Annotated in this window: 46 protein-coding genes (1 of these 46 running past the window's edge); 17 read left to right on the forward strand and 29 right to left on the reverse strand. The window is 65.7% G+C overall.

Annotated elements, in window-relative coordinates:
- The 6 genes from ACYVB7_RS07990 to ACYVB7_RS08015 form a co-directional block, all read left to right on the forward strand.
- A protein-coding gene (locus ACYVB7_RS07990; protein ID WP_460506214.1) for a hypothetical protein crosses the window boundary here: on the forward strand, positions 1 to 140 show its final stretch. It extends 448 nt beyond the left edge of the window; 140 of the gene's 588 nt are visible here — the last part of the coding sequence; its start codon lies beyond the left edge, outside the window; its stop codon occupies positions 138 to 140.
- On the forward strand, positions 137 to 1,591 hold the full coding sequence (locus tag ACYVB7_RS07995; RefSeq protein WP_460506215.1) for a complex I subunit 5 family protein: 1,455 nt from the start codon (positions 137 to 139) through the stop codon (positions 1,589 to 1,591). The genes ACYVB7_RS07990 and ACYVB7_RS07995 overlap by 4 nt, the downstream gene beginning before the upstream one ends.
- 6 nt (positions 1,592 to 1,597) lie before the next feature.
- A complete protein-coding gene (locus ACYVB7_RS08000; RefSeq protein WP_460506216.1) occupies positions 1,598 to 3,133 on the forward strand; it encodes a hydrogenase large subunit in 1,536 nt (511 codons plus the stop codon).
- Positions 3,134 to 3,152: 19 nt separating this feature from the next.
- Positions 3,153 to 3,926 carry an NADH-quinone oxidoreductase subunit B family protein gene (locus tag ACYVB7_RS08005; protein ID WP_460506217.1) on the forward strand — a complete coding sequence of 258 codons (774 nt, stop codon included), beginning with the start codon at positions 3,153 to 3,155 and terminating at the stop codon, positions 3,924 to 3,926.
- 77 nt (positions 3,927 to 4,003) lie between these two features.
- On the forward strand, positions 4,004 to 4,321 hold the full coding sequence (locus ACYVB7_RS08010) for a c-type cytochrome (protein WP_460506218.1): 318 nt from the start codon (positions 4,004 to 4,006) through the stop codon (positions 4,319 to 4,321).
- Between the two features lie 11 nt (positions 4,322 to 4,332).
- Positions 4,333 to 5,637, forward strand: a complete 1,305-nt coding sequence (locus ACYVB7_RS08015; RefSeq protein WP_460506219.1) for an NAD(P)/FAD-dependent oxidoreductase — start codon at positions 4,333 to 4,335, stop codon at positions 5,635 to 5,637.
- On the opposite strand, the gene ACYVB7_RS08020 is transcribed toward ACYVB7_RS08015, so the two are convergent.
- From ACYVB7_RS08020 to ACYVB7_RS08055, 8 genes are all read right to left on the reverse strand, one after another.
- A complete protein-coding gene (locus ACYVB7_RS08020) occupies positions 5,638 to 6,942 on the reverse strand; it encodes a sensor histidine kinase (RefSeq protein ID WP_460506220.1) in 1,305 nt (434 codons plus the stop codon).
- 3 nt (positions 6,943 to 6,945) lie between these two features.
- Positions 6,946 to 7,602 (reverse strand): response regulator transcription factor, encoded by a 657-nt coding sequence (locus ACYVB7_RS08025; RefSeq protein WP_460506221.1) that lies wholly within the window; start codon positions 7,600 to 7,602, stop codon positions 6,946 to 6,948.
- Positions 7,603 to 7,623: 21 nt separating this feature from the next.
- Entirely contained in the window at positions 7,624 to 8,088 is a 465-nt protein-coding gene (locus tag ACYVB7_RS08030; RefSeq protein WP_460506222.1) for a hypothetical protein, read from the reverse strand.
- Positions 8,085 to 9,065 carry a cation diffusion facilitator family transporter gene (locus ACYVB7_RS08035; protein ID WP_460506223.1) on the reverse strand — a complete coding sequence of 327 codons (981 nt, stop codon included), beginning with the start codon at positions 9,063 to 9,065 and terminating at the stop codon, positions 8,085 to 8,087. Before ACYVB7_RS08035 ends, ACYVB7_RS08030 begins: the two co-directional genes overlap by 4 nt.
- 89 nt (positions 9,066 to 9,154) lie before the next feature.
- Complete coding sequence (locus tag ACYVB7_RS08040) at positions 9,155 to 9,319, reverse strand: rubredoxin (protein WP_460506224.1); 165 nt, start codon at positions 9,317 to 9,319, stop codon at positions 9,155 to 9,157.
- 421 nt (positions 9,320 to 9,740) lie between these two features.
- Positions 9,741 to 10,484, reverse strand: coding sequence for a cytochrome b/b6 domain-containing protein (locus ACYVB7_RS08045; RefSeq protein WP_460506225.1), 744 nt, complete (start codon positions 10,482 to 10,484; stop codon positions 9,741 to 9,743).
- A 10-nt stretch (positions 10,485 to 10,494) separates the two neighbouring features.
- Positions 10,495 to 10,995 (reverse strand): diheme cytochrome c, encoded by a 501-nt coding sequence (locus ACYVB7_RS08050; RefSeq protein ID WP_460506226.1) that lies wholly within the window; start codon positions 10,993 to 10,995, stop codon positions 10,495 to 10,497.
- Positions 10,996 to 11,011: 16 nt separating this feature from the next.
- The gene (locus ACYVB7_RS08055) at positions 11,012 to 12,082 is read right to left on the reverse strand and encodes a DUF1924 domain-containing protein (protein WP_460506227.1); all 1,071 of its coding nucleotides are present in this window, start codon (positions 12,080 to 12,082) and stop codon (positions 11,012 to 11,014) included.
- Between the two features lie 130 nt (positions 12,083 to 12,212).
- Here ACYVB7_RS08055 and ACYVB7_RS08060 point away from each other — a divergent pair, with 130 nt between their 5' ends.
- From ACYVB7_RS08060 to ACYVB7_RS08085, 6 genes are all read left to right on the forward strand, one after another.
- Positions 12,213 to 12,590 carry a PepSY domain-containing protein gene (locus tag ACYVB7_RS08060; RefSeq protein WP_460506228.1) on the forward strand — a complete coding sequence of 126 codons (378 nt, stop codon included), beginning with the start codon at positions 12,213 to 12,215 and terminating at the stop codon, positions 12,588 to 12,590.
- The gene (locus ACYVB7_RS08065; RefSeq protein ID WP_460506229.1) at positions 12,587 to 13,240 is read left to right on the forward strand and encodes a response regulator transcription factor; all 654 of its coding nucleotides are present in this window, start codon (positions 12,587 to 12,589) and stop codon (positions 13,238 to 13,240) included. Before ACYVB7_RS08060 ends, ACYVB7_RS08065 begins: the two co-directional genes overlap by 4 nt.
- Position 13,241: 1 nt before the next feature.
- A complete protein-coding gene (locus ACYVB7_RS08070) occupies positions 13,242 to 14,663 on the forward strand; it encodes a sensor histidine kinase (RefSeq protein WP_460506231.1) in 1,422 nt (473 codons plus the stop codon).
- 130 nt (positions 14,664 to 14,793) lie between these two features.
- Positions 14,794 to 16,875: a choice-of-anchor U domain-containing protein gene (locus tag ACYVB7_RS08075; protein ID WP_460506232.1), complete on the forward strand. Its 2,082-nt coding sequence runs from the start codon at positions 14,794 to 14,796 to the stop codon at positions 16,873 to 16,875.
- 109 nt (positions 16,876 to 16,984) lie between these two features.
- Complete coding sequence (locus ACYVB7_RS08080) at positions 16,985 to 17,344, forward strand: PepSY domain-containing protein (protein ID WP_460506233.1); 360 nt, start codon at positions 16,985 to 16,987, stop codon at positions 17,342 to 17,344.
- A gap of 13 nt (positions 17,345 to 17,357) precedes the next feature.
- A complete protein-coding gene (locus ACYVB7_RS08085; RefSeq protein WP_460506234.1) occupies positions 17,358 to 17,918 on the forward strand; it encodes a cytochrome b in 561 nt (186 codons plus the stop codon).
- 24 nt (positions 17,919 to 17,942) lie between these two features.
- Here the strand turns inward: ACYVB7_RS08085 and ACYVB7_RS08090 are convergent, their stop codons facing one another.
- The 10 genes from ACYVB7_RS08090 to ACYVB7_RS08135 all read right to left on the reverse strand — a co-directional run bounded on the left by ACYVB7_RS08090 (position 17,943) and on the right by ACYVB7_RS08135 (position 29,526).
- Positions 17,943 to 19,211: an HD-GYP domain-containing protein gene (locus tag ACYVB7_RS08090; protein WP_460506235.1), complete on the reverse strand. Its 1,269-nt coding sequence runs from the start codon at positions 19,209 to 19,211 to the stop codon at positions 17,943 to 17,945.
- Entirely contained in the window at positions 19,208 to 20,578 is a 1,371-nt protein-coding gene (locus ACYVB7_RS08095; RefSeq protein ID WP_460506236.1) for a sensor histidine kinase family protein, read from the reverse strand. Before ACYVB7_RS08095 ends, ACYVB7_RS08090 begins: the two co-directional genes overlap by 4 nt.
- Positions 20,575 to 21,255 carry a response regulator gene (locus tag ACYVB7_RS08100; protein ID WP_460506238.1) on the reverse strand — a complete coding sequence of 227 codons (681 nt, stop codon included), beginning with the start codon at positions 21,253 to 21,255 and terminating at the stop codon, positions 20,575 to 20,577. The genes ACYVB7_RS08095 and ACYVB7_RS08100 overlap by 4 nt, the downstream gene beginning before the upstream one ends.
- Positions 21,256 to 21,374: 119 nt before the next feature.
- Positions 21,375 to 22,718, reverse strand: coding sequence for an ATP-dependent protease ATPase subunit HslU (gene hslU / locus ACYVB7_RS08105; RefSeq protein WP_460506239.1), 1,344 nt, complete (start codon positions 22,716 to 22,718; stop codon positions 21,375 to 21,377).
- A 69-nt stretch (positions 22,719 to 22,787) separates the two neighbouring features.
- On the reverse strand, positions 22,788 to 23,333 hold the full coding sequence (hslV, locus tag ACYVB7_RS08110) for an ATP-dependent protease subunit HslV (RefSeq protein WP_460506240.1): 546 nt from the start codon (positions 23,331 to 23,333) through the stop codon (positions 22,788 to 22,790).
- An 84-nt stretch (positions 23,334 to 23,417) separates the two neighbouring features.
- The gene (locus ACYVB7_RS08115) at positions 23,418 to 25,217 is read right to left on the reverse strand and encodes an STAS domain-containing protein (protein ID WP_460506241.1); all 1,800 of its coding nucleotides are present in this window, start codon (positions 25,215 to 25,217) and stop codon (positions 23,418 to 23,420) included.
- Between the two features lie 35 nt (positions 25,218 to 25,252).
- Complete coding sequence (gene dksA / locus ACYVB7_RS08120; RefSeq protein ID WP_460506274.1) at positions 25,253 to 26,041, reverse strand: RNA polymerase-binding protein DksA; 789 nt, start codon at positions 26,039 to 26,041, stop codon at positions 25,253 to 25,255.
- Between the two features lie 297 nt (positions 26,042 to 26,338).
- The gene (locus ACYVB7_RS08125; protein ID WP_460506242.1) at positions 26,339 to 27,406 is read right to left on the reverse strand and encodes a CobW family GTP-binding protein; all 1,068 of its coding nucleotides are present in this window, start codon (positions 27,404 to 27,406) and stop codon (positions 26,339 to 26,341) included.
- A gap of 82 nt (positions 27,407 to 27,488) precedes the next feature.
- Positions 27,489 to 28,709, reverse strand: a complete 1,221-nt coding sequence (locus ACYVB7_RS08130; RefSeq protein ID WP_460506243.1) for a class I SAM-dependent rRNA methyltransferase — start codon at positions 28,707 to 28,709, stop codon at positions 27,489 to 27,491.
- A 70-nt stretch (positions 28,710 to 28,779) separates the two neighbouring features.
- Positions 28,780 to 29,526 (reverse strand): aspartate/glutamate racemase family protein, encoded by a 747-nt coding sequence (locus tag ACYVB7_RS08135; protein ID WP_460506244.1) that lies wholly within the window; start codon positions 29,524 to 29,526, stop codon positions 28,780 to 28,782.
- A 144-nt stretch (positions 29,527 to 29,670) separates the two neighbouring features.
- Here ACYVB7_RS08135 and ACYVB7_RS08140 point away from each other — a divergent pair, with 144 nt between their 5' ends.
- The 4 genes from ACYVB7_RS08140 (at position 29,671) to ACYVB7_RS08155 (ending at position 31,630) form a co-directional block, all read left to right on the forward strand.
- The gene (locus ACYVB7_RS08140) at positions 29,671 to 30,132 is read left to right on the forward strand and encodes an Lrp/AsnC family transcriptional regulator (protein ID WP_460506275.1); all 462 of its coding nucleotides are present in this window, start codon (positions 29,671 to 29,673) and stop codon (positions 30,130 to 30,132) included.
- Between the two features lie 101 nt (positions 30,133 to 30,233).
- Positions 30,234 to 30,824, forward strand: coding sequence for a chalcone isomerase family protein (locus ACYVB7_RS08145; protein WP_460506245.1), 591 nt, complete (start codon positions 30,234 to 30,236; stop codon positions 30,822 to 30,824).
- A gap of 165 nt (positions 30,825 to 30,989) precedes the next feature.
- The gene (locus ACYVB7_RS08150) at positions 30,990 to 31,409 is read left to right on the forward strand and encodes a putative toxin-antitoxin system toxin component, PIN family (RefSeq protein ID WP_460506246.1); all 420 of its coding nucleotides are present in this window, start codon (positions 30,990 to 30,992) and stop codon (positions 31,407 to 31,409) included.
- The gene (locus ACYVB7_RS08155; RefSeq protein ID WP_460506247.1) at positions 31,406 to 31,630 is read left to right on the forward strand and encodes a toxin-antitoxin system HicB family antitoxin; all 225 of its coding nucleotides are present in this window, start codon (positions 31,406 to 31,408) and stop codon (positions 31,628 to 31,630) included. Before ACYVB7_RS08150 ends, ACYVB7_RS08155 begins: the two co-directional genes overlap by 4 nt.
- Before the next feature lie 57 nt (positions 31,631 to 31,687).
- Here the strand turns inward: ACYVB7_RS08155 and ACYVB7_RS08160 are convergent, their stop codons facing one another.
- The 11 genes from ACYVB7_RS08160 to ACYVB7_RS08210 all read right to left on the reverse strand — a co-directional run bounded on the left by ACYVB7_RS08160 (position 31,688) and on the right by ACYVB7_RS08210 (position 45,261).
- A complete protein-coding gene (locus tag ACYVB7_RS08160) occupies positions 31,688 to 32,923 on the reverse strand; it encodes an acetyl-CoA C-acetyltransferase (RefSeq protein ID WP_460506248.1) in 1,236 nt (411 codons plus the stop codon).
- 23 nt (positions 32,924 to 32,946) lie between these two features.
- Entirely contained in the window at positions 32,947 to 33,465 is a 519-nt protein-coding gene (locus tag ACYVB7_RS08165; protein ID WP_460506249.1) for a hotdog family protein, read from the reverse strand.
- 61 nt (positions 33,466 to 33,526) lie between these two features.
- Positions 33,527 to 35,950 carry a 3-hydroxyacyl-CoA dehydrogenase/enoyl-CoA hydratase family protein gene (locus tag ACYVB7_RS08170; protein WP_460506250.1) on the reverse strand — a complete coding sequence of 808 codons (2,424 nt, stop codon included), beginning with the start codon at positions 35,948 to 35,950 and terminating at the stop codon, positions 33,527 to 33,529.
- A gap of 49 nt (positions 35,951 to 35,999) precedes the next feature.
- Positions 36,000 to 36,458, reverse strand: a complete 459-nt coding sequence (locus ACYVB7_RS08175; RefSeq protein WP_460506276.1) for a DUF2147 domain-containing protein — start codon at positions 36,456 to 36,458, stop codon at positions 36,000 to 36,002.
- 59 nt (positions 36,459 to 36,517) lie between these two features.
- Positions 36,518 to 38,314, reverse strand: coding sequence for an acyl-CoA dehydrogenase family protein (locus tag ACYVB7_RS08180; protein WP_460506251.1), 1,797 nt, complete (start codon positions 38,312 to 38,314; stop codon positions 36,518 to 36,520).
- Between the two features lie 42 nt (positions 38,315 to 38,356).
- A complete protein-coding gene (locus ACYVB7_RS08185; protein WP_460506252.1) occupies positions 38,357 to 39,076 on the reverse strand; it encodes a TetR/AcrR family transcriptional regulator in 720 nt (239 codons plus the stop codon).
- Between the two features lie 107 nt (positions 39,077 to 39,183).
- On the reverse strand, positions 39,184 to 40,623 hold the full coding sequence (locus tag ACYVB7_RS08190; protein ID WP_460506253.1) for a sensor histidine kinase: 1,440 nt from the start codon (positions 40,621 to 40,623) through the stop codon (positions 39,184 to 39,186).
- Complete coding sequence (locus ACYVB7_RS08195) at positions 40,610 to 41,317, reverse strand: response regulator transcription factor family protein (RefSeq protein ID WP_460506254.1); 708 nt, start codon at positions 41,315 to 41,317, stop codon at positions 40,610 to 40,612. Before ACYVB7_RS08195 ends, ACYVB7_RS08190 begins: the two co-directional genes overlap by 14 nt.
- A 107-nt stretch (positions 41,318 to 41,424) precedes the next feature.
- Positions 41,425 to 42,315 (reverse strand): acetylglutamate kinase, encoded by an 891-nt coding sequence (gene argB / locus ACYVB7_RS08200; RefSeq protein WP_460506255.1) that lies wholly within the window; start codon positions 42,313 to 42,315, stop codon positions 41,425 to 41,427.
- A gap of 28 nt (positions 42,316 to 42,343) precedes the next feature.
- Complete coding sequence (locus ACYVB7_RS08205) at positions 42,344 to 43,456, reverse strand: glycosyltransferase family 4 protein (RefSeq protein WP_460506256.1); 1,113 nt, start codon at positions 43,454 to 43,456, stop codon at positions 42,344 to 42,346.
- Positions 43,457 to 43,482: 26 nt separating this feature from the next.
- The gene (locus ACYVB7_RS08210) at positions 43,483 to 45,261 is read right to left on the reverse strand and encodes a hypothetical protein (RefSeq protein ID WP_460506257.1); all 1,779 of its coding nucleotides are present in this window, start codon (positions 45,259 to 45,261) and stop codon (positions 43,483 to 43,485) included.
- A gap of 218 nt (positions 45,262 to 45,479) precedes the next feature.
- Here ACYVB7_RS08210 and ACYVB7_RS08215 point away from each other — a divergent pair, with 218 nt between their 5' ends.
- Entirely contained in the window at positions 45,480 to 49,304 is a 3,825-nt protein-coding gene (locus tag ACYVB7_RS08215; RefSeq protein WP_460506258.1) for a methyltransferase domain-containing protein, read from the forward strand.
- Positions 49,305 to 49,441: the final 137 nt, after the last annotated feature.

Genomic DNA, 49,441 nt, shown 5'->3' on the forward strand with positions numbered 1-49,441 from the left:
TGCTGTTCATGGAAAACGCCGTGGCCCTGTTCGAGACCCTCATGCCCGAACCCTGGCCGCTGCCGGTGCACCTGGCGGTGAGCGGCGTGTACGTGGGCACGGTGGCCGTGGGCTGCTGGCTGGTGAAGGACAAGGCGTGACAGTTCCTGAATTGCAAACCAACCCAACCCTGCCAAGCCCCGAGGCGGGCGCCGACATCGTGCCCGACCCGCGCACCCGCTGGGTGTCGCCCGCGCTGGTATTGGCCGCGCTGCTGCTGTGGCTGCTGACCCTGCTGACGCTGTGGACCCACCCGCTGGACACCCTGCCGCGGGTGTGGGCCAACCGATACCTGGTGCTGGACGCCACCTCGCTGCTGTTCCTGGCGGTGGTCAACACGGTGTTCCTGGGCATTTGCGTCTACCTGTACTCCCGCGAGCGCGACACCCCGGCGCTGACGGTGGACATCCGCTCCCGCGCCGGCCTGATGCTGGCCTTCATGGCCGTGGTCAACCTGGGCCTGATGGCCCACCACCTGGTGCTGATGTGGGCGCTCATCGAAGTCAGCACCCTGTGCGCCGCCCCCCTGGTGGCCCGGGGCGACGCGGTCAACCCCCGCGCCACCGCCTGGCGCTACCTGCTGTACTCCAGCATGTCGCTGGCCATCACCTTCATCGGGTTTCTGGCGCTGGTGCAATCGGCCCAACTGCGCGGTGTGGCCCTGAGCTTCCGGCTGGACGAACTGGGCGCCGCCCTCACCCGCGACCCCGACGCCTGGCAACGCCTGGGCCTGTCGCTCATGCTGTTCGGCCTGGGCAGCAAGCTGGGCCTGGCCCCGCTGTACGGCTGGCTGCCCGCCACCTACGAACACGCGCCCACCAGCACCAGCTCGCTGCTGGCGTCGGTGCAGTTCAACCTGAGCATGGTGGCGGTGTTCCGCATCCTGCAAGCCACCCGCGGCACCGAGCTGGGCTTTGCGTCGCAAGAGCTGCTGGTCATGGGTTACTTGTCACTGGTGGTGGCGGCGGTGCAGATCATGGCGGCGCGCAACTACAAGCGGCTGGTGGCCTATGCCTGCGTCAGCTCGTCGGGCGTCATCGGCCTGGGCCTGTCGGTGGGCCAGGCAGCGGCCTATGGCGTGGTGCTCTACATCGTGAGCAATGCGTTTGTGAAGTCGCTGCTGTTCCTCACCGCCGGGCGCATGCGGGCGGTGTACGGCACCAACGAGGTGGAGCCGCTGAGCGGCGTCATCCGCACCCTGCCGCTGGCCGGTCTGCTGTTCACCGGCGGCATTTTTGCGCTGCTGGGCTTTCCGCCGTTTGCCAGTTTCCTGGCGGAAATGCTCATCCTCTCGGGCATCGTGCAGGTGGGCAACCTCATGGCCTTCACCCTGATGTGCGTGATGCTGACCGTGATTTTTGTGGCCACCGGTCGCACCGTGTTTCCCATGCTGTGGGGCGCACCCAAGGTGCAGGTGCAAGCCCGGCGCGAAAGCTGGGTGGCCGTGCTGCCGCAGGTGGGGTTCATGGGCATTCTGGTCATGCTGGGCACCTACACGCCCGACGCCATCACCGGGCTGCTGCGTGCGGTGGCCGTGTCCATTGGAGGCTGACACCGCATGAACCTGCACCCCCACCTCCCCGCCAACAGCCTGTGCATCAACGCCCAGGAGTTGCTATCAATTTCAGAGCTGTTTGCGCTTATAAATAAAGCGCTAGAGGCCAAAAATGCCCTCATCAGCCTGTGGGGGCGGGCCGCCCAGGTCGACGAAGCGCCGGGCGTGGTGGTCACCGCCCTGTGGCTGGAGCCTGACGGCCTGCGCCTGGCCCGTGGCCATGCCCAGCCCGGCGAGGCCATGCCCAGCCTGACCGCCCGCCACCCGGCGGCCCAGGTGTTCGAGCGCGAGCTGTGGGAACAGACCGGGCTGCAACCCCAGGGCCACCCCTGGCTGAAACCCGTGCGTTACGAAGGCGAACGCCAGCGCCAGATGGACACCCACCCCTTCTTCCAGCTGCGCGGCCCCAACGTGCACGAGGTGGGCGTGGGCCCCATCCACGCCGGGGTGATCGAGCCGGGGCACTTCCGCTTCATGTGCCATGGCGAAACCGTGGAACACCTGGAAATCCAGCTGGGCTACCAGCACCGCGGCGTGGAGGCCCTGCTGCGCCAGCGCCCGCCCCACCTGGCCACGCCGCTGGTGGAATCCATCGCCGGTGACTCGGTGATGGCCTACGCCTGGGCCCATGCCGCGGCGCTGGAAGCGCTGTGGGCCGAGGGCGGTGCCGTCACCCCCACCGACGAAGCCACCCAGACCTCGCGCGCCGTGGGGCTGGAGCTGGAGCGCGTGGCCATGCACCTGGCCACACTCACCGGGCTGGTGACCGACGTGGCCCACGGCCAGCCCGCAGGCACCTACCAGCGGCTGCGCACCGCCGTCATCAACGCCAGCCAGCGTGTGTGTGGCAACCGCTTTGGCCGGGGCTGGGTGCGCCCGGGCCGCGCAGCCCCGCTGACCGCGGCGCTGCGCCAGGACCTGCGGGCCACCTTGCAGGCCTTCCTGACCGACTTTGAGCAGGTCAACCACCTCGTCACCTCCTCGCGCAGCGTGCAGGCCCGTTTGCAGGGCGTGGGCACTGTCAGCCCCCAGGCCGCGCAAGACCTGGGCCTGTGCGGCGTGGTGGCCCGCGCCAGTGGCTTGCCCCTGGACCTGCGCCAGCAACACCCGCACGGGCTGTACACCCGCCACCCGGTGGCCGCGGTGCAAGCGGTGGCCTCGGAATCCACCATGCCGCCCCCTGCCCCGGGCGACTGCTGGGCCCGCTGCGTGCAGCGCATGCGCGAGGCCGAGGCCAGCACCCGCTGGCTGATCGACCGCCTGCAAGCCCCCGAGGGGGCGGAGCCGCCCGACGCAGCCAGCGCCAGCGGGGCGGCCCCCGCCCACCGGCTGGCCGTGGGCTGGACCGAAGGCGTGCGCGGCCCGGTGCTGGTGGCGCTGGAAACCGACGCCCATGGTGCGCTGCGCCACGCCAAGGTTCAAGACCCCTCGCTGGCCAACTGGTTCGGTCTGGCCTGGGCCTTGCGCGGACAGCAGATTTCGGACTTTCCCATCTGCAACAAGAGTTTTGACCTGTCCTATTGCGGCAACGACCTTTGAGCCCTTGCGCCCACGCCCCATGTCCCTGAACCCCCGCAACCTGCTGCAATCCCTGGCCGTGCGCCGGGCCCAGGGCAGCCAGTTCATCCCCGACCTGCGTGCCGCCCAACCCGCGGGTTTTCGTGGCAAGCCGGTGCTGGCCCCCACGCCCTGTGCCAGCGGCTGCACCGCCTGCGCCGACGTGTGCCCCAGCGCCGCCGTTCAGTTGGGTGCCGAAGTGGCCATCGACCTGGGCCGCTGCGTGATGTGTGGCGACTGCGCCCCGGTATGCCCGGAACACAAGCTGAGCTTTGACAACGACGTGAAGCTGTCGGCCACCTCGCGCGGGGCGCTGGTGGTCACCGCCGCCCGGCCCCGGCTGGACCCGGTGGCGGTCAACCAGGCGCTGCAACGGCACTTTGGCCGCTCCATGAAGCTGCGCTCGGTGTCCGCCGGGGGCTGCAACGGCTGCGAGATGGAGGTGAATGCGCTGTCCAACGTCAATTTCGACTTCGGGCGCTACGGCATCGACGTGGTGGCCAGCCCCCGCCATGCCGACGCCCTGGTGCTGACCGGCCCCATCAGCGCCAACATGGCCGCCGCGCTGGAACTGGCCTGGGAGGCCATGCCCGAACCCAAGATCGTCATCGCCGCCGGGGCCTGCGCCATCTCGGGCGGGGTGTTCGCGGGCAGCGAGGCGCTGGACCGCGGCTTCCTGGAACGCCACCCGCCCGCGCTCTACGTGCCGGGCTGCCCCATGCACCCTTTGACCTTCATCAGTGGCGTGATGGATTTGCTGGGCATTCCCACCTGAACAAGGCTGAGCTCAGGTTTTCTTCAGGTAGAAAAAATACCGTAGGGGGCATCTTCAACAACGAAGGACCCCCTCACATGCAACCCTCATCACTCAAGCATGCGGTGATCGGCACATTGGCCCTTGCCGCCGCCACTGCCTCGCTGGCCCAGGTGGGTCAACCCGGACGCCTGCTGGCCTCCAACTGCTTCCAGTGCCATGGCACCAACGGCAACGGCCCCGGGTTTGACCGCCTGGCGGGCAAGTCGGCCAACGAGATCTACAAGGAACTCAAGGAGTTCCAGTCCGGCAAGGAAGGCAACGGGATCATGGCCAAACACGCCATGGCCTACACCGACGAGCAGCTCAAGTCGCTCTCGGCCTGGTTCGCCACCCAGAAATCGACCAAGAAGTGAGGAGCAGCACCATGCAAAGACGACATTTCCTCTCCATCGCGGCCGCCCTGGGCGGTGGTTCGCTGCTGAGCGCCTGCGGTGGCGGTGACACCGACCTGGAAATGGCCCAGGGCCTGAGCGAACAGGCCCTGGCCACCACGGCCTACAAGTCCCGCGTGATCGTGATCGGCGGCGGCATGGCCGGGGCCACCGTGGCCAAGTACCTGCGCCTGTGGGGTGACGCCATCCAGGTCACGCTGGTGGAGCGCGAAAAGGCCTACACCTCCAACATCATGAGCAGCATGGTGCTGACCGGCCAGCGCACCATGGCCAGCCAGTCGTTTGCCTACGACACGCTCATCAGCAAATACGGCATCAAGCGTGTGCAGGGCGACGTGGTCAACATCGACCCGGTGGCCGTCAAGGTCACGCTGGCCGATGGCACCGTGCTGCAGGCCGACCGCATCGTGATGGCCCCCGGCATCTCCTTTGACGACACCCCGGGCCTGGGCACCTCCGACAAGATGCCCCACGCCTGGCAGGCCGGTCCGCAGACCACCCTGCTGGCCAACCAGCTCAAGGCCATGCCCACCAACGGCACGGCCATCCTGACCATCCCGGCCACCCCGTACCGCTGCCCCCCCGGCCCCTACGAGCGTGCCTGCCTGATCGCCGACTGGATCAAGGCCAAGAAGCCCCAGGGCAAGCTGCTGGTGCTGGACGCCAACCCCGACTTCGTGACCGAGAAGGACAACTTCTCCAAGGCCTTCTTCGACCTGCACAAGAACGTGGTGGAGTACGTGCCCAACGCGGGCGTGACCCAGGTGGACCCGGCCACCATGAAGGTGTACACCGCCCAGGGCGTGTTCACCGGCAACGTGGTCAACCTGATCCCGCGCCAGAAGGCGGGCAAGCTGGTGATGACCAGCGGCCTCAACAACGCCACCAACGGCCGTTTTGCCGGGGTGAACGTGCTCAGCTACGCCAGCACGGTGGCGGGGGCCGAGAAGGTGCACATCATTGGCGACAGCAGCGCCACCACCCAGCCCAAGGCCGGCCACATTGCCAACCAGGAGGCCAAGGTGTGCGCCGATGCCATCAGCCGCATCCTGTCCGGCGGCAGCCCCGATCCGGCCCCGGTGACCAACTCGGCCTGCTACTCCACCATCACCATGACGCAGGCGTCGTGGCTGACGGCGGCGTTCCAGTACGACGCCGCCACCCAGGCCATGAAGGTGGTGGCCGCCACGTCCGCCGCCTCCACCGGTTGGAGCAAGGACCACTTTGAAGACATGGGCACCTGGTTCAAGGCGCTGATGGCCGACACCTTCGCCTGATCACGAGCCGACCGGGGGCCTGCGCAGGATCAGTTCGGCGTGCAGGCCCTCGGAGGCGCTCACCAAATGGAGGGTTCCGCCGTGGGCGCGGGCCACCAGGTCGGCCAGCATCAGGCCCAGGCCCATCTGCCCTTCGTAGGCCTGCAAGGCCAGCGCACGGCGCAGCGTGTCCAAACGTTCGGGCTCCATGCCGGGGCCGTTGTCCCGCACGGAAATGACTTGGAACTGGAGGTCCAGCTGCACCTTCAGCGTCACCCGCGTGCCACCGTGGCGCAACACGTTGTCCATGAGGTTGATGAGGGCCGCGGCCAGCAGGTCGGGGTCGGCCTGCACCAGGGCGGTGGCTTCCACGCCAATGTCCAGCCCTTCAATGCCCATGCGGTTCATCAACGGCCCCAGCTCCACCGTTTGCCACTGGATGCGGTCCACCCGCCGGAACAGGGTCAACATGGACAACACCACGCGGTTGAGGCGGCTGGCCGCCTCACGGGTGCGCAACAGGCGCGGGCGCTGCTGGGGCGTGCTTTCGCGCAGGGCCATGGCCAGCTGGGCGTCCATGCCCGCCAGCGGGGTGCGCAGGGCATGGGCCGCATGGGCGCTGAAGGCCCGTTCCCGTTCAATGCGCTTGACCAGCCGCTGGCCCAGGGCCATGACGGCGTCGTGGATGGGTGTCAGCTCCTGCCGCAGCGGGGCGTCGAGCGCCTGCGGGTGGTGCACCGGGTCGTAGGCCACCACCTGCTGGCTCAGGGTGACCAGCGGCATCAGTTCGTGCTGGACGCGGCGGCGCAGCCACACCACAAAGGCCGCCCCCATCAGCACGGTGACCACCACCGCACCCAACGCCGCTTCCCAGCGGGCGGCCCAGCGCTCGGCCAGGCGGTCGGCCACGTAGAGCTGGCCCGCACCATCGGGCAGAACCAGGCCAAACACCCGCCACTCCCCGGCGGCGTTGCCCACCCCGGCCATGGGTTCGGCAAACAGCGGCACATCGGGCGCGTTGTGCGAATGGCCCAGCACACGGCCTTGGGCGTCCACCCGTTGCCAGATGAGTTTTTCGTGGTGGGCGGGCATGCGGTCCTCACCCACGCCGGTGCGCAAGGACTCGGGGGAGCGCAGCGACAGCTCGAACAGCCACTCTGCCGACTCCTGAAGGCCCGCGTCGGCCAGGTCGTCCACCTCGTCTTGCACCACCCAGGCGAGGGTGAGGGCCATGAGCATGACCCACAGAATGCCCCACCCCACCACGGCCTGCACCAGCCGATTGCGGATGGAGGGAGGAGGTGCCAGCCCTCGCAACCCGGCCATGGCTCAGCCGCCCCAGCGGTAGCCCAGGCCGCGGTGGGTCTGAACCACGTCCTTGCCCAGCTTTTTGCGGATGGACGACATGTGAACCTCCAGCGCGTTGCTGGACATGGCCCCGTCAAAGCCCACCACCAGGTTTTCCAGGTCGGCCTTGGAAACGGTGCGCCCCTTGCGCAGCGCCAAGGCTTCCAGCAAGGCCCATTCGCGCGAGGTCAGGGCCACGGGCTGTTCGTCCAGCCAGGCGGATTTGGCCTGCAAGTCCAGCCGCACCGGGCCGCACACCACGGTGTTGACCGGCAGGCCCACGGTGCGGCGGGCCACGGCCAGCACGCGGGCGGCCAGTTCTTCGGGGGCAAAGGGTTTGACCAGGTAGTCGTCCGCCCCGGCGTTGAGCCCGGTGACGCGGTCGGCCAGTTGGTCGCGCGCCGTGGCCAGAATGGCCGGGGTGGACACCTGGGCGTCGCGCAAGCCGGCCAGCCAGGCCTGGCCCGAGCCGTCGGGCAGTTGCCAGTCGATCACCAGCATGTCAAAGGGTTGCCCGGTCAGGGCCGCACGCGCCTGGGACAGGCGTCGGACCCACTCGACCACATGGCCTTCGGCCCGCAGGAAGTCATGCAGGGCTTCGCCCAGGATGGGGTCGTCTTCAATCAACAGGATGCGCATGGCCGCCAATGTGCCAGAACCTCAGGTGCGTGAGGTGAGCAACGGCCCGTTGGACGGCACACAGGCATAACGCCCCACAGTGCGGACCGTCTGCACGTCGCCCGCCACGTCCAGCGAGCGCTCGGAAATGACCTGCAACTGCCCTTGGCCAGGGTCCAGTTGCCCCACCAGCCAGCCGCCAGGGGTGTCGGCACGGTAGTGCTCCAGCCCGTCGTTGGTGGTCCAGCGCTCGGCCACCAGCGACTTCAGGTGCAAGCGGCCCTCCCGCACACGCACCTGCAAGCGGATGGCGTAGGGCTGCCCGTTCTGGATGGCGGTGGCGCCTTGCGCGTTGCGGGTGCTGGTGGACACGGTCTCGGTGCCAGCACACACCAGGGCCTGGTCCCACGGGGCTTCCGACGAACAGCCCGACAGGCTGATCTGCAACGCCGCCCACAGGCCACCCACGAGCTTGAGGCTGCGGGGGCGGCAAAAGCCGCGGCTCATGCCCGCACCGCCGAACCTTGCGAGGCCGTGGCCCCGCCCTCGGCGGCGTGGTCCAGGTCGGCCCGCATCCAGGGGTCCACGTGGGTCATGAGGTTGAGCACGCGGTGGCGCTGCATCACCCGCTCGCGGGCTTGCACGGCAATGTTGTGTCCGGCCTCCACGCTGAGGGTGGCGTCCACTTCCAGGTGGGCATCGGCCAGGATGAGGTCACCCATCTTGCGGGTGTGCACGTCGTGCACGCCTTTCACGCCGGGGGTGGCCAGCAGGGTGTCGCGGATGGCCTGCACCTCGGCGTCGTCGGCGGCGCGGTCCATCAGGTCGTGCAGGGCGTCCCAGGCAAAGCTCCAGCCCATCTTGCTGACCATGAAGCCCACGATGAGGGCCGCGATGGGGTCGAGGATGGGGTAGCCCATGAGGTTGCCCACAATGCCCACGCCCACCACCAGGGACGACGCGGCATCGGACCGCGCATGCCAGGCGTTGGCCACCAGCATGCTGGACTTGACGCGCTTGGCCACCGTCAGCATGTAGCGAAACAGGCCCTCCTTGGCCACCAGCGCCACACCAGCGACCCAGAGCGCGGCCTGGTGAACGGGTTGCACGGTTTCGGGGGCCTCCAGCTTGCGAAACGCCGCCCAGATCATGCCCAGGCCCACCGCCAGCAGGATGGCACCCAGCGCCAGCGAGGCGGCGTTTTCAAAGCGGTGGTGGCCGTAGGGGTGGTCTTCGTCGGCGTCCTTGCCACTGAAGTGGGTGGCCAGCAGCACGACAAAGTCGGACACCAGGTCGGACAGCGAGTGGATGCCATCGGCCACCAGACCCTGCGACTTGGTGAGCACCCCGGCCACCAGCTGGGCGGCCGTCAAAATCAAATTGACGAACACGCTGACCCAGGTGCTGCGCTTGGCGGCCGCCATGCGATCGGCGGCGGAAATGCCCGCTTCGTCGGATTCGGATTCAAGTTCTTGGAGGTTCATGGGTCGGTCAGGCCAGGAAAAGTCAGCGCGGTCTGCGATGGTATCGGCGTGACCTGAATGGGAGATGAAGGTCCGCGAATGGGGGTGGCTCAGAGCTCGACCATTTCGAACTGGGCCTTGGCCACGTTGCAGTCGGGGCACATCCAGTCGGCGGGCACGTCGGCCCACGGGGTGCCGGGGGCAATGCCGTCTTCGGGGCGGCCTTCGGCCTCGTCGTACACAAAGCCACAAACGACGCAGATCCAGGTTTTCATGGGGTTTCTCCAGGTTGAGGTTGAGGGTGAGTGGTTCGGGTGTTGCTGTGGGGGAGTCCGCGCAGCGTGGTGGGGCGGGTGGGCCTGGGGCGTCGCTCCTCGCCGGTGGTTCGCTGGCGCGAACTGCGCTGCGGTGCTCGACCGTGGGGCGTCGTCGCGGAACTCGCTGCACGCCCTTGCGGGCGTTTCGCTCAGACAGCCGCGACGAAGTCAGAGGGGGAAGGTGCGCTTGCGCGCACCCGCCCCACGGTCTGTGCGCCTCGCCACCGGCGAAGGAGCGCCACCCCAGGCCCACCCGCCCCACCCCGTGAAGTGACGCACCACAGCACAGCACAGCACAGCACAGATGCTATATATTCAGTAGCTGCTCACGCTTTCAAATAAAGCGGCAGAGGCACTTTTCACTCATGAAACATGATCATCAATCCTCCTGCGCCACCGCGGACAAGGGCACCAGGCCGCGGGGGGATTGCGTCCATTCCCAGCCCAGGTAACCCGCCACGGCCACGACCAGCAGCAGCGCCAGCCACACGCGGTTGTGGCGGACCAGGTCGGGGCCACGGCCCGGGGTGCGTCCGGTCAGCATGGGCAGGGCCAGGTTCTGGCGGCGTGTCAGGCTGATGACCAGCAGGGCCCCCAGGTGGCCCAGCACCCCCCACAGGAAGGCCTCGCCCACGCCTTCGTGCAGCTCGGACAGCCATTCACCACCCCAGTCGTTGAAGCTGGCGTAACCCGTCAGCGTGACCGGCACCACCAGCGCCATCAGGGCCACCACCATCAGCACCATCAGCAGGTTCTGGCCCTGGCGCAGGTTGACGTCGGCCCAGGAGCGGGCTTGCGGCAGGGAACGCAACCAGGTGGCCGCGCCGGAGAGCTTGCTCCACAGCGCCGACCAGCGCACCTGGCGCGGCCCCACCAGGCCGTCGACGATGCGAAACACCAGCAGCCCCGCCATGGCATAACCCAGGCACACGTGCAGCAGGCGCAGGCGTTCGCTCTCGGCGCTGAGGTAGGCCCCCACAAAACACAGGGCAAACAGCCAGTGGAAGGCGCGGGTGGCGGCGTCGACGATGCGGCGGGTCGGCTGGGCCGGGGTGGCCGTGGCGGTGCGGCTGGGGGACGGCACCGCGGCGGCGGCGGAAGAAGACAGGGTGTTCGTGTTCATGGTCATGGCCTCACTCACCCTTCCACCAGGCGGAGGTGCCTTTGGGCATGGTGATGTTGTCGTCGTCGTAATCACCGCGGTCGGCCCGGGTGTGGCAGGCCGCGCAGTTGGCCGCGCTTTTCACCGAGGCGTGTTTCCACACCTGCGGGTCCAGCTTGCGGTGTTTGCGCTCGAACCAGGCGGCACGGGTGATGCGGTCGTCCGGCGGTGGCACGCTGGTCACGCGCTTGTAGGTGCCGGCATGGGATTGCAACCAGCCGGAAATCTGTTGCACGGTGGCGGCGTCCAGCGAGGCGTCGCTGCCGTAGTGCTTGTCCAGGCTGCCCATCATGCGGGTCCAGGAGGCGGCGGGCAGGAAGCCCGGCGGGTAGGCCAGGTGGCAGGCGGAACATTCGGCCTGGTACTGGGGCAGCATGTCGCGCGGCAGCATGCGGCCGCTGTCGGCCTGGCTGCTGGCGGCGGCGCTGAGCAGCAGCGCCAGCACGGCAATGTGGCGAGGGAGAAGGCGCATGGCGTGACCTCAGGGTTCAGCGTTGGAGGGACAGCAGGTAGGCCAACACGTCGGCCTTTTCGGCGGGCGTGCATTCGCGGCTGAGCACGTCCTTGCAGTTGCGGCGGAACCATTTGTCCACCTTGGCGGTGTCGGTGAAGGCTTGGGCGTTGAAGGCCGGGGCCAGCACGGGCACCACCTTGCCGGTGTTGGGGTGTTTGCCCTCCTGGGTGGGCGGGGCGTTGTGGCAGGTGGCGCAGCTCCATTCGCCGCCGTGCTTGCTGCCAAAGAAGGTTTTGCCGCGTTCAGCCTGCCCGGGGGCACCGGCCTCGGCGGTCCACCGCTGCAACTGGGCCTGGGGGGTCGTGTCCCCGGCCCAGGCGGGGTTGGCGGGGGCCCACAGGGCCACAGATGCCGCCATCACCACCGCGGTGCCCACGCCGCCCACCCATTGCGCCACGCGGGCCACGGGTGTGACACCTTGGGGCCAACGCGGGGTCCACAGCCCCTCCAACCGGGCACCCAGCGATTTGCGCGACACCTTCACCTCCACCCCGGCCGAACGCACCTTGGCCAGGGCGCGGCAGGCGGTTTCGGGCGCCAGGTCCAGCCATTGGGCCATCAGCTTCAGGGGGGGCAGTTCCAGCACGCCGTCCAGGGCGTCGGCGCGGGGCCAGCCGCTGGCCACAAAGTCCACCACCACGCGGCAGCGCTGCTCGGCCGTGCCGCTGCGCATGGCCAGGCGGGTGGCGGCACGCTGCTGCTGTTGCAGCAGGCATTCGGTCAGCACCTGCGAGGGCGTGCGCTGCGCCTCAGACCACGCCAGCACCTGCACCCGGGTGGGGGCCCAGGCCGTCACGCACACCGGCACGGCCTGGGTGGCGTGGTGCCATTCAGCGCCCAGCCAGTCGCCCGCGGCGGCCAGCGTGGCCGATGACGGCTCCTGGGCCGACGCATCAGAGGGAGAGGCCGCGTCACGGGGCGCGGCCTCGGCCACGGTGACCGAAGCCACCCCGTGCACCAGGCGCCCCAGTTGCGTGCGCCCCAGCCAGAACACGCGGCTTTCGCCGGGTTGCAGGTCGCACACAGGAATCTCTTTCATGGTCATGTCGGTTCTCCGGATTCAGGTTCACAAGGTTTGTGACGATGGCCGTGATGCTGACCGCCAGGGGGTGTACAAAGCCTGAATGTCCCGTTCAGCCACGGTTCAGAGAAAGCGCTTCAGAATCCGCCCCACCATGCGCACCTTCCCCGCTTTTTTGTCGGCCCTGCCGGGCTCCACCCGCAAGGGCGCATGGGCCGTGGGCTGGGCCGTGGGGGTCGCACTGGCCTGCGGGGGCGGGTCCGTGGCCCACGCCGACGAGGCCGACCACGACCGGGCGCTGCAGGCCGTGCAGCGCGGCGAAGCCCTGCCCCTGAACACGCTGATGGGCCAGGTGGAGGCCCTGCGCACGGGCCAGATCCTGGAAGTGGAACTGGAACGCAAACATGGGCGCTGGGTGTACGAGGTGAAGAAGCTGGACCCCGGTGGCCGCCTCGTCAAACTCCACCTCGACGCCCGCACCGGTGCGCTCCTGGACCCCAACAGCCGCCCCAAGGAAAGGACCACACCATGAGGGTGTTGCTGGTCGAAGACGACCCCGCGCTCAACCGCCAGGTGGACATGGCGCTGCAAGAGGCTGGGTACGCCGTGGACGTGGCCACCAATGGCCGAGATGCCTGGGCACTGGGCGACGTGGAAACCTTCGACGCCGTGGTGCTGGACCTGGGCCTGCCGCAGATGGACGGCCTGTCGGTGCTGCGGCGCTGGCGCACCGCCGGGCGCAACATGCCGGTGCTGGTGCTGACCGCCCGTGACCAATGGCACGAAAAGGTAGAAGGCATCGACGCCGGGGCCGACGACTACCTGACCAAACCCTTCCACACCCAGGAGCTGCTGGCCCGCTTGCGCGGACTGATCCGCCGCGCCAGTGGCCACGCCTCGCCGCTGCTGACCGCCGGTGCCGTGGTGCTGGACACCCGCAGCGGCCGCGTGACGGTGGACGGGCAGCCCGTCACCCTCACCAGCCACGAGTTCCGGGTGCTGGCCTACCTGATGCACCACCCCGGCGCGGTGGTGTCGCGCACCGAACTGACCGAACATGTGTACGCGCAAGACGCCGAACGGGATTCCAACACCATCGAGGTGTTCATCAACCGCCTGCGCAAGAAGCTGCCCGCCGGGCTGATCGAAACGGTGCGTGGCATGGGTTACCGCCTGGCCTGACATGCCCCGTACCCCGCTCCCCCCGCCCCTGCCCTGGCGGCAGTCGCTGCAAGCCCGGGTGCTGGCGGCCACGCTGGGGGGCATGCTGCTGGCCCTGACCCTCACGGGCTGGACGCTGCACCACCTGTTTCGCCAGCATGTGGAGCAGCAGTTCGTGGCCGACCTGTCCATCCAGCTCCACCAGGTGCTGGCGCGGCTGGAAGACACCCCCACGGGCACCCCGACGGTCAACCCCGCCCTGCTGAGCGACCCCCGCTGGACCCAGCCCTACGGCGGCCTGTACTGGCAGCTGCAACGGCCCGACGGCGCGGTGGTGCAGCGCTCGCGCTCGCTGTGGGACCAGACCCTGGACCTGCCCCACGACACCGTGCCCAATGGCGAGGTGCACCGCCACCTGCTGCGCGGCCCCGACGGCCAGCCGCTGCTGGCGCTGGAGCAGACCATCAGCCGCTCAGACACCGATGCCGAGGGCCAGCGCTGGACCCTGGCGGTGGCCGCCAGCACCGCAAGGCAGGACGAAGCCGTGGAGGCCTTTTCCGGGGTGCTGTTCACCTCGCTGTCGCTGCTGGCGCTGCTGCTGAGCACGGCGGTGCTGGCCCAGCTGTGGTTCGGGCTGGCCCCGCTTCGGGCGTTGGAGCGGGCCTTGCAACGCGTCAACGCCGGGAGTGCGTCACGCCTGGAGGGCCAGTGGCCCACCGAGGTTCAACCCCTGGCCGATGGTTTCAACCAGGCACTGACCCACCTGGACCACAACCTGCAAACCGCCCGCACCCAGGCAGGCAACCTGGCCCATGCCCTCAAGACCCCGCTGGCCGTGCTGCGCCAGGCGGCCGACCACGCGCCCCCCGACGAGCTGCCCCAACAGGTGCACGAGCAGGTGGACAAAGCCCAGCGGCAGGTGGACTGGCACCTGCGCCGGGCCCGCTCGGCTGCGCTGGCGGGCATGAGCGGCCCGGCCAGCGCCACCGCGGTGGAGCCCGTGCTCCAGGGCCTGCTGCGGGTCATGGGCAAAGTGCATGCGGCCCGGGCGCTGCACCTGGGCCTGACGGTGAAGCCCGGGCCTGAACGCCCCGGGACCGCCCCCCTGGCCGTGACCGTGGACGAGCAGGACCTGCACGAAATGCTGGGCAACCTGCTGGACAACGCCTGCCAATGGGCCCGCACCCGGGTGGAGGTGACCCTGTCCTGCACCAACGACGAGGTGCGAATGAGCATCTGCGACGACGGTCCCGGCATTGGCGACACCCCACCCGAGCAGTTGCTTCAACGCGGGATGCGCCTGGACGAAAGCACCCCGGGATCGGGTCTGGGCTTGTCCATCGTCCATGAGTTGGCCACGCTGTACCAGGGGCAGTTGCGCCTGAGCCCGGTTCCGGCGCCCGCCCAGGGGCTGTGTGTCGTGCTGGAGCTGCCCCGGGCTTGACGCGCTCGCGGACACCCGCCCGCCAAAGCCCCGGCCTCACAATGAAAACATAATTAATATATAAGTGGGCCTCCGCGCCCACCCCGCTGTGCTGTGCAGTTGTGGCGCCCCTCCAGCCGTGAAAACCTTGATGCGCACCAACACGCTCGTCGGCGCCCTGGTGGCCTTTTGCGCCACCCTGGCCCCCATCCAACCCTTGAACGCCGCCAGCTGCACGGTCAACACCACCGCCAGCAACACCACGCTGAACACCCCGTTCATGGGCAGAACCAAGATGTTGGTGGGGTTTGCGGGTGACGACACGTCGGCAACGTCGGCACCATTCGACCTCCGCTACCGCTACATCAACTCCTCCCCGTTCAGCACCTACAACCACGCCAGCTGCATGCTGAACGTGGGCGCCAACTGTCCGTGGTGGGGCGGATGGCAGGAACAAGGGGTTCCGGGCGGTTTGTATGCCACTCGGCATGTGGCGGCCTCGCAAGCGATCACCTGGCAATCGGCCCCGCGCCCGCAAATCCCGGCCTTCACCTATTACATGATCCTGCCCGCTTCGGGCCTGCAAGAAGGCACCACGGAAGTCGCCGCCATCAACGACCCGACGTTCCTGACCCAGTACTTTGACGACTGGCGCTTTCTGCTGCAAAAGATCGGCAACAACCAGGCCCTGCTGCATGTGGAGCCGGACTTCTGGGGCTTTGTGCGCTCGCTCAACAGCAACCCCGCGGCGGTGCCCGCCAAGGTGGCGGCCAGCAACCCCACCGATTGCGGCAACGCCGCGCAATTCCCCGACAACGCCGGTGGTTTTTCCCGCTGCATGATCAGCATGGTGCGCACCTACGCCCCCAACGCTGCGGTGGGCTTGCACATGTCCCCGTGGGCGGGCACTTCGCCCAGCGAAGCCCAGGCCATGGCCACCTTCTTCCTGGCCCTGGGGGCCGACCAGGGTGACTTTGTCGTCACCGACATGGCCGACCGCGACGCCGGGTACTACGAGACCGTGCTCAACCAGAACTGGCACTGGTGGGACAGCACCCGCTTTGCGTCCTTCCTGACCTGGAGCAAGACCGTCACCGACCTGATCGGCAAGCCCATGGTGCTGTGGCAAATCCCGCTGGGCAACAGCCTGCAGAACAACACGCCCAACCACTACAAAGACAACCTGGTGGAGACCCTGTTCAGCCACATGGGCGAGTTGCGCGACGCCAATGTGGTGGCCATGATGTTCGGCGCGGGCGGCAGCCAGCAGACCTCGCCCGAAACCGATGACGGGCTGCTGTACTGCAGCGCCGAACAAAGCAACTTGCAGGCATCCGGGGCCACGCCGTCCATCCACTCCACCGTCAGCGTGAACGGCGACCCCACCCCCAGCCGCGTCACGGTGAACGTGACGGCCAACCTGGCGGCCACGGGCCGGTGGCTGCTGGTGCCGGAATCGGCGGCGGCCCCCACGTCCGCGCAGGTGGGGGCCGGGGTCGATTACACCGGTGTGACGGTGGTGGCCGCGGGCACCCTGCCGTTGTCGGCCAACGTGGCCGAGAGCATCACCATCAACGGCCTGAGCGCCGGCACCCGTTACGCCCTGTACGTGGCGTCAGAAGACACCAGCCACAACGTGGAAGCCACGCCCGTCAAGCGGGTGTTCACCACCTCGGCCACCAGCTACACGGCCGCAGCCCCCGGCGGTGCGGGCACGGTGCAGACGGCACTGAGTGGCGGAGGAGCCAGTTGCGGCTTGCAAAACGTGACCTACCAATCCGCCAACTCGGTGGGCACACCCCCCACAGGGGTGACCTTCCCTTACGGGGTGGCGAACTTCACCGCCTCGAACTGCACCGCCAACGGCACCATCACCGTGACGCTGACCTACCCCAACGCCTTGCCCGCCAACGTGCAGGTGTGGAAATACGGCCCGGCCACGGTGGGGGCGTCGCCCAGCTGGTACCGGCACCCGGCCACGGTGGCGGGCCACACCATCACCTACACGGTGACCGACAACGGGGTGGGTGACAGCAGCAACGAACTGGGCAAGATCATCGACCCGGTGGGGGTGGGCATGCCATCCGCCACCGAAGGGGTGCCCGCGCTGGGGCCTTGGGCGCTGGCCTGCCTGGCCGCCTTGCTGGCCGGATGGACGACGCTGCGCGGGCCGTGGCGCCGGATCGGACACGCCACCCGCCATCCATCGGGTCGCAAAAATCATCAAAATTGATAGCTGCTCTCGCTTTTTACAAAAGCGCCAAGGCCAGTTTTGATGCTGAAAATGTAAATCCCCAGCCCCCTTAAGCTGAATTTCACCTGGGGTTTCTACAGTGGCGGGCATGAACTTCTCATGCTTGCTTTCCCGCGAATGCCTCAGCCCCCGGCGACTGTGGTCCGCCATGGCCCTGGTGCTGGGCAGCGGTGCGCTTCAAACGGCACTGGCCAGCCAGCCCACCCAACAGGTGGTGTGCACACAGGCCCCGCCCAGCACCTGGATGAACGAGGCCCAGGCCCGCGAGGCCTTTCAGGCCGACCAGTACCTGCTGGTGAAGTTCAAGGTCTCCAAAGGCCATTGCCACGAGTTCTACGCCGTGGCCCACGACGGCTCGGTGGTCGAGGCCTACCGTCACCCGGTCACCGGGCAGACGGTGCGCCTGACCCGGCTCAACGCCACCCAGGTTTCTTCTTCCCAACCTTGAAAGGCCCTGCGCCATGCAACCCCAAACCCACCTCACCACCCCCACCGAACCGCGTTACAGCACGGCCATGGTGCTCATCCACTGGCTGATGCTTGCCCTCATGGTGGCGGTGTTCGCCAGCATCAACCTGCGCGAGCTCTACCCCAAGGGCACCGACATGCGCAACCTGATGAAAACCATCCACTTCATGCTGGGCCTGCTGGTGCTGGTGATGGTGGCCTTGCGTGTGGCGGCCAAGCTGAGCAGCCCGCAACCCGCGGCGGCCAGTGATGTGGCCTGGGCGCAATGGGCGGCCAAGATCGGCCACCTGGCGCTGTACGGCTTCATGGTGGGCATGCCCCTGCTGGGTTGGGCCACGCTGAGCGCGGCGGGCAAGCCCGTTCCGTTCTTTGGTCTGGAACTGCCCGCGCTGCTGGCGACCAACAAGGAACTGGCGCACAGCCTGGAAGACCTCCACAAAGCCATTGGCGAACTGGGCTACTGGCTGATTGGCCTGCACGCCGCTGCGGCGCTGATGCACCACTTCGTGTTCAAGGACGGGTTGATGAACCGCATGCGCCTGAGCCGCGCCTGACCGCAGCACCGGGGCGAGGGCCGTTCAGCCCTCGTCCACCAGGGTGTCGAAGTGGCGCTCGATCATGTCGGTCATCAGGCGCTTGATGGCCTCTTCGCCCTGGCCCTCCAGCGCGTCGCGGACGCGGGGGGCCAGCGCCACAAACCGGTCCAGCACCTCGGGGTCGAAATGCTGGCCCCGCCCCTCTTGCAGAATGTCCATCACCTGCCCAAAGGGCATGGGTTCCTTGTAGGGGCGGCGGGAGCTGAGGGCGTCGTACACGTCCACCACCGCAAAGATGCGGGCCGCCAGCGGAATGTCGGCACCCGCCAGCCCTTGAGGGTAGCCACTGCCGTCCCATTTTTCGTGGTGGCACGACACCACCTCGGCCGCCCCTTCCAGCCAGCCGGCCCCATCCACAATGTCTTCGCCCTGGGCCACGTGGGTGCGCATGGTGGCCATCTCGGCGGCGTCCAGCCGCCCGGGTTTGAGCAGGATGGCGTCGGGGATGCCGATCTTGCCCACGTCGTGCAGGAAGCTCCCGGCAATCAAGGCCTGCATGGCCGCCCCCGACAAACCCAGCGACTCGCCCAGCGTGGCCGCCATCCAGGCCACGCGGTAGTTGTGGGTGCCGGTGTCCGAGTCGCGCTTGGCAATGGCGCGGCCCAGCGCCTCCATCATGGCGATGTGCGACTCCAGCACCTGCAGGGCCTTGCGTTCGTTCTCGCCCGCCAGGTGAATCACCACCGGGTAGATGGCCGCACCGCAGGCCAGCGAGGCCAGCAGGGCCATGAGGGCGGCCACCAGCGCGTCGGACTGGATCTGCCGGTGCTGCCAGTCGGGCACCAGGCGCACGCCTTCAAAGTAGCCGGTGCGCTGTTTCTGCCCCGGCAGCGTGAGGGGCACCATGACGCGCATGGCCCAGCGCCCGTCGGGCAGCTGCAGGCTTTCGTACTCGGGCTTCAGGCTTTCGGGTCGGACGTGCTTGGGCAGCAGGTGCTCCAGCGCACGCCCCTCTGAGGTGAGCTGTTCGGCCAGTTTCAAACCAGCGGGGTCGTAGATTTCGACGATTTCAAACAGGCCACCCACCAAGGTTTGCGCCGCCTGGTCGGCATGCGCTGCGGCGGTGGGGCCGCTCAGGTCCAGCGCATGGGCATGGGCCAGCACGCGGTGGGATTCTTCCTGGGCAAAGGCCACCACCTCGGCTTCGGCGTTTTCGCGCGAGACATACCACACCAGCGGAGCGGACAAGGCCGACATGGCCACCGTGACCAGCCCGATGCGCACAAACGCGGTCCGACGAAAGCGGTTCATGGGATGCCCTTCCAACAGAACGTCACCCGCAGCCCCCCCAGATCGGGGCTGCGCATCACCTGACCCTGCAAGCCATACAGCCCCGCCACACGACGCACGATGGACCACCCCAGGCCACTGCCGGGTTGCGCGGAGCCCACCACGCGGAAGAAGCGCTCGCCCAGGCGTTGCAGGTCGGCACTGGACATGCCGGGGCCATTGTCGTCCACCGCCAGCCGCCGCTGCCCGTGTGCGTCCACGTCCACCTGCACGCGCACCTGGCTGCCGTCGGGGCTGTAGCGCAAGGCATTGTCCACCAGGTTGCGCAGCAGGATGACCATCAAACCCTCGGGCACCGGGCAGCCCAGCGGTGAGGACGCGGGGCTGGGTGTCACCTCGCAGTGCAGGGTTTGGCCGCGCCGGGCCGCCACCGGGCGCAGGTCACCCAGCACCCAGTCCAGCACGCGGCGCAGGTCACAGCCCTCGCCGGTGGCGTCGGCCAGGGCCTCCAGCCGGGCCAGTTGCAGCAACTGCTCCACCAGGTGGCTGGCACGGTCGCAACCGGTCAGGGTGGCGGCCAGCGCCTCGTTGCGTTCTTCGGCATCCAACGCCCCCTGGGCCACCTGGGCCTGCATGCGGATGGCGGCAATGGGCGTGCGCAGCTCGTGGGCCGCATCGGCGGTGAAGCGCCGCTCGGCGTGCAGCACGGCATTCATGCGCTCAAACAGCCGGTTGAGGGCCAGCACCAGGGGGCGTGCCTCGTGCGGCACCCGGGCCAGGGGCAGGGGGTCGTCGGCATCGGGGCGTCGCTCGGTCACCATCTGGCCCAATTCGGCCAGCGGGTGCACGGCGTGGCGCACCGCCCCCCACACGCCCAGCCCCACAAACGGAAACGCCAGGGCCATGGGCCACACCACACTCCAGACGCTGGCCATGACCACGTCGGCACGCGCCTTGTCGCGGTCGGCCACCTGCACCACCACGTGTTCGTCTCGCCCTCGGGCACAAAACACCCACCAGTCTTCGCCTGCCGCACGCACCTTGGACATGCCCTGGCATGACAACGGGGCCAACAGTGCCGTGGGTGCGGTGGCTGAACGGACCACCATCTGGTCGTTGTGCCAAACCTGGAACACCGCCTTGGATTGGTATTCGTGCAGCTCGGGGGTTTCTTGAAAGTCCAGCCGCGTGAGGTCGTCCAGCGGCAACACGGCCAGCAAGGACGCGGCTTGCGAGAGGTGGGCGTCGAGCAGCTCGCTGACCTCGTGTTCGGTGTCCTGCCAGGTGACCAGGATCATGACCACCCACACCACGCCCAGCAGTCCCAGCACCGCGGTCAGCAGTTGCCGCTGGAGCGACACCGCCCGGGGCGGCTGCGCTGGCGTCATGCCACGGCGTCCTTGTGGATCACATACCCCACGCCCCGCACGGTTTCGATGGTGTGGGGCGGCAGCTTGCGTCGCAGGTGGTGGATGTGCACCTCGATGGCGTTGCTCACCACCTCTTGGCCCCATTCGTACAGGTGCTGCTCGATCTGCCCGCGGCTGAGCACCCGCCCGGCGTTGCGCATCAGGGTGTACAGCAGGTCGTACTCGCGGCCGGTGATGTCCACCGGCTCACCCGCCACCACCACGCGGTGCGCGGCGGGGTCCAGGGTCACCCGGGCGCCCTCAGGCCCGGCCACCAGGACCGTCTGGGCCTGGCCGTGGGCGCGGCGCACCAGGGCCCGCAGGCGGGCGGCCAGCTCATGCAGGTCCACGGGTTTAAGGATGTAGTCGTCCGCCCCGGCGTCCAAGCCATTGATGCGGTCGGGCACGGCATCGCGGGCGGTCAGCACCAGGATGGGGGTGTCCACCCGGTGCGCCCGCACCTGGCGCAACACCTGCATGCCGTCCTGGCGGGGCAGGCCCAGGTCCAGCACCGCCGCCTCGTAGCTGCCGGTTTCCAGTTCATGCTGGGCGGCCACGCCGTCGCGCACCCAATCCACATGAAAACCTTGTTGGCGCAGCCCCGCACGCAGGCCCGAGCCCAGCAAGTCGTCGTCTTCAGCCAGCAGCAGTCTCATGGATGGAACCGGCGCCGTTGCCGGTGTGGTGCAGTCACAACCGCCAACCTTAACCCCGGCGAGGGGGTTTCAGCTTAACGCTGGCTGAACAACGGGTCGGCGGTTCACACCAGGCCCCGTCAGAGGATGAAGCGCGACAGGTCCTCGTCCTGGCTCAGCTCGGCCAGGCGGTCGTTGACGTAGGCGGCGTCGATCACCACCGTCTGGCCGCTGAGGTTGGCGGCATTGAAGCTCACCTCGTCCAGCAGCCGCTCCATCACCGTGGACAGACGGCGCGCCCCGATGTTCTCGGTGCGTTCGTTCACGTCGAAGGCCAGCTGCGCCAGCCGGGTGATGCCTTCGGGGCGGAAGTCCAGCGTCACCCCTTCGGTTGCCAGCAGGGCCTGGTACTGGCGCACCAGGCTGGCGTGGGTCTGGGTGAGGATGGCTTCGAAATCGGTCACCGACAGCGACTGCAGCTCCACCCGGATGGGGAAGCGCCCTTGCAGCTCAGGAATGAGGTCGCTGGGGCGGCTGAGGTGGAAGGCCCCGCTGGCGATGAACAGCATGTGGTCGGTGCGCACCATGCCGTATTTGGTGGACACGGTGGTGCCCTCCACCAGCGGCAGCAGGTCGCGCTGCACGCCCTGGCGGGACACGTCGGCGCTGCCGGACTCGTTGCGCGAGGCCACCTTGTCGATCTCGTCGATGAACACAATGCCGTTTTGCTCGGCATTGGTCACGGCGCGGTGCTTGATGTCGTCTTCGTTGACCAGCTTGGCCGCTTCCTCGTCGGTCAGCAGTTTGAGGGCGTCGGCAATCTTCAGGCGGCGGGTCTTGCGCTTGCCCTGGCCCAGTTGCGAGAACATGCCCTTGAGCTGCTCGGCCATGTCTTCCATGCCTGCGGGGCCCATCACCTCCAGCTGGGGGCGGGGCTCGGCCAGGTCGATGTCAATCTCGCGGTCGTCCAGTTGGCCTTCGCGCAGCTTCTTGCGAAACACCTGCCGTGCGGTGCTGTCGGCAGGGGGCGCCGACGCGTCGGACAGGCCAAAGCCCACCTCGGTGCGGGGCGGGGGCACCAGCACGTCCAGCACGCGCTCCTCAGCCGCGTCGTGGGCCTTGCTGCGCAGGCGGGTCATTTCAGCCTCGCGCGTCTGTTTGACGGCCATGTCGATCAGGTCGCGGATGATGCTGTCCACGTCCTTGCCCACGTAGCCCACCTCGGTGAACTTGGTGGCCTCCACCTTGATGAAGGGCGCGTCGGCCAGCTTGGCCAGGCGGCGGGCGATTTCGGTCTTGCCCACACCGGTGGGGCCGATCATGAGGATGTTCTTGGGCGTGATCTCGGGGCGCAGCTTCTCGTCCACCTGCTGGCGGCGCCAGCGGTTGCGCAAGGCAATGGCCACGGCGCGCTTGGCGGCGGGCTGGCCCACGATGTGGCGGTCCAGCTCGGCCACGATGTCTTGGGGGGTCAGGGCACTCATTTTTTGAATGAAATTGGCATCCAGCGCTTTATATGAAAGCGCAACAAGCTACTTAAAAGGTAGCAACCGTCAAAGCACTTCCACCGTGTGGTTCAGGTTGGTGTAGATGCAGATGTCGCCCGCAATCGCCAGGCTCTGGCGCACCACCTGTTCGGCGCTGAGGTCTGTGTGGGCCACCAGCGCACGGGCGGCGGCCTGGGCATAGGCCCCGCCGGAGCCGATGGCCACAATGCCGTGCTCGGGCTCCAGCACGTCGCCGTTGCCGGTGATGATGAGGTTGGCCGACTTGTCGGCCACGGCCAGCATGGCCTCCAGTTTGCGCAGCACACGGTCGGTGCGCCAATCGCGCGTGAGCTCGATCGCCGCCCGCATCAGGTGGCCCTGGTGTTTTTCCAGTTTGGCCTCGAAGCGCTCGAACAGGGTGAAGGCGTCGGCAGTGGCCCCGGCAAACCCGGCCAGCACCTGGCCCTTGTACAGCTTGCGCACCTTGCGGGCCGTGCCCTTGACGACGATGTGGCCCAGCGTGACCTGACCGTCACCGCCAATGGCCACCTGCACCCCGTCGGGCGTCTGGCGGCGAACACAGACGATGGTGGTGCCGTGAAAAGATTCCATGGAGAAAAACCGTGAACAAAAAAGCGGAGCCCCCCACGTGGGTGCGCTCGGTTGGAAAACAAGGGTTGACGCGCGCGAGGGGCGTCAGTCGTCGCGGGTGACCACCTCGGCGTGCTCGGTGATGCCGATGACGTGGAAGAACGCCGAAATGAGCCGGTGCACGTCAATGAACCGCACCTGCCGTCCCGCCGCCACATGGCCAGACGCCCAGTTGAGGATGGCCCCAGCGGCAGAAAAATCCACCCGGATCAGGTATTTGCACGACACCACCCGCACCATGGCGTCGGTCATCAGCGCATCCAGCGCCTCCAGTTGGCGGGATGGGTCCCCCAACAGTTCGCCCACCAGCTCGCCTTGGGCGTAGTCGGTGAAGCTGAACGACGAGGTGGCCATCGGGTCTTGCTGGCCCGCCTTGCGCCCCGAGAACAAGCCTTGACGGCGGCTTTGCACAAAGTCGGTGAGCACCGGGGGCTCTGCCGGTGCTGCACTGACCACGCCCAGGGGCTCGGCACTGAGGTCATGAAACTGGCAGCGGGGCACTTCCCAGGCGGGGGGCGAGATTTCGTAGGTCACGCAGAAATCCAGCGCCTTGAGCTCGAAGTCTTCGGCCAGGTTCATGACGCGCAGCACCGCCAGGTGCAAGTCCCACGCGGCGCGATCGGCCGACCGGTCGCCCGACGGCGTCATCTGTCCCAACACCTGCAGCAATTGGCCCGCGCCCAGGAAGCGCAAGTCCATGGAGGCTTCGGCCCAGCCGCTGAACAGGCGGGCCAGGCGCACCACCGCCGCAGGCTGGATGGACTGCAACGGCGTCCAGTCCAGCACCCAGGGCGGGGGCGTGCGCTCCAGCACCTTGGTCATCATGGTGACCAGGTGGACGTCGAGGTCGGCCTCGGTGACCCAGGTGGCCCGCGTCTGGACGGTGGAGGCATCCACCTGCGCCACCCGTGCCGCGGCCTCCTCGGGCATGGAGAACCACTGCGGGGCCGAACGCGAAAACCGGTTGGCAAAGTCCAGCGCATGGGTCTCGAACGCTTCGGACTGGCCCGTGGCCCGGTACAGGTCCAGCAAGGCCAGCCATTCGTCGGCGGTGCCCCCCACGCCTTTGCGCGACAGCACTTCCTTCAGGCCCTGCTCGGTGGCGGCCTGGTCGCCACTGGCAAAACGGATGGCGGCTTCCTCGATTTCAGGGTCCATGGCCAGCTCGGCCACATCCATGGCGTAGAACTTGGAAGCCGAGAAATTGGACACCGAGAATCCGGAATCCTCGCGCCGCTCACTCAAACCCGGTGGTTTGGTGGGACCGGCCTCCGGCGCCAGCATCGGCGCATCCAGCGGCAGTTTGGCGGCTTCCAGGGGCTCGGCGGTGTGCGGCGGCAGCGTCATGGGCACGGTGGGTGCCACGGCATGCGCCTCGTTGACGGGCTCGGTGGTTCCGTACGCCTGTGTGGTGCTGAGGGTTTCCTGGGCGGGCAAACGGGAAGGCTGGGCCTGCGTGTTCTGCACCGTGTGACCCGAACTGTCGCGCTGCTTGGTTTTCCACCACTGCATGGACATCTGGGCCTCAATCTCGTCGATCTTCTTGAGCGTGCCCGCCCGGTCGTCGGGCCGGGACGAATAACTGCTTTGGAAGAACGATGGCCGCCCCCGCTGGCCGACATCGGTGCTGCCCGACTTGGCCCTGAGCTTGCGGAGCATGTCGAACTCGCGCTTGCGCACGAAGTCGTTGCGCCGCTTGCGCTCAATCATCTCCTTGAGCGCTTGCTTGCTGTAGTTGTCCCGTTGCTCAGACACGGTGTCCAGGTCGCCCCAGCTCGTGGCGGGATGGCGCACGAACTGCACAACCTTGGAAAACAAACCGGCGGGTGACGTGTCTTTGGACATGGGTTCAACGCGGGGCCACGGTCAGCGACGGGCCTTCAGTCTCCGAACATCTTTTGCTTGAGTTCGCGCCGCTGCTGCGCTTCCAGCGACAGGCTGGCGGTGGGTCGGGCCAACAGGCGACCCACACCAATGGGCTCACCGGTTTCGTCGCAGTAGCCGTAGTCACCGGCGTCGATGCGGGCAATGGACTGCTCGATCTTCTTGAGCAATTTGCGCTCGCGGTCGCGGGTGCGAAGCTCCAGGGCATGTTCTTCTTCGATGGTGGCGCGGTCGGCGGGGTCGGGCACCACCACGGTGTCCTCGCGCAGGTGCTCGGTGGTTTCACCGGCGTTGGCCAGGATGTCCTCTTTCAGGCGCACCAGCTTGAGTCGGAAGAACGCCATCTGGGCGTCGTTCATGTACTCGGCCTCGGGCATGGCCAGCACCTCTTCGTCGGTGAGCTGGTCCACCGGTTTGGTCTTCCAGTTGTTGGCGAGTTTGGGGTCTTTGCGAACCGGGGAATGCACGGGAGCGGTCATGACACGTTGATGGATGGGAGAAAACGTCGCCTTGGCGGCGTCGGGGGAATGACTGGGGACGGGTTGAGGGGTGGGCAGAGGGGCCGCGGCGGCCTTGCGTGCCCCACCCCTTCGGGTCACTGGAGCCACTTCAACCCCCGCTTTCGGGGCGGGAGCCACCGACGGGGGGGGCACCGGCTGAGGTGCGGGTGGCGAGGTGACAACGGGCGGTTTCTTTTGAGCAGGCTTGGCTTTGGCGACGGTCTTGACAGGGGCCTTGGCTTTGGCGGTGGGGACCACAGGGGCCGGAACCTTGGGAACCGGCACCTCGGCGACCGGTGCTTTGACGTTGGCTTTGGCCTTGGGCTGGGTGGGCGCTGCCGCCACGGTCTTCTTCACTGCCGGTCTCCTCTGTCGTTGTACCGCGCCAACCGGGCTGGGTTCGGCGTCCTTTCGGGTTATACCCCGACTGGGCTGACGTGACGGTGACTGTGGCGCTTTTTGAACGTCCAATGCCTGTTGCTTGGCCGGATCAGCCGCCTTGCCCGGAAACAAGCCCAGGCCCTGCAACAGCGAGACGAACAGCATGGCAGTCCCCGTCGGGTCAATGAATGAAGCGCCGCATTATGTCAGGCACTGGTCCAGGCCTTGCACCAGGATGTCCTTGGGCAGGTCGATGCCGATGAACACCAGCTTGCTGACCTTGTCTTCCCCGGGTGCCCACTGGGGGCCCAGGTCGCTGCCCATGAGCTGGTGCACGCCCTGGAAGATGACCTTGCGGTCGGTGCCCTTCATGAACAGCACACCCTTGTAACGCAGCATGCGCGGGCCGTAAACGTTGACGATGGCGCCCAGAAAGTCTTCCAGCTTGGCCGGGTCGAACGCGCGGGTGGCGCGGTAGACGAAGCTCTTCACATCGTCGTCGTGATGGTGGTGGTGGCCGTGCCCGTGACCATGCCCGTGCTGGTGCGACGGATGGTTGCAGTGCTCGCCATGTTCGTGATCATGGTCGTGGTGGTCATGACCATGGTCGTCTTCCTTCAGGAAGTCGGGGTCGATGTCCAGCTTGGCGTTCAGGTTGAAGCCCCGCAGGTCCAGCACCTTGGCCAGCGGCACTTCGCCGAAGTGCGCGGTCTGGATGGGGGCGCGCGGGTTCATGTGCTTCAGGCGGTGGGTGAGCGCGTCCAGGTCTTCTGCCGACACCAGATCGGACTTGCTGATGAAGATCTGGTCGGCAAAGCCCACCTGGCGGCGGGCTTCCTGGCGGTCGTTGAGCTGCTGGGCCGCGTGTTTGGCGTCCACCAGGGTCACGATGGCGTCGAGCAGGTAGCTCTCGGCCACCTCGTCGTCCATGAAGAAGGTCTGCGCCACCGGGCCGGGGTCGGCCAGGCCGGTGGTTTCGATGATGACGCGCTCAAAGTCCAGCAGGCCCTTGCGCTTCTTGGCGGCCAGCAGTTGCAGCGTGCTGCGCAGGTCTTCGCGGATGGTGCAGCAGACGCAGCCGTTGCTCATCTGGATGATCTGCTCGTTGGTGTCGGCCACCAAAATGTCGTTGTCGATGTTCTCTTCGCCGAACTCGTTTTCGATCACGGCGATCTTCTGGCCATGGGCCTCGGTCAACACCCGCTTGAGCAAGGTGGTTTTGCCCGAACCGAGGAAGCCGGTGAGGATGGTGGCGGGAATGAGGGCCATGGAACGACTTTCAGGAACAACAGCGGGCAATCGAGGCGGGCAACGGGTGCGCACGCCCAAAGCGGGCGCGAGTGTACGGCAATCAGGGCCGCCGCATCACCACCAGGCCTTTCAGGTACTCGCCTTCGGGGAAAGCCAGGCCCACCGGGTGGTCGGGGGCACCGGCCAGGCGGTCGGTGATGAAAGCGTCCACCCCGGCGTCAAGCGCGGCCGAGGCCACCACCTTCTGGAACAGCTCCACCCCCATGGCCCCCGAGCACGAGTAGGTGAACAGGCAACCGCCCGGGTTGAGCAGCTTGAAGCCCAGGCGGTTGATGTCCTTGTAGGCCCGCGCGGCCCGCTCGATGTGCGCGGCGCTGGGGGCCAGCTTGGGCGGGTCGAGCACGATGGCGTCGAAGCGGCGGCCTTCTTTTTCAAAAAGGCGCAGGCTGGCGTTCACGTCGGCGTCCATCCAGGTGGTGTCGGCCAGGTCAAAGCCGTTGAGGGCCACGTTCTGACGGGCCAGATCCAGCGCCGGGCCGGACGAGTCGATGGACGTCACATGCCCCTCACCCCGGCGCATGCCCGCGGCCTGCATGCCCGCCAGCGCCGCCACCGTGAAGCCTCCGGTGTAGCAATAACAGTTGAGCACCTGCTCGAAGCGACGGTGGCGCACGATCTGCGCAAAGCGGTGGCGGCTGTCGCGCTGGTCCAGGTAATAACCGGTCTTGTGGCCCTGGGCCACGTCCAGCGCCAGCTTCCATTCGTGCTCTTGCAGCACCACGGCGGTGGCCCCGCCCAACACCTCGGCCCCGCGCAGCCAACCTTTGGTGGGCTCCAGCCCTTCCAACGCCCGGGTGCCGCCGTCCGAGCGTTCGTACAGGCGCCGGCAGCCTGTGGCCTTGAGCAGCGCATCGGCCAACACCGGCTTCCAACGGTCGGCCCCGGCGCTCATGAACTGGGCCACCAGGATGTCGTCGTAACGGTCCACCACCAGACCGGGCAGGCCATCGCTTTCGCCGTGCACCAGGCGCACGCCGTTGCTTTGAATGTCAAAAAAGGCTCTGGCGCTGACAGATGAAGCGACAGCAGCTTCAAAAAACGAAGCATCGATGCGATCCGTCTCCCGAAAGCTCCACACCCGCACCTTGATCTTGGAGCTGGGCGAGTACGCGCCCCAGGCCAGAAACTGGCCCATGTCGCTCTCGACCCGCACGGTTTCGCCCAAATCGCCCTTGCCTTTGGCGATGGAGCCTTCAAACACCCAAGGGTGGCGGCGTTGCAGGGATTTTTCTTTGCCGGGTTTGAGGCGGATGACTTTCATGGAAACGACCTTGGCACGCTAAACCCTGCATTGTCGTTGCCCGCCGCCCTCCCGGCACAGGCCGGAACCGTCAATGAACGGTGTCAACCGCCTCCACAGGCAGCACGCCTTCGGGCCACGGGACCGGGGCCTCCAAGGCAAAGTCCACCGCGGCCAGGGCGTGCAGCGTGGTGGTGTCGAACAGCGGCAGGGCCAGGTCATCGGCGCCCAGGATCAGCGGCAGCTCGGTGCACCCCAGGATGATGCCCTCGGCCCCCTGCGCCGCCAGGTCGGCACAAATGGCCTGCAGGGCTTGACGCGCCGCCGGGTGGAAGTGGCCTTTGCACAGCTCCTCAAAAATGATGCGGTGCACCTCGGTCCGTCCGGCCTCGTCAGGGACCACACAGTCAATCCCTCGGGCAGCCAGACGCTCTTTGTAGAACGGCTGCTCCATGGTGAAGCGGGTGCCCAGCAAGCCCACCTTGCGCAAACCCTGCGACACGATGGCGTCGGCCGTCACCTCGGCAATGTGCAGCAAAGGCACGGCAATGGACTGCTGCACCGTGGGCGCCACCAGGTGCATGGTGTTGGTGCCGATGAGCACGCAGTCGGCACCGGTGTCTTCCAGGCGTTGGGCCGCGTCGGACAGGATGTGCGACATGCCCGACCAATCCCCGGCGCGTTGGCGGCGGGCGATGTCCTCGAAATCCAGGCTGATCAGGTTGAACTTGGCCGAGTGCAAGCCGCCCAGGCGCCGCGCCACCTCGCGGTTGATGACCTGGTAGTACATGGTGGTGGATTCCCAGCTCATGCCGCCGATCAGTCCAATGGTCTTCATGGATACCCCTTGAAATGTTGAAAACAAGGGAAAGTATGGGCAAGTACAAGCAAAAATGGATTGCTTTTATTCCCACTTTTGGCAACGCATGTAGAATTTTTTTCTACTTTTTAAGTAATTAGTGCAACATTCACCATGAAGCGCCTGGACGCCACCGACCGCACCATCTTGCGCCTGCTGCAGCAGGACGCCGACATGCCCCTGGCCCGCCTGGCCGAGGCGGTCCACCTGTCACCCACCCCCTGCTGGCGGCGGGTTCAACGGCTCAAGGACGAGGGCATCATCCGCCGCCACGTGGTGCTGCTGGACGCCCGCAAGCTCAATGTGGGGGTGACGGTGTTCGTCACCGTCAAAACCAACCAGCACAGCCAGGCGTGGTACGAGCAGTTCCACGACTCGGTGAACCAGATCCCCGAAGTGGTGGAGCTGTTTCGCATGAGCGGTGACGTGGACTACCTGCTCAAGGTCGTGGTGCCCGACATCGCCGCCTACGATGCGGTGTACAAATGCCTGATCCGCACCGCCGACCTGATCGACGTGAGCTCCAGCTTCGCCATGGAAGAAATCAAGTACACCACCGCGTTGCCGCTGGACTACGCGGTTTGACCGAACCGCCAAAAGAACGGCACGCGCCCTGCCTGCTCCTGCATTTCCAATCAAAATGCGCGTTCAGCCCGAGCACCATCGGGTGCAGATGGAGACAAACCGTGACGATTCCCCTTCGCTCCTTGACCCTGGGCCTGTGTGCCTCGGTGATCAGTCTGGTGTGCTCACTGCCGCTGACCGTGTCAGCAGCGTCACTCACCGCCTTCACCCCCAGCATCAGCGTGGGGACCTCGAACCTGATGCTCAACGGTGCGGGAACGCGCTATCGGTTTGCCTTCAAGGTGTACGACATGGCGCTGTACACCACCCAGAAAGTCAGCACCCCGGCGTCGCTGCTGGCGCTGCCGGGTGCCAAGCGCCTGCAGTTTGTGGCCTTGCGTGAGCTGCCGGGCACCGACCTGGGACGCCTGTTCATGCGCGGCATGACGGACAACGCCACCCCCGACCAGATGCGCCGTCACACCGTGGCCACCACGCGGTTGATCGAGGTGTTTTCCGGCCGCCCCAAGATGTTGCCCGGCCAGACCTTTGCCATGGAGTTTGACCCCGGCAAAGGCACCACGTTCTACATCGAAGGCAAAGCGGTGGGCGAACCCGTGGGCAACGACGAGTTCTTCACCCTGGTGCTGAAGATCTGGTTCGGCGACTCCCCCGCCGACCTGCTGTTGCGCGACGCCCTGCTGGGGCAGTGACCTCCTCGGTGGGTTGAGGCCACCCGCCCAGCGCATCCTGCGCAAACAGCCTCACACCCGCTCGAAAATCCCCGCAGCGCCCTGCCCCATGCCCACGCACATGGTGACCATGCCGTAGCGCTTGATGACCGCTTCATCAGGTGGCAAATTTGCTACCATCACCCCATGTTTGCAGTGATTGACACCAACGTCTTTGTGGGGGCTTGCCTGGGTGTCGGGGCTGCCAATGCGGTGGTGGCCGCCTGCCTGAACGGTGAATGCACGCCACTGATGAGTGCGGCCTTGTTTGCCGAGTACGAAGCTGTGCTCCAGCGAGCCACGTTGTTTGAAGGCTGCCGCCTGAGTGCCGCCGAGCGCGACGAGCTGTTGGACATCTTCATGTCGCACTGCACCTGGACGCGTGTGTACTACCTGTGGCGACCCAACCTGCCCGATGAGGGCGACAACCATTTGATCGAATTGGCCGTGGCGGGGGGTGCACGCCATGTGGTCACCAAAAACCTGCGCGATTTGCAACGCATGGAATTGCGTTTTCCGGGGCTTCAAATCATGTTGCCCGAAGACTTTCTGAAGGAGCTGCCATGACCGCACTCACCTTGCGCCTGCCCGATGAAAAGCACCGCCGCCTGAAAGCCTTGGCGCAAAGCCGTGGCACGCCCATCAACCGCCTGCTGGAAGAAATGACCACCCTGATGTTGGCCGAATTTGACGCGGAAACACGCTTCAACGTTCGCGCCGCGCGCGGTGCTGGGCATGACGAAAAGGGGCTGGCCTTGCTGCAAAAAGCGCAAGGGGGTCCAACCTGAAGGATGGGGTGCACCCGTGTGCGCCAGCCAAGCGGCGGCACACGGGCGGAAAACGCATCACACCCGCTCGAAAATCCCCGCAGCGCCCTGCCCCATGCCCACGCACATGGTCACCATGCCGTAGCGCTTGTTGTGGCGGCGCAGCGCGTGCACCACGGTGGCGGCGCGGATGGCACCGGTGGCCCCCAGCGGGTGACCCAGGGCGATGGCGCCGCCGTTGGGGTTGACCTTGGCCGGGTCCAGGCCCAGCGTGTTCATCACCGCCAGGCTCTGGGCGGCAAAGGCTTCGTTCAGCTCGATCCAGTCCAGGTCGTCCTGGTGGATGCCTGCGTTCTTCAGCGCCGCGGGAATCGCCTCCACCGGGCCAATGCCCATCAGGTGCGGGGGCACGCCACGGCTGGCATAGCTGACAAAACGGGCCAACGGCGTCAGGCCAAAGCGCTTGACCGCCGCCTCGCTGGCCAGGATCAGCGCACCGGCACCATCGCTGGTCTGGCTGCTGTTGCCTGCGGTCACCGTGCCCAGCCCGGTGGGGCTGAAGTCGGCACGGCGGGGCGTGGCAAACGCGGGGCGCAGCTTGCCCAGTCCTTCCAGGGTGGTGTCGGGGCGGGCCCCTTCGTCCTGGCTCACGGTGCGGGTGCGGGTGCTGACCTCGGCGGTGTCGAGGTTGACGCTGCGCTCGGTCACCTCCACCGGGGTGGTTTCGTCGGCAAACTCGCCACGCTGCTGCGCCAGCAGGGCGCGCTGGTGCGATTGCAGGGCAAAGGCGTCCTGGTCGGCGCGGCTCACCTTCCACTGCTGGGCCACCTTCTCGGCGGTCAGGCCCATGCCGTAGGCGATGCCGTAGCTGTCCACGTCGTCGGTGTTGGCGAAGATGGAGGGTGACAGGCTGGGGCTGTTGCCCATCATGGGCACCATGCTCATGCTTTCGGCCCCGGCGGCAAACATCACGTCGGCCTCGCCCACGCGGATGCGGTCGGCCGCCATCTGGATGGCGCTCAGGCCCGAGGCGCAGAAGCGGTTGACGGTGATGCCGCCCACGCTTTTGGGCAGCCCGGCCAGCACCGCACCCACGCGGGCCACGTTCAGGCCTTGCTGCCCTTCGGGGATGGCGCAGCCGCAGATCACGTCTTCGATGCTGGCAGGGTCCAGGCTGGGCACCTGGGCCAGGGCCGAGCGCAGCACATGGGCCAGCAGGTCATCGGGCCGGGTGTTCTTGAAGAACCCGCGGTGCGACTTGCCAATGGGCGTGCGCGTGGCGGCGACGATGTAGGCGTCTTGAACTTGTTTCATGTCTGTTTCCTTTTGCCTGAAGCTCAGGCTTGGCGGGGCCGGGCAGGTACCCAGGCCCACACGAATTCACATTCCACCGGCTCTGCGCCGGCCTCGTCGGTCACCACCACCCGCACGCTGACCTCACCCTTGTCGGTGCTGTGCAGCGCCTGCTGTTGCTCGGGGGTGAGCGTGGCCACCGCCGTCAACCCGCCCGTGGCCCGCTTGCGAAAGGCCATGGACAGGCTTTTGGCCAGGGGCAGGCAGTCGTCGCGCACGTTCATGCCCACCACCATGCCGGTGGCCGTTTCGGCCAGCAGGTTCATGGCCGAGGCATGCACGCCGCCAATGTGGTTCTGCACCGCCCGCCGGTTGGCCAGGCGCACCTCCACCCGTTCGGGGCTCATGTGCACGAAGTTCACCCGGGCCGTGCCGGTGAAGGGCACGGCCCGGTGCAGCACCAGGTTACGCACCCAGCCACGCAAGAAAGCCGGGGCCTCGGACAGGCGCTCCAGGCTGCGTTGCAGGCGGTTGGGCGCGACGGCGATGGTGACGTTTTGCATAAAAATATGGCTATAGCGCTTTATATACAAGCGTAAGCAGCTACTGTTTTTGCAGTACCCATCAGTTGCGCAACGGCTTGCCGGTGGCCAGCATGCCCATGATGCGTTCCTGCGTCTTGGGGTGCTCCAGCAGGCTGCAGAAGGCCTGGCGCTCCAGCGTCATCAGGTAGTCCTCGCTCACCAGCGTGCCCGCCTCGACCTCGCCGCCCGTCAGCACGTTGGCGATGAGGCTGGAGATGTGGAAGTCGTGCTGGCTGATGAAGCCGCCGTCGCGCATGTTGACCAGGCTGCCCAGAATGGTGGCCTTGCCCGGACGGCCCGCCACCGGGAACAGGCGCTTGTGCGGCGCACGGTAACCGGCGTTGTACAAGGCCTTGGCTTCGGCCAGGGCCACGTACAGCAGTTCGTCCTTGTGGGGCACGATCAGGTCGCTGTCCAGCACATAGCCCAGCTTGCGGCTTTCCAGTGCACTGGTGCCCACGCTGGCCATGGCGGCAGCCTTGAAGCCTTCGGTGAGGAAGGGCAGCAGGTCCTTGTTGGTGCTGCTGGCCGAGGCTTCGGCGGCGCGGCGGGCGATGTAGGTCAGGCCACCGGCCCCGGGCACCAGGCCCACGCCCACTTCCACCAGGCCCACGTAACTTTCCATGTGCACCACGCGGCGGGCGCTGTGCACCGCCAGTTCGCAGCCACCGCCCAGGGCCAGGCCGCGCACCGCGGCCACCACGGGCACGGCGGCGTAGCGGATCTTGAGCATGACCTGTTGCAGCGCGTGCTCGGCCTCGTTGATGGCGGCGGCACCGCCCATCATGAAGCCGGGCAGCATGGCCTGCAGGTCGGCCCCGGCGCTGAAGGGTTCGTCGCCCGACCAGATCACCATGCCCTGGTAGCCGGCCTCGGCCAGGTCCACGCCCTGGGCCAGGCCCTCGGCCACGTCGGGGCTGATGGCGTGCATCTTGGTCTTGATGCTGGCGATCAGCACCTCGTCGTCCAAGGTCCACAGGCGGATGGCGTCGTCCTCGTGCAGGGTTTTGCCGGCGGTGCGGAAGTCGGGACCTGACTCGCCCAGCAACAACTCGGGGAAGTGCTGGCGGCTGTACACCGGCAGCGTGCGGCGGCCTTCAAACTGGCCGGAGGTGGGGTTCCACGAGCCTTGGGCGGTGTGCACGCCCCCGGCACCCCCGTTTGATGTCGCCACGGGCCCCTCGAACACCCAGGCCGGCAGCGGCGTGTTGCACAGCGCCTTGCCGGCATCAATGTCTTCCTGGACCATCTTGGCCACTTCGAGCCAACCGGCTTCCTGCCACAGTTCGAAGGGGCCTTGCTTCAGGCCAAAGCCCCAGCGCATGGCCTGGTCCACGTCGCGGGCGGTGTGGGCGATGGTGCCCAGGTGCACGGCGGCGTAGTGGAAGCCGTTACGCAGCACAGCCCACACAAACTGGCCTTGCGGGCCTTCGCTGTTGCGCAGCAGGCGCAGGCGCTCGGCCGCGGGCTTTTTCAGCATGCGGGCGTACACCTCGTCGGCCTTGGCGCCCTTGGGGGCGGCGCAGGGCACGTAGTCGCCTTCGGCCAGGTCGAAGCGGTGGATGTCGCGGCCCACCTTCTTGAAGAAGCCGGCCTTGGTCTTCTGACCCAGGTTCCCCAGCTCCAGCAGCTTTTGCAGCACGGCGGGCGTGTCGAAGCTGCCGTAGAACGGGTCGGTGTCGGCGTTCAGCGTGGTTTGCAGCGTCTTGATGACGTGGGCCATGGTGTCCAGGCCCACCACGTCGGCGGTGCGGAAGGTGCCGCTGGAAGCGCGGCCCAGCTTCTTGCCGGTGAGGTCGTCCACCACGTCGTAGGTCAGGCCGTAGCGTTCCACCTCTTTCATGGTGGCCAGCATGCCGGCAATGCCCACGCGGTTGGCGACGAAGTTGGGCGTGTCCTTGGCACGCACCACGCCCTTGCCCAGGCCGGTGGTGACAAAGGCTTCGAGCTGGTCCAGCACACCCGCGTCGGTGGTGGGCGTGGCGATCAGCTCCACCAGGAACATGTAACGCGGCGGGTTGAAGAAGTGGATGCCGCAGAAGCGGGGCTTCAGCTCGGCGGGCAGCGCCTCGGACAGCGCAGTGATGGACAGGCCCGAGGTGTTGGAAGCCACGATGGTGCCGGGGGCGATGTGGGGCGCGATCTTCTGGTACAGGTCGTGCTTCCAGTCCATGCGCTCGGCAATGGCCTCGATGATGAGGTCGCAACCGGCCAGCAGGTCCAGGTGGTCTTCGTAGTTGGCGGCCTGGATCAGGCCCGCGTCATCGGCCACACCCAGGGGCGAGGGCTTGAGCTTTTTCAGGTTGTCGATGGCCCGGGTGACGATGCCGTTTTTCGGGCCTTCCTTGGCGGGCAGGTCGAACAGCACCACCGGCACCTTGACGTTGACGAGGTGGGCGGCAATCTGCGCCCCCATCACGCCTGCGCCGAGCACGGCGACTTTTTTCACATTGAAACGCGACATGTTGTTCCTTCAATGCCCCGCATCCGCGGATGGGGGCGGACAGTTCGAATCAGGGCTGGGCCGACACCCGCACCCAGGTCTGGGTGCGACCGATGAAGGCGATGGAGCCGCGCACCTCCAGCTTGGCGCCGCCTTCGATGGGGGTCAGGCGCAGGCTGTAGTTGCGGCCGCTTTCGGGGTCGAGGATCTTGCCGTCTTCCCACACATCCTTGCCCTCGACCTTCTTGGCCCCACGGATGATCTCCAGGCCCAGCATGGGTTTGTCCTTGCGGTCGTCACTGCACTCGGTGCAACGGGCGGCCTGGTCAGCCCCTTTGCGCAGCAGCTTGTCCACACGGCCACTCAAGACCCCGCCGTTGTCGGTGATGACGATTTCGCTCTTGACCTCGTGGGTCTTGTCGTCGATCGAGTGCCAGCGCCCCACCGGCGTCATCTGCGCCTGGGCACTCCAGGCGGACAACACAAAAATCATAGCAACAGCACCTTTTATAGAAAGCGCCAGATCCATTTTTTTCATGTGATTTGTCTCCTGAATGGCGGTGGGCGGGGCGTGGCGACGGGGGGCGATCAGGCCAGGGCCAGGTCGGTGTCCATCAACACCTTGCTGCCCGCACGGGCGGTCAGCATCAGCGTGGCGGTCTCGGGGTACAGCTTGGCAAAGTAGAAGCGTGCCGTCTGCAGCTTGGCGGGGTAGAACGGGTCCGTGCTGCCCGCGGCCATGGCCTTGAGGGCCACGCTGGCCATGCGGGCAAAGAAGTAACCGAACACCATGTGGCCGACCACGCGCAGGTAGTCCACGGCGGCGGAGCCGACCTCGTCGGGGTTCTGGAAGCCCTTGAAGCCGATTTCGGTGGTGAACTTGGTGACCTTGTCGCCCATCATCGCCAGCGGGTTGATGAACTCGGCCATCTTCTCGTTGACGCCCTCTTCTTCCACCAGTGCAGCCACCAGCTTGCCGAACTTCTTGAGCGTGGCGCCGTTGTTGCCCAGCACCTTGCGGCCCAGCAGGTCCAGGCTCTGGATGGTGTTGGTGCCTTCATAGATCATGTTGATGCGGGCGTCGCGCACAAACTGCTCCATGCCCCATTCCTTGATGTAGCCGTGGCCGCCGAACACCTGCTGGCACATCACCGTGGCGGTGAAACCGTTGTCGGTCAGGAAGGCTTTGACGATGGGGGTCAGCAGCGCCAGCATTTCGGCGCTGTCCTTGCGCACCTTCTCGTCGGGGTGGTGCAGTTCCTTGTCCAGCAGCATGGCGCAGAACAGGTTGAGTGCACGGCCGCCTTCGGCATAGGCCTTGGCGGTCAGCAGCATCTTGCGCACGTCGGGGTGGACGATGATGGGGTCGGCCGGTTTGTCGGTGGCCTTGGGGCCGGTCAGGGCACGCATTTGCAGGCGGTCCTTGGCGTAGGCCAGGGCGTTCTGGTAGGCCACTTCGGTCAGGCCCAGGCTCTGGTTGCCCACGCCCAGGCGGGCGGCGTTCATCATCACGAACATGGCTTGCAGGCCCTTGTTGGGCTGGCCCACCAGGGTGCCCACGGCGTCTTCCAGCACCATCTGGCAGGTGGCGTTGGCGTGGATGCCCATCTTGTGCTCCAGTCCGGCGCAGAAGATGCCATTGCGGCTGCCCACCGAGCCATCGGCGTTCACGTTGTACTTGGGCACGGCAAACAGGCTGATGCCCTTGCTGCCCGCGGGCGCATCGGGCAGGCGGGCCAGCACCAGGTGGACGATGTTGGGTGCCAGGTCATGTTCACCCGCGCTGATGAAGATCTTGGCACCGGTGATCTTGTAGGTGCCGTCGGGCTGGGGCTCGGCCTTGGTGCGCAGCAGGCCCAGGTCGGTGCCGCAGTGGGGCTCGGTCAGGCACATGGTGCCGGTCCATTCGCCGCTGACCAGCTTGGGCAGGTAGGTGGCCTTCTGTTCGGGCGTGCCGTGGGCGGCCAGGCATTCGTAGGCGCCGTGGCTCAGGCCGGGGTACATGGTCCAGGCCTGGTTGGCGCTGTTCATCATTTCGTAGAAGCACTGGTTCACCGTGAAGGGCAGGCCCTGGCCGCCAAACTCGGGCTCGCAGCTCAGCGCGGCCCAGCCGCCGTCCACGTACTGCTGGTAGGCCTGCTTGAAGCCCTTGGGCGGCGTCACCTCGTGGGTGGTCTTGTCCAGCGTGCAACCTTCTTCGTCCCCGCTGATGTTGAGCGGGAAGATCACCTCGGCTGCGAACTTGCCACCCTCTTCCAGCACGGCGTTGATGGTGTCGGTGTCCACCTCGGCATGGCGCGGCATGGCCTGGTAGTCGTCGGTGACCTTCAGCACTTCGTGCATCACAAACTGCATGTCACGCAGGGGGGGGTTGTAAACGGGCATGGCGGTCTCCTGTGGACAAAAAACGGCTGAAAAAAACAGAAATCAGCCCACCAACGGGTGGGGGCTGGACAAGGGAACGGGATCCGAAGGGGCCTGGGCCGTGGCGTGTTCAGCCACGATGCGTTCGAAGCCAGCCAGGGCACGGCCCACACCTTCGGGGGATTGGAGGAAGCGGGCCTCGTAATGCAGGGCCAGGATGAGGCCGTGGATTTCGAAGGTCATCTGCTGTTCGTCGGTGTCGGGCTTGAGGTGGCCTTCCTTCTTGGCCAACACCACGGCGCGCTGCATGGCCGCCAGCCAGGTCTTGACCGAGCTGGCCAGCGCATCGCGCACCGGGCCAGGGCGGTCGTCGAACTCCACCGCACCACTGATGTAAATGCAGCCCGAGTCGATTTCGATGCTGGTGCGCTTCATCCAGTTGGCAAACAGGGCCCGCAAGCGGGGCAGGCCGCGCTGTCCGGCCACCGCAGGGAAGAACACCTCTTCTTCGAACCGGTGGTGATACTCTCGGACCACGGAAATCTGCAGCTCCTCGCGTGAGCCGAAGTGGGCAAACACGCCCGACTTGCTCATCTGCATGACCTCGGCCACGGCACCGATGCTCAGACCCTCCAACCCCACGTGGGTGGCCAAGCCCAAGGCGGCCTCCACAATGGCCGCGCGGGTCTGCTGCCCTTTGGCCAAGGACTTGGTCGAAACACGGCGCCCCCCGCGGGTGGCGGTGGTGGTGCGGTCTGTGTCGGATGCGGTGGCGTCGGGCATGGAAAACGGAGGGGGCACAAGAAAAACAAAACGAACGGTCGTGCTATTTTGCAGGCAAACATGTCCGTCTGGTGAACCCCCGTGCCGATTGGCTTAGAGGATTACCCCTAATGAGCGTCGAAACAGACTTTGGCGCTCAACCCTTGCCCGCCGGGTGCCCCCTCCAACCGCAAGGTGGCGGCATGGGCTCGGGCGATTTCATCGGCAATGGCCAACCCCAGGCCACTGCCTTCGGCCTGGGTGCCGGGCACGCGGTAGAAGCGTTCGCGCACGCGGGTGCGCTCGGCCTCGGGGATGCCGGGGCCGTTGTCCACCACCTCCAGCCACGCCTGCCCGCCCACCATGCCGCAGCGCAGGGTGACACAGCCCCCCGCCGGGGTGTAGCGCAGGGCGTTGTCCACCAGGTTCATGAGCAGCTCGCGCAGCAGCCATTCATGCCCGTCCACCTGCGCAGGCTGGGCATCCATCCCCAGGTCGATCTGGTGCGACAGCGCCTCGTCCAGCAGGCTGGACAGCACCGCTTCGCACAGGCGCTGCAAATCCACACGCTGCATGGGCTGGGTGGCCAGGGTGGAGGCGTCGGCCCGGGACAAGGCCAGCAGCTGGTTGGCCAGTTGCGAGGTGCGGCGGCAGGCCGCACGCAGGCGCAGCACCTGCTCCACCGGCAGTTGCAGCCAGGGGTCGGCACCGCGGGAGCCTGCGGCCATGCCCCAGGCTTCCACCTGGGCCTGCAAACCGGCAATGGGGGTGCGCAGCTGGTGCGCGGCATCGGCCACAAAGCGGCGCTGGGCCTCGGCCTGGGCGTTCACCATTTCAAACAGGCGGTTGAGGGAGCCCACCAGGGGCTTCACCTCGCTGGGAATGGCCTCTGCGGCCAAGGGACTCAGGTCGCGGGGCGAGCGGTGTTCCACCGCGGTTTTCAGCTCCACCAGCGGGCGCAGCGCCCGCTGCACCGCCCAGCGCACCCACCAGGCGGCCACCACCATCAGCACGGCGTTGGGCAGCAGCACGCGGCTGAGCACGGTCTTGAACCACTGTTGCCGGGCATCCGACCCGTCGGCCAGCTGCACGATGACCTCGCCCACCGCCGTGTGCACGCGCTGGGCAATCACACGGTAAGTCACGCCGCCTTCGGTCACGCTGACGAATTCAGGCTCCAGGGTGTTGGGGATCATGGCGGGCAGCCAGGCGTCGCCCAGGATCAGTTCGCCATTGGGGGCGACGATGCTGTAGCCGGTGCTCCCATCGCGGGCGTTGAGGAACTCGTCCACCGGCGGTGCCATCAGCAGCACAGGCCGCAAGGGTTTGAGTGCGGCTTCTTCCGGGGCCGTGGCAGGGTCGGGGGCTTCCGCCGACAGGATGGAGTCGGCCAGCATGGGGGCCAGCTTCATCAGCAGCTTGTCCTGCTGCACCGCCGCGGTCCCGGCGGCCTGGTAGTGCAGCCAGGTGCCCACCACCAGCACCAGACCAAAGGGGAACAGCAGCAACAGCAGCAGGCGGCGCTGCAAATCCCCCATCAAGGGGTGGCGGCGCTCAGGTTCCGCCATCGACGGCGGGCCCGGAGGCCTCTGCGCCGGAACTCAGCTCCAGCCGGTAGCCAAACCCTCGGATGGAGCGCAGCACCACCCCGGCCGGGTCCAGCTTGGCCCGCAGGCGGGACACGTAGACCTCGATGGCGTTGGGGGTGATTTCCTTGTCCCACCCGGTGAGGGCCTGCAGCAGCTTGTCCTTGGCGGCGGGTTTGGGGGCCTGAAGCAACAGGTATTCCAGCACCGTCCACTCCCGCGGGCCCAGGTCCAGCAGCACACCACCCACCCGGGTCTGGCGCAGAGCAGTGTCCATCTCCAGCGGGCCAAAGCTGAGCACCGCCGATGTGGCAGCTTGCGAGCGCCGCAGCAAGGCACGCAAGCGGGCCAGCAGTTCGGGCAGTTCGAAGGGTTTGACCATGTAGTCGTCCGCGCCCAGGTCCAGGCCCTGCACCCGGTCTTCCAGGGCGTCGCGGGCGGTGAGGATGAGCACGGGGAAGGTCTTGCCCTCGGCCCGCAGCGCGGCGGTGAGCGACAGGCCGTCCATCTGCGGCAAACCGATGTCGATGACGGCAATGTCAAACGCCTCGGCCTGGGCGGCCTCCAGCGCACGCTCGGCGCTGCCCACCCAATCGACCGCATAACCGGCGTCGCACAGCCCCAGCTTGATGCCGCTGGCCACCATCAGGTCGTCTTCCACCAGGAGCAGGCGCATGGGATTTAAGAAAAATTGGCCTCTGGCGCTTTATATAAAAGCGAAAGCAGCTATACAAAAAATAGCATTCATCAGCCCGGCAAACCCTGGCACCACGGGGAGGCAGCTCAGGCCGAGCGGATCATGGTGCCAAACGGCTGGTTGCCCAGCACCTCCAGCAGCAGGGCGTGGGGCACCCGCCCGTCGATGATGTGCACGGCGTTCACGCCGGCCTTGGCGGCGTCGAGCGCACCGGCAATCTTGGGGATCATGCCGCCGCTGATGGTGCCGTCGGCGCACAGTTCGTCGATGCGCTGGGGGGAGAGTTCGGTCAGCAGCTCGCCGGCCTTGTCCAGCACGCCGCGAATGTTGGTCAACATCAGCAGCTTTTCGGCCTGCAAGGTGGTGGCCAGGCGCGCGGCCACCACGTCGGCGTTGATGTTGTAGCTTTCGTTGTGCTCGCCAAACCCGATGGGGCTGACCACGGGGATGAACTGGTCGTCCTGCAGGGCCTTGACCACGCTGGGGTCGATGGCCACGATGTCGCCCACCTGCCCCACGTCGTGCTCCACCTCGGGTTGCTGCGGGTCGGTCAGGCGCAGTTTTTGCGCTCGAATCATGGCGCCATCGCGCCCGGTCAGGCCCACGGCCTTGCCGCCCGCGGCGTTGATCAGGCCCACGATGTCCTGCTGCACCTCACCGGCCAGCACCCACTCCACCACCTCCATGGTTTCGGCATCGGTCACGCGCATGCCCTGGATGAACTGGCCCTTCTTGCCCAGGCGTTGCAGCAGGGTTTCGATCTGCGGGCCGCCGCCGTGCACCACCACGGGGTTGATGCCCACCAGCTTGAGCAGCACCACGTCTTCGGCAAAGTCCTGCTGCAGGGCCGGGTCGGTCATGGCGTTGCCGCCGTATTTGATGACCATGGTGCGCCCGTGGTACTTGCGGATGTACGGCAGGGCCTGGGCCAGGATTTCGGCCTTTTCGCGGGGGGCAATGTGGGTGACGTCGGTCATGGTGGGGAGCCAGTTCTACAAGGGAAAGTCAGTGCCGACCGCGGCGAATCCAGCGCGGCACCTTGAAGCGCACAATCATCAGGTAGGCGGGCACGTAGGTGCACACGAACAGCACGCAAAACGCCAGCAGCACGGGGGTGTTGCGCCAGAACAGCAAGGCCGGGATCACCGTCAGCAGCGTGAAGCCCCACAGGTAGGGCGAGGTCCGGTTGTTGCGCATCAGCATGCGCCGGGCCTCATCGTCGTGGAACACCTCCCGCACGATGCGGCGGTAAATGAGCTGATGGAAGTGCAACGCATCCGCCACCCCCGGAGACACGCCGCGCACCATCTTGCGGTAGATGGAAAACACCGTCTCCCACACCGGATAGATCAGCAGCAGCATGGGAAACCACGGTGACACCTCGGGGTGCCGCTGCACCAGGGTGATGCTGGCAATGGCCGTGACGCCGCCCCACAGGTACGCGCCGCCATCCCCGGCAAAAAACAGCCCACGGGGGTAGTTCCACACCAGAAACCCGGCCGTGGCCCCCACCAGGCACATCAACATGGCCGCCAGCTGCCGGTCTCCCACCTGGAGCGACACATGCGCCAGCGCCAAACACACCAGCACGGCCACAAACCCCGCCAAGCCGTTGTAGCCGTCGATGATGTTGAAGGCGTGGGGCAAACCGGCGATGGCCAGCAGGGCCAGCAAAGCCCCGCCCATGGGAACCATGGTCCACCAACCGTCCAGCGCAGGGATGCCCAAACGGTCAACGGACAACCCCAGCCAGGCAACCGCAACCGTCGCCCCCAAAAAACTCAGCACCATTCGATGCCGGGCAGACAGTCGCTGCGTAAAGTCTTCAACCAAACCTCCCGCAACCGTGGGAATGAGCGCCAAAGCCCAAGAAAACAGCATCTCAAACTTGAGATTGGCATTGATCTGCTGTGCCACGCCATCCACGGCCACACCGACAGACCATGCCGTCACCAAACCCACACCCAGGGCAATCCCGCCCACGCGAGGAACAGCCCCGGCATGAAACCGTTGGGGCATGTCGTGCCGATACAGCCGCGCGTGCCCCTTGGCGGACCGAACGATCCAGACCCCGGACAAAAACGCCCCAACAAAGGCAATGACCGTCAAAAAAACCATGCGCGCCTTGAAATAGTCCTCAATTATCAGTGGGACTGTTCACCAGCCGCCCTATGCTCTCCACGCATCAGCCCCGAAAAACTTCGGTACAAGACATCAGAGCCAAACGGGTGATTGTCCGGATCCAAGGAAAACATGTTCATTTGATCCCAAACACGCCCGCCGCTCCAACGCACCTCCATGAAGAACGATGCAAACCGGGCTCCCGCGCGTTGATGGGCGGTCAAGGCAGCGTCAAGTTCTGTCTCGCTCAATGGCTTCAACGGATGGAATTCGGTGATGCCATAAGGGCGAACCTGCAGATTCCATGTCGGCCATCGCCTGGTTTCTGCATCGTTCTGAGCCTCCCGCCAATCCAGCAGACGCTGACCATAAATGGGGTCTCCATACAAGCTGATGCCCAAGGCCATGCCAGAACGCCGAGACAACGAGTCGCCAACCGCAAACCTCGACTCATCCCAACTCGGATTGGTGAACGGGACGATCTGGTGCGTGAACACCGCCTCACGCGGCACGCAACTGTCTTGAATCGGCTTGGCCATGTACGCCAAATAGCGGGTCACCTGTTCAGCCCTGAACGCATGCCAAATGGGCACCAGTGGGTTGAAGTAGACCGACATTTGGTCCCTTGGCATGTCCACGGAAAACCGGGTGGAGTCCGCAGGTTCCAGCCAATCGGGCAAGGCTTGCATGGGCATGGTTTGCGGACTGGCCTGAGATCGATCCAGTATTCCCACATGCCGCGCACCCAAATGCTCCAGCCGTCCATCGGTGCGTTCCAAGGCCACATCCACCCGGTACAACCCCGTTGGCAACGCCCTGAAATCGATGTCGTGACGCCAACCCACATCGGCCATCCCTAACGCAGGCAGCGCTTGCAGCACATCCTGACGCCCTTGATTGACCGGCACACGCGCAATCTGGCGACCATTCAAGTACACGCGAATCCAATTCAACCGACCAGAAGCCATGGACGGCACGTGCACCCATCCAGACACGGGCAAGACCCCTGCAGCAAACGCATCAATGTGATCCTGGTAACGGGTCAAGCGATCCCGCCGAATGTCCAGCGCAGGCGGATGAACCTCATCGAAAGACCCATAGTCAGCAGCCACCACCTCGTTGAGCTTGGCGACAGAGCCAAACCGTTGGCGCAAGTACTGCCGAAAGTCCGCCTGGGACGTGGCGCTGTAGTCCGAGACCTGATAGGGAACATCCCAACCCATCCCCGTTTCGAAACCGGGAAACAGCTGATGGGTTTCACCCAACACCGTCACACCAACCAGCCGTTGGCGCACCTCGTACGGCAAGGCACACACACCTTTCAACACGGCAGAAATGGCCTCCTGCCGTCGACGCGTCAGGGAATTGTCACGGCGAGCCACTGTCCACGGATAGATCTTGATGTCGTAGTACTTGTCGATGGGCAAAACGCCTGCGGGGGTTTGAGCCAGATTGGAAGGGTCTGACGCCAACTCCTTCTCCAAATCCCCCTCCACCTCGAAATGGGTGGAAAACAAGTACATCAGAACAGGTCGGTCCAGTGACTGAATCGTGTTGACCACGCGCTGCACCGCCTGCTGACGAACGACCCACCCCCTTTTTTCGTCTCGCTCAAAAAGACGAAGCAGGGGGACATTCAGCGTGTAACCGAGTTGGTACCGCCCATCTGGACTGATGGCTGGCCCCAACTCGTTCAAACTCGCCTCGACCAGCCGATGCGCCGAGTCCCGAACGCCCCCACAGGGGCCAATGCTCTCATCCGACGACTTTGCCAACAGGCAATCGCCCAACGTGCTGATCATGGGAAGCAGCAACATCGGTCGTGACCCAAGCCCCCTGACTGAGATGCCCCCCAACACCAAGAGACACCCCAGCAGCAACGCGGCTAACGCGACCATCAACTTCCTGTAAACCATCCTGCCCTTCCCTCTGATGAATGCTCACTCCACGGCTCGCACCTGGAGACCAGGTGCCAGTTTAGCGACCCAGAGTCTTCCCCATGCCTGGGCATAATCGTCGCATGCAAGGCCATGCTCAACCCCACGTCTACCAAAGGTCCGTCTCGTCCATTGAGCGCAGTTCTCTGAGTGTTCTTGCCCATCACATTGTTCCGGACTCTGTCGTCCTTGACCTGGGCTGCGGCACAGGTGCGCTGGGACACTGGTGCAGCCAAAACGCCCCCGTGGTTTTCGATGGCGTCACGCACAACGCCACCGAAGCAGCATTGGCCCGGCCCAGCTATCGACGCGTGGAAGTGGGTGACCTGGAAGTGATGAACTTGGCAGCCACTTTTTCAGAGGCTGCTTACGATGCCATCGTGTGTGCCGATGTGCTGGAACACCTCCGTGCGCCCCAACTGCTTTTGGCGCAGTGTCGATCGCTGCTCAATGCGGGCGGAAAACTCCTGATTTCCATTCCCAATGCGGGGTATTGCGGGCTGTTGGCCGAGCTGATGCAAGGCCAATTCCAGTACCGAGATGAGGGCTTGCTGGATCGGACACACCTGCGATTCTTCACTCGCCACAGCGTGATCGATTTTCTGTCTGACCACGGATGGCGCATCACGCACATGGAGGCCATTGAACGCCCGCTCACAGAATCCGAATTCAAGATTCCGTTTGATCACACCCCTCCCGCAGTCACCCGGCACTTGCTGGGCATGCCTGATGCCGTCAGTTACCAGTTTGTCATCGCATGCGAGCCAGCAACCACTGCCCCGCATGCGGACAATGCGCAGTACCGGGCGTCAACAGGTACAGCACACATTCCATTCAACGCAGAGTTGTATCTGTCCGACACCCCAGAATTCAGCGAGCAATACAAACTCAGAGCCACTGGCACCATTGGTTTGCAACGCCAAACCTTGAGGTTCGAATGGGATCGCGGGTGGCCCATCACGGTTCAGCACATTCGCTTGGACCCAGCTGATCGTCCTGGATTCTTGCACCTGTTTGCGGCACGGCTGCTCACCGACACGGCAACTCCGGTCTGGGAGTGGACCGCAGGCACGCCTTCGCCAGAGGCTCTGGACCTTGGACACGTGCCCCACCATCAGATTCTGTGGACATTACCCGGTGTAGCCACCCCCACGCCACTTCTGCTGCTCCTTGACGAAGACCCCTGGTTTGTCATCCCCATTCCAGCCGAAATCAGCGCCACCACATTCCGTCAAAAGGGGGCGTTTGAAATCGATGTAGGCTGGCCCATGTCTGCAGACCACCTGGCAGCGGCCCAGACCGTTCTGGCACTGCGCCAACAGCTCTCGGAAGCTCTGCATCAATCTGCTGCTTCGCATGAAACACAGCAACAACAAGTCGAACAGTTGCAAAAAGCCGTTCATCAGGCGGCGAATGTTGAACATGTTCAGAAGCTTCAACTACAGCAACTGCAAGAAACATTGAAGGCCATCACCCAAGACAGAGAGCGGCTGAAACAGGATCACCTCAGACTTCAAGTGCAGCAAACAGAAACACGACAGCAATTCAATGAACTGGCCAACCATTTGAGGTGGATCGAAAACTCCACCGTGTTTCGAGCCACACGACCTTTGGTCCACCTCAAAATGAGCTTGCAACGACTCATGGAAGCACCGGCTGCCCCCGCTCAATCTGCACAAGCAACCCCCATTCAGCCTCCACAAGGTTTGGTGGACGTGATCGTCCCGGTCTACAAAGGCTTGGAAGACACACGTCGGTGCATTCTGTCCACGCTGGCAAGCCCATGCAAAACCCCATTTCGCCTCATCGTCATCAACGATGCCAGCCCTGAACCCGAGGTTTCCGAATGGCTGCGAGACATTGCCGCCACCGACAACCGCATCACGCTGCTGGAAAACCCCCACAACCTTGGCTTTGTGGAAACCGTCAACCGCGGCATGACCCAAAGCGCTGAGCATGACGTGGTTCTGCTCAACAGCGACACCGAGGTTGCCAACGACTGGCTGGACCGATTGAGGCGCTGTGCCCACGGCGACCGGCGAATCGGAACGGTCACCCCGTTTTCAAACAACGCCACCATTTGCAGCTACCCCCGCTTTTGCACAGCCAATGCGCTGGTCAACGACCAAACCACCGCATCACTCGATGCGCTGTGTGCCGACACACTTCCCGGACAAGCTGTCGACGTTCCAACGGGAGTTGGGTTCTGCATGTACATCCGCCGCGACTGTTTGACAGACGTAGGCCTGTTTGACGTGCAGAACTTCGGCAAAGGTTACGGAGAGGAAAACGACTTTTGTCGGCGAGCAGCAGCCCGCGGTTGGCGCAACATGCATGCACTGGACACCTTTGTGCTCCATGCGGGCGGCGTCAGCTTTGGTGACAGCAAGAGCGCCCGAGAGCTGGCCGCCATGGAAACCCTTCGTCGTCTGTACCCAGACTATGAAACGGAAGTCATGCGGTACATCCAGCTCAACCCCGCACAACCCCACCGCCATCTGTTGGATTTGGCGCGACTGAAAACCAGCCCACGCCCCAAGGTTCTCGCCATTTGCCACAACCGGGGGGGCGGCACCTTGCGCCACGTCCGCGAGCTGGCGGGCACATTGCAGCAAGATGCCCATTTCCTGTTGCTTCTACCCACCCCCGGTCGCAAAGTGTCCCTGCAATTTGCCGATGCCACCGAAGGGCTCCACCTAGAGTTCTCGTTGGAAAGCGAGTGGGAAGATTTGGTGGACCTGCTGCAAACACTGGACATCGTCTTGGTGCATGTTCATCACCTGTTGGGGCACGATCCATTGATCCAGACCCTTCCCCAGCGCCTGGGTGTGCCGTGCGATTTCACGGTTCATGACCATTACAGCCGTTGCCCCCAGATTTCACTCACCGACCACACGCAGCAATATTGCGGTGAACAAGGACGTGAGCAATGCAATCGATGCCTGAAGCACTCGCCAGCCCCGGGCAATGTCACCATTGACACTTGGCGGGACCACCAACAAGCCTTTCTCAGAAACTGCCGCCACATCCTCGCGCCCAGCCTGGACACGGCACAGCGCATGCGTGCATGGCTTCCGCATTCAGACATTCGGATTGCCCCCCATACTGATCTGAAGGACATTTCGGCGCTACCGCAACCCACCGCGCAACCGCTTTCAGCAAGCCAACCCTTGCGGGTGGTGGTGATTGGAGCTCTCAGCATCATCAAAGGCGCAGACCTGCTGGATCAAGTCGCCCAGCTGGCCGCGAAATCCCAGGCCCCCATTGATTTTCACTTGGTGGGCTATGCCTATCGCAATCTCAAAACCAGGCCAGGCTCCCACCTGACCGTCCACGGGGAATACCAAGACCGTGACTTGCCAGCCCTGCTGAACTGGCTTCAGCCTCACGTGGTGTGGTTCCCCGCTGTGTGGCCCGAAACCTACAGCTACACCTTGAGTGCCTGCCTGCAAGGAGGCTGGCCCGTTGTGGCCCCCAACCTGGGGGCCTTTCCCGAACGACTGCAAGGGCGCGCCTGGAGTTGGGTCCTGTCCTGGAACCTCACCCCGGAGCAAGTGCTGAAACAACTGCTCGAACTTCGACAAGCGAATTTCCTGACCACCATCCCACCGAAGGTGTTGGAGGCCTCCGTCTCGCTGGCCCCCACATTCCTGGATTGGGACTATCACAAAGACTACATTCCCACGGGACTCGCGCGGAATGACCATCACCCGCTTCCTTCGGTGGCATGGCTGTCCTCCCATCGCCCGAACCGAACCGAAGGAAGTCTTCAAACCTTGCACACCGGACTGCGGCAACAAGCTTTGCGGGGCTTGGTGCGCCTGCGCTCTGCGCCAAGTTTGCGCTTCTTGACACAAACCATTCCCCTGCGCTGGCAAACCCGGGTCAAGAGTTGGCTGTTGCGCTGAGAAATGCCACTGAACCGCCCCGGGTTTTGAGGAGGCTCCAACTCTTGAGAAGATGGAGCCATGAACAAGTCACCGAAGTTCTCCCCAGAAGTCCGCGAGCGCGCTGTGCGCATGGTGCAGGAGCACCGAGCCGACTA

The sequence above is a fragment of the Hydrogenophaga soli genome (genome assembly GCF_054777695.1).

Coding starts and splice junctions, on each gene's coding strand:
- ACYVB7_RS08190 (WP_460506253.1), bottom strand. CDS start 40,623: ATGGCGGAACCTGAGCGCCGCCACCCCTTGATGGGGGATTTGCAGCGC.
- ACYVB7_RS08115 (WP_460506241.1), bottom strand. CDS start 25,217: ATGTCCAAAGACACGTCACCCGCCGGTTTGTTTTCCAAGGTTGTGCAG.
- ACYVB7_RS08015 (WP_460506219.1), top strand. CDS start 4,333: ATGCAAAGACGACATTTCCTCTCCATCGCGGCCGCCCTGGGCGGTGGT.
- ACYVB7_RS08150 (WP_460506246.1), top strand. CDS start 30,990: ATGTTTGCAGTGATTGACACCAACGTCTTTGTGGGGGCTTGCCTGGGT.
- ACYVB7_RS08070 (WP_460506231.1), top strand. CDS start 13,242: ATGCCCCGTACCCCGCTCCCCCCGCCCCTGCCCTGGCGGCAGTCGCTG.
- ACYVB7_RS08170 (WP_460506250.1), bottom strand. CDS start 35,950: ATGTCGCGTTTCAATGTGAAAAAAGTCGCCGTGCTCGGCGCAGGCGTG.
- ACYVB7_RS08215 (WP_460506258.1), top strand. CDS start 45,480: ATGCAAGGCCATGCTCAACCCCACGTCTACCAAAGGTCCGTCTCGTCC.
- ACYVB7_RS08060 (WP_460506228.1), top strand. CDS start 12,213: ATGCGCACCTTCCCCGCTTTTTTGTCGGCCCTGCCGGGCTCCACCCGC.
- ACYVB7_RS08100 (WP_460506238.1), bottom strand. CDS start 21,255: ATGAGACTGCTGCTGGCTGAAGACGACGACTTGCTGGGCTCGGGCCTG.
- ACYVB7_RS08005 (WP_460506217.1), top strand. CDS start 3,153: ATGTCCCTGAACCCCCGCAACCTGCTGCAATCCCTGGCCGTGCGCCGG.
- ACYVB7_RS08135 (WP_460506244.1), bottom strand. CDS start 29,526: ATGAAGACCATTGGACTGATCGGCGGCATGAGCTGGGAATCCACCACC.
- ACYVB7_RS08045 (WP_460506225.1), bottom strand. CDS start 10,484: ATGAACACGAACACCCTGTCTTCTTCCGCCGCCGCCGCGGTGCCGTCC.
- ACYVB7_RS08125 (WP_460506242.1), bottom strand. CDS start 27,406: ATGGCCCTCATTCCCGCCACCATCCTCACCGGCTTCCTCGGTTCGGGC.
- ACYVB7_RS08055 (WP_460506227.1), bottom strand. CDS start 12,082: ATGACCATGAAAGAGATTCCTGTGTGCGACCTGCAACCCGGCGAAAGC.
- ACYVB7_RS08075 (WP_460506232.1), top strand. CDS start 14,794: ATGCGCACCAACACGCTCGTCGGCGCCCTGGTGGCCTTTTGCGCCACC.
- hslV (WP_460506240.1), bottom strand. CDS start 23,333: ATGGAATCTTTTCACGGCACCACCATCGTCTGTGTTCGCCGCCAGACG.
- ACYVB7_RS08030 (WP_460506222.1), bottom strand. CDS start 8,088: ATGAGCCGCGGCTTTTGCCGCCCCCGCAGCCTCAAGCTCGTGGGTGGC.
- ACYVB7_RS08065 (WP_460506229.1), top strand. CDS start 12,587: ATGAGGGTGTTGCTGGTCGAAGACGACCCCGCGCTCAACCGCCAGGTG.
- ACYVB7_RS08130 (WP_460506243.1), bottom strand. CDS start 28,709: ATGAAAGTCATCCGCCTCAAACCCGGCAAAGAAAAATCCCTGCAACGC.
- argB (WP_460506255.1), bottom strand. CDS start 42,315: ATGACCGACGTCACCCACATTGCCCCCCGCGAAAAGGCCGAAATCCTG.
- ACYVB7_RS08035 (WP_460506223.1), bottom strand. CDS start 9,065: ATGAACCTCCAAGAACTTGAATCCGAATCCGACGAAGCGGGCATTTCC.
- ACYVB7_RS08025 (WP_460506221.1), bottom strand. CDS start 7,602: ATGCGCATCCTGTTGATTGAAGACGACCCCATCCTGGGCGAAGCCCTG.
- ACYVB7_RS08020 (WP_460506220.1), bottom strand. CDS start 6,942: ATGGCCGGGTTGCGAGGGCTGGCACCTCCTCCCTCCATCCGCAATCGG.
- ACYVB7_RS08155 (WP_460506247.1), top strand. CDS start 31,406: ATGACCGCACTCACCTTGCGCCTGCCCGATGAAAAGCACCGCCGCCTG.
- ACYVB7_RS08160 (WP_460506248.1), bottom strand. CDS start 32,923: ATGAAACAAGTTCAAGACGCCTACATCGTCGCCGCCACGCGCACGCCC.
- ACYVB7_RS08080 (WP_460506233.1), top strand. CDS start 16,985: ATGAACTTCTCATGCTTGCTTTCCCGCGAATGCCTCAGCCCCCGGCGA.
- ACYVB7_RS08050 (WP_460506226.1), bottom strand. CDS start 10,995: ATGCGCCTTCTCCCTCGCCACATTGCCGTGCTGGCGCTGCTGCTCAGC.
- ACYVB7_RS08090 (WP_460506235.1), bottom strand. CDS start 19,211: ATGAACCGCTTTCGTCGGACCGCGTTTGTGCGCATCGGGCTGGTCACG.
- ACYVB7_RS08010 (WP_460506218.1), top strand. CDS start 4,004: ATGCAACCCTCATCACTCAAGCATGCGGTGATCGGCACATTGGCCCTT.
- ACYVB7_RS08040 (WP_460506224.1), bottom strand. CDS start 9,319: ATGAAAACCTGGATCTGCGTCGTTTGTGGCTTTGTGTACGACGAGGCC.
- hslU (WP_460506239.1), bottom strand. CDS start 22,718: ATGAGTGCCCTGACCCCCCAAGACATCGTGGCCGAGCTGGACCGCCAC.
- ACYVB7_RS08195 (WP_460506254.1), bottom strand. CDS start 41,317: ATGCGCCTGCTCCTGGTGGAAGACGACCTGATGGTGGCCAGCGGCATC.
- ACYVB7_RS08085 (WP_460506234.1), top strand. CDS start 17,358: ATGCAACCCCAAACCCACCTCACCACCCCCACCGAACCGCGTTACAGC.
- ACYVB7_RS08210 (WP_460506257.1), bottom strand. CDS start 45,261: ATGATCAGCACGTTGGGCGATTGCCTGTTGGCAAAGTCGTCGGATGAG.
- ACYVB7_RS08165 (WP_460506249.1), bottom strand. CDS start 33,465: ATGCAAAACGTCACCATCGCCGTCGCGCCCAACCGCCTGCAACGCAGC.
- ACYVB7_RS08095 (WP_460506236.1), bottom strand. CDS start 20,578: ATGACGCCAGCGCAGCCGCCCCGGGCGGTGTCGCTCCAGCGGCAACTG.
- ACYVB7_RS08185 (WP_460506252.1), bottom strand. CDS start 39,076: ATGCCCGACGCCACCGCATCCGACACAGACCGCACCACCACCGCCACC.
- ACYVB7_RS08175 (WP_460506276.1), bottom strand. CDS start 36,458: ATGGATCTGGCGCTTTCTATAAAAGGTGCTGTTGCTATGATTTTTGTG.
- ACYVB7_RS08205 (WP_460506256.1), bottom strand. CDS start 43,456: ATGGTTTTTTTGACGGTCATTGCCTTTGTTGGGGCGTTTTTGTCCGGG.
- ACYVB7_RS08000 (WP_460506216.1), top strand. CDS start 1,598: ATGAACCTGCACCCCCACCTCCCCGCCAACAGCCTGTGCATCAACGCC.
- ACYVB7_RS08180 (WP_460506251.1), bottom strand. CDS start 38,314: ATGCCCGTTTACAACCCCCCCCTGCGTGACATGCAGTTTGTGATGCAC.